Source organism: Gordonia sp. SCSIO 19800, from assembly GCF_018132775.1.
Classification (GTDB): Bacteria; Actinomycetota; Actinomycetes; order Mycobacteriales; family Mycobacteriaceae; genus Gordonia; species Gordonia hongkongensis.
The window spans coordinates 1-57369 of the sequence record NZ_JAGRQM010000021.1; the positions used below are offsets into that span (position 1 = coordinate 1).

Here is a 57369-nt window from a genome sequence, read left to right on the forward strand (position 1 = left end):
GAAGGGCTCCGCAACCTGTCTCACCAGGCCCTTCGTGGCTCGTCGCTGGCGCTCCTCGCACCTCAGGGAGCAATGGTCATGTCGTTCTTTCGGATCAGGGGGCGGTGGTGGCGCGGCCCCGGGTGAAGTCCGGCGCGCGCTTGCCGACGAAGGCGTCGACTCCCTCGATGCCCTCGGGCAGTCCGGACCGTTCGGAGATGGAGCGGGCTTCGAGGGCGAGGTGCTCGACCAGCGTGGTGTCGGCGGAGACGGACAACAGATGCTTGGTCATCGCGTCGGCGTCACGGGGACCCGACGCGATGGCCTCGGCGGACGTGCGCGCGGCGGAATCGACCTCGTCGTCGGCGACGATCTCCGACAGCAGCCCCCACTGCTGGGCCTCGTCGGCGCTGATGACGCGGTCGGTCAAGATGATCTGGCGTGCCCGGGCAGCGCCGACAGCGCGGGGGAGGGTCCAGGTGAGACCCCCGTCGGGGGTGAGACCGATACCGCGGTAGGCGGGCCGCAGCCGGGTCGACGGACCACCGACGGCGACGTCGGCGTGCAACACCAGCGACATGCCCGCGCCGGCGGCCCAGCCCTTCGCGGCGACGACGACGGGGCGGTCCGCCTCGTACAGGGCGCCGACGAGCTGATGGAAGTTGTCGGCGATCTCGCGCAGATAGGTCGGGCGGTCGTCCGCACCGGCGAAGGCGCGGACGTTGCCGCCGGCGCAGAAGTTCTTGCCCAGCCCGACGAGCAGGACCGCCCCCACGTCACGCTGTCCACGCGCGACCTCGCGCAGTGCCTGGGTTCCCGCGGCGAGGGCGGCGTCGTCGAGCGAGTTGCCCGCACCTGTCGTCGAGACCGCGATGGTGAGGACGCCGTTGCGCTCGTGCACCAGAGCGTCGGAGGCGTCTACGGCAGCGGGGGTGGTGGGGTTCGATGAGGCCATGCGCGAAACCCTATCGCGCACACACCAAAGACCCGATGCCGGGGAGCTTGCGCTCATGGCATCGGGTCTCGTGCTCTCGAACTCCCACCCGCGGACGGGCGAGGAGGTCAGACAGCTGCGGTCTTGCCGGCCTTCAGGCAGGAGGTGCAGACGTTCTTGCGCTTGCGGTTGCCGGGGGCGACCTCCACGCGAACGGACTGGATGTTCGGGTTCCAGCGGCGGTTGGTACGGCGGTGCGAGTGAGACACCGACTTGCCGAAGCCCGGGCCCTTGCCGCAAATATCGCAGACGGCAGCCATCGTCGAACTCCCTTGGTAGATGATCATGGTCTGGTGGTCAGCCGCTCGGATCGATCGGCACCACCGGTGGGTGTGCGCGCTCGAGGCGAAAGGCAACCCTGCAAGGATAACCAGGTCGTGGTGGCGTGACCAAATCCGAGCCGATCCGCCACCCGGTCCCGCTCGGTCGCGCCGCACGGTCGGACACCCCGAGTAACCTTGCCCACAACCTCATCAGCCGGTCACGTTGCGCGCGAGAGCACAGTACGTCGCGCGCCGCGTCTGCGAGAAAGAGCCACCGTGTGATCGCCCGCACCGTCAACCCGCAGTTGCTGCGCGATTGGGCCCGAGTCTCGGTCGAACAGCTCGAGTCGCTGCGCGGCGAGATCAACGACCTCAACGTGTTCCCGATCCCCGATTCGGACACCGGGAGCAACATGCTCTTCACGATGCGGGCCGCGGCCGAGGCGGTCGAGAAGGCGCCGCCCGACGCGTCGCTGCCCGAGGTCGCCCGCGCGATGGCCGACGGCGCGGTGGCGCAGGCGCGGGGCAACTCGGGGATCATCCTCTCGCAGGTGCTGGTCGGACTCGCGGACGGTGCGGAGATCCTGGGCGACACCGACGCCCTGACCTTCGCCGAGTTGTCGACGCTGGGTCTGCGTCTCGGTTCGCTCGCGGCGACCCGTGCGGTGAGCGAACCGCGCGAGGGTACGGTCCTCACGCTGGTGCGGGTCGCCGCCGAATCGGCCGCGGCGCACGAGCACGAGTCCCCGGCCGACCAGGTGCGCGCCGTCGCCGACGACTGCGCCGAAGCGCTCGAACGCACCCCGGAACAGCTGTCGGTGCTCGCGAACGCGGGCGTGGTGGACGCGGGCGGGCGTGGCTTCCTCGCGATCGTGGACGCCATGGTCAAGGTCATCACCGGCGTCTCGCACCGCCGCCGGCGTTACCGGGGCATCCTCACCGACAGCACCACACTGGGTCACGGACCGGACGACAGCTGCCTCGACGGGAGCGACCAGGATTTCGAGGTCATGTACCTCCTCGACGGCGCGGCCGGTGAGCAGATCGCCGAACTGCGCGAACGTCTGGACGAACTCGGCGACGCGGTGGTGATCGTCGGCGACAGTTCCAGCGGTGAGGGCGAACGCTTCTCGGTACACGTTCACACCTGCCACCCGGGTGCGGCGGTCGAGGCCGGCGCGGGCATCGGGCAGCTCTCGGATGTCCGGATCACCTGCTTCGCGCTCGATGCCATTCGCACACAGGCGGATTCGGCTGAGCCGCCGCCTCGGCACAAACGGGCCGTGGTGGTCGTCGTGTCCGGTGACGGCGCGGCCGAACTGTTCGGCGAGGCCGGTGCGGTCGTGCTGCGCGCCGACGACGGACTCTCCGCCCACGAGCTGGGCCGCGCGATCCGCGACACCGACAGCGCGCACGTCGTCGTCATGGCCAACGGCGCATTGACATCGCAGGATCTCGTCACGGTCGCCACCGAGGTGCGGTCCACCCAGCGTTCGGTCCTGATGCTGCCGACGTCGTCGATGACCCAGTGCCTCGCCGCTCTCGCCGTGCACGATCCGAGCGAGGTCCCCGACGTCGACGCCTACGCGATGGCCGAGGCCGCCGCCGGGGCACGCTGGGGATCGCTGCAGTCGGCAACCACGAGGATGATGACGCTGGCGGGGATGAGCGAGGTCGGTGACGTGCTGGGGCTGATCGGCGACGACGTGCTCGTCGTGGCGCCGGATCAGACGTCGGCGTGCACCGCCCTCGTCGACCTCATGCTCTCCACCGGAGGCGAGCTCGTCACGGTGCTCGCCGGGGTCGAGGTCGACGAGGCCGCCCTCGAGGCCGTCGAGGAGCAGATGCGGCGCAGCTACCCCGGCATCGAATTGGCGGTGTACCGCACCGGACAGCGCACCGATCTCGTCCAGGTGGGTGTGGAGTGACCGAACTGGCACTGTCGGATTCGCTGTCCGACGTCCTGGGGACCAAGCCCGCCGAACAGCTCGCCACCGTCGGCGTGCACACGGTCGGGGAGCTGTTGCGGTACACGCCCCGCCGGTACATCCGACGCGGCCACGTGGTCGACCAGGAGCGGCCCGAACCGGGTGAGTGGCTGACGATCGTCGGACGGATCACCAAGTCCGATCTCATCAAGATGAGGAGCCGCAAAGGGTCGTTCCTCAAGGTGAAGGTCACCGACGACAACGACGTCTACGAGGCCAGCTTCTTCAACGCCCACCGCCTCAAGGGGCTGTTCCGACCCGGTGCACGGGTGATGATGGCCGGCGCGGTCAAGTACTTCCGCGACCAGATCCAGTTGTCGCATCCGGAATGGATGATCCTTCCCGACGGCGATCCGGAGATCGAGGACGTCGTCGGTTCCAAGATGCTGACCGAGATGTACGCGATCGAGGAGCAGATCACCGGAGAGCGCGGCGATCACCCCCTGGTCACCATGTTCGACCGCGACATCCTGCCGATGTACCCGGCCAACAAGAACATTCAGACCTGGGACATCCTCGGCGCGGTCCGTCGGGTCCTGAGTGAGAGCGCGCCGATTCCCGACGCACTCACCGAAGCCGAACGCCGCGCGCGGGGTCTCGTCAGCACCGACGAGGCGATCCGCAAGATCCACCTGCCCGATGCCGAGGACGACGTGAAGGTCGCCGCCCATCGGCTGAAGTTCGATGAGGCGCTGGCCATCCAGACCGTGCTGGCGCAGCGCCGGCTGGCGGGGCGGAGCGAGTCGGCGCCACCGTGTCCACGCGTGCCCGGCGGTCTCGAGGACAAGTTGCGTGACCGACTCCCGTTCACCCTGACCAACGGTCAGGTCGAGGTGGGGGAGGAGCTCGCCGAGGATCTGGCCCGCGCGCAGCCGATGTCGCGGCTGTTACAGGGCGAGGTCGGGTCCGGGAAGACACTCGTGTCGTTGCTGGCAATGCTGCGGGTCGTCGACAACGGGTACCAGTGTGCCATCCTGGCCCCGACGGAAGTGCTTGCCGCACAGCACTACCGGACGATGAAGACGATGCTGGGCGACCTCGCCGAGGCGGGCGAACTGACCGCGGCCGACGGCGCGACGCGCCTCGCGCTGCTGACGGGTTCGATGAAGACCAAGGGCCGGCGCGAGACGCTCCTCGACGTGGTGACGGGCCAGGCCGGGATCGTGATCGGGACCCACGCGCTCCTCGAGGACAAGGTCGAGTTCTTCGACCTCGGACTCGTCGTGATCGACGAACAGCACCGCTTCGGCGTGGAGCAGCGAGATGTGTTGCGCGGCAAGGGTCGCGACGGACGGATACCGCATTTCCTCGTGATGACCGCGACGCCGATCCCGCGGACCGTCGCCATGACCGCCTTCGGTGACCTCGAGACCTCGGTCCTCCGGGAGCTGCCGCGCGGCCGGCAGCCGATCACCACGTCGGTGGTGCCCACCGGGAAATCCTCATGGGTCGACCGGGTGTGGTCGCGCGCCAACGAGGAGATCGACGCCGGCCGTCAAGTCTATGTCGTGTGCTCGCGCATCGGCGACGGGCCCGAACCCGAGCCCGACGACAACGAGGAGAAGGGCCCGCGGACGACCTCGGTCCTCGAGCAGTACGAGGCCCTCGTCGCCGGCCCGTTCGCGCACCGACGCGTGGAGCTCCTGCACGGCCGCCTACCCGCCGACGAGAAGAACGCCGTCATGGATGCTTTCGGTCGGGGCGAGGTGGACGTGCTGGTGTCCACCACCGTCATCGAGGTGGGTGTCGACGTGCCCAATGCGACCACGATGGTCATCGTCGATGCCGATCGGTTCGGCGTGAGCCAGCTGCATCAGTTGCGCGGTCGTGTGGGACGCGGGCGGCATGCGGGTCTGTGCCTGTTGATGACGAATGCCCGGGACGGCTCGCCGTCGATGGACCGCCTCCGCGCCGTGGCCGGTTCGAACGACGGATTCGAGCTCGCGCGAGTCGATCTCGAGCAACGGCGGGAGGGTGATCTGCTCGGGTCCCTACAGTCGGGCGTCAACACGTCGTTGCGGTTCCTGTCCCTGCTCGATGACGTCGAGGTCATCGAGGACGCCCGCGATCTCGCGGAAGACGTGGTGAGCGAGGACATCACGCTGCTCGAACACCGGCCGCTCGCCGACCTCGTCGACGGAATCCTCGTCCCGAACAAGATCGCGTACCTCGACAAGTCCTGACCGGCTCGGCCCGAGGCCAGTTGTCGCGTGTCGGTGCGCCTGGCGCCACGTTCTGCGACATCGGTACCCGGCCGATCGACACACGGAACCAGAAGGTCGCCGTGTGCGTCTGAGAATGCATGGTGATGCGTTCGCCGACGCTGCGACGACTCCGCATGCGGATCCGATGGATGCGCTGGACGCCGCGGGACTCGCCGTCCTGGTCGCCACGGCAGTGGGCGGTGCTCGTCGCCGCGGTCGTCACAGCAGTGGTGGTCGCCGTCGGCGTCGACGCCTTTCGGGCCGGTCCCGACACCGACCCGAGGATTCGGGCGATGGCGGGGCAGGCGGCGTCGCTGCTCGCCTCGATCCCGATCAGTGCGGGGCGTACCGACCGACAGGATTACGACCGGTCCGCGTTCGGCACCGCGTGGTCGGACGCCGCGTCCGTACCCGGAGGCGGCAACGGATGCGACACCCGTAACGACGTGCTCGCCCGGGATCTGCGCGACATCCGAGCCGGCCCGACGTCGAGTTGTCCGCGTGCCGTACTGGCGGGCGAACTGCGGAGCCCGTACACCGGCGACTTCGTGGTCTTCCGGCGCGATCGGAGCGCGTCGGCGGTGCAGATCGACCACATCGTGCCGTTGTCGTACGCCTGGGACATGGGAGCGTGGGCGTGGCCGCCCGACCGGCGGTTGGACTTCGCGAACGATCCCGCCAATCTCGTTGCCGTCGACGGGCGTTCGAACCAGGACAAGAGCGACTCCGAACCCGCGCGCTGGATGCCGCCGGTCCGGGGATTCTGGTGCCAGTATGCGATACAGTTCGTGACCGTCACGGCTGCATACAGATTGACGGTCGACGAGCCCTCCCGACGCGTCCTGTCGGAGGCGCTGCGGTGTGCGGACTGACGACCATGCGCCGCCGCGTCAATGCGCGCCCGCGCCCTCCGAGTTGTGCAACAGGTTCAGTCCGACGACACCCGTGAGGATGAGGAAGATGCATCCGAGCCGAGCGAGGCCGGCCGGTTCTCGCAGGAACAGGATTCCGTAGATCGCGGTACCGACCGCGCCGATCCCCACCCAGACCGCGTAGGCCGTGCCCAGGGGGATCGAGCGGATCGCGTAGGCGACACCGGCCATGCTCACGATCACCCCGATGATGAACAGGGCCGTCCACATCGGACGTGTGAAGGTGTTCGACTTCTCCAGAGCTGCCATGTAGATGATCTCGACCAGACCCGCGGTCACCAGGAGAAGCCACGCCACTTCCCGATCGCTCCCGTCTTCGGACATCTGTACGGCGTCACAGTAGGCGGGAGACGGGCGGGATGCGCGCCGAGATCAGTCCGAGAACGACGGAGGTCCTCCCGCCGGCCGCTTCACCTGTGCGAATGCCGAGACGCCCGCGAGCGTCACCAGAGACGAGAAAAGTGCGTCCGCTTCGTCACCGGTCGGGATGTCGGAGAGGACGGGACCGAAGAAATGGTTGCCGTCGATCCCGGTGATGGGGCTCCCGCCGGCCTCGCCCAGAGCATGCTGGCCGCGTTGATGCGACGCGCGCAGGGCGTCGTCGAACGACTCGTCGTCCATGGCCTCGGCCAGGCCGGCGGGGAGGCCGGTGTCGACGAGGATCTCCGACACCGCCGCGGGCGTCATCTCGTCGCCCGCATGGTGGAGCCGTCGGCCGATCGCCGAATAGAGGGGTTCGAGCGAATCGGTCCCGGACTCGTCGACGGCCGCCATCAACACACGTCCGAGTCGCCGCGAGGTGTCGAGTTGCTGCCGCTGCTCGTCGGAATCCGGCTCCTGGTCCTCATTCAGGATGGCCAGACTCATCACGTGCCAGTCGACGGAGGCATCGTGTGCCTGAGCCCGATCGATGAGCCATCGCGATGCGGCCCAGGCGAAGGGGCACACGGGGTCGAAGTAGAAATCGAAGTGGGTCATGAGAACTCCGGTGGTCTCGGACGAATGTGCAAGGGGTTCAGGACTGTGCGGTCAGGGAATCGATCGCGGCGCGCAACTTCACCGCGGCATCACGTGCGACCGGTTCGAGGTCCGGTTCGCCCGAGACCTGGACCATGAGATCGGGGTTCATCGCCTCGACCAGCGTGTGGTCGGGGTTCCCCGGGTCGGAGCGAACGACGACGTTGCACGGCAACAGCAACCCGATCTGCCGCTGGACGCCGAGCGCCCGATGCGCCAGCGGCGGATTGCACGCGCCGAGTATCAGGTACGGCTCCATGTCCTCGTCGAGTTTCGTCTTGAGCGTCGCCTGGACGTCGATCTCGGTGAGGATGCCGAATCCCTGATCGGCGAGCGCGGCTCTGGTCCGTTCGACCGCCTCCGGGAAGGGGTGCGGCAGCGTGGTGGTCAGTGCGAGTGACATCGTGTGTCCTTTCTTGTCGGCCCTCAAGGGGCGTGTACCCGATTCGGGTGAGGTCAATGCTTGAAGCTGATCGACGGGAGGATCCGGCGCAACCAGGATGGTGTCCACCACGCCGCCCGGCCGGTGATGCGTAGCAGCGCCGGCAGGAGGGTGAGGCGGATCAGGACGGCGTCGAGCAGGACTGCCACACCCAGGATGATCCCCATCTCCTTCGGAGGGAGTGGTTGGGCCAGGGCGAAGGTGAAGAAGACGGCGACCATGACCGCAGCTGCGGCGAAGATGATCCGCCCGGAGTGGGCCATGCCGTCGACCTGCGCGGTCGATGGATCCCCGGAGCGTTCGTAGTGTTCTTTGGCGGTGGCGAGGAGGAACACGGTGTAGTCCATCGCGATCGCGAAGATCATGGCGAAGAAGAACACGGGGGCCCAGCCGTCGAGAAATCCCTGAGGTGTGAAGCCCAGCAGGTCTGCCAGGTGCCCGTCCTGGAAGATCAGCTTCGCGACGCCGAACGCCGCGGCGGTGGACAGCAGGCTCACCACAGTGCCGATGAGTGCGATCAGCGGCGCTTGGAGTGACACCAGCAGCAGGACGAAACCGAGGACGAGAATGACGGCGACGACCAGCGGGAAGTAGTCGTTCAGAGCGTGCTGCAGGTCGAGGTTCTCGGTGGGCGCGCCGCCGACGAGAGCGCCGTCGGGCAATGCGTCACGCAGGTCGTCGACGATTGTGGCCATCTGGCCGGCGGACGGGTCGACGGTCGGAAGAGCCTGCATGAGAACGAGGCCCGAGTCGTCCGCGGCCGGCGTCGCGGGAGTGACCATGGTGATCCCCGGGGACTGCGCCGCGACCGCGGCGGCCTGCTGCGCCTCGTCGGCGGGTGCGACGATCTGCAGCATCCCCGGTGCGCCCTCGCCCATCTGCGACTGCACGAGTTCATAGCCCTGGCGGACGGGCGCGTCGGCCGGGACGACGCCGATGGAGGGCATAGCGACCTTCAACCCGACGACCGGGATCGCGAGCGCGACGAGAACAACCAGGGAGCCGGTGGCGACAGCCCACGGATGGCGCTGCAGGAAGCCGCCCCAGCGTGCGAACACCGGCGATCGGTGCTGCTGGCGGCGCGCGTACGGCAGCGAGACCGCGTTGATCCGGCCACCCAGGGCGCCCAGCGCGGCGGGTAGGAGAGTGAGGGTTGCCGCGAGGACGAAGGCCACCGCGAGCATGATGCCCACCGCCATCGTGCGCACCGCCGGTGCCGGAACCAGCAGCACGGCCGACAGGCTCACCAGAACCGTGATGCCGGACAGCAACACCGCCTTGCCTGCGGTGTCCATCGTCTGCGCCACCGCCGCGCGCATGTCGTCGCCGTGCTCCCGGACCGAGTCGCGGAACCGCGACACCAGGAACAGTGCGTAGTCGATGCCCAGCGCCAGCGCGAACATCATCGCGAAGTTCATGGCCCACACCGAGATCGGGGTGACCTGGTTCAACAACACCAGGCCGCCCGCGGATGCGACGAGACCGGCGATGGTCAGCAACAATGGGAGACCGGCCGCGACGAGCGACCCGAAGGCGAGCACCATGATCGTCAGCGTGACCGGCCATGAGAACAGCTCGGCCTTGATCATCGCGTCGTGATTGGCCTCGTTGAAGTCGCTCCACAGGGCCGAGGCACCCGTCGGGTACACCTCGATCCCGTTTCCGGACAGGGCGATCAACGCGTCCTTGTGCTCATCGACAGCGCGCACCATCTCGTCGGTGTCGGCGGCCGCGCCCACTATGACGATCCCGGTGTGGCCGTCCGGGCTGATCGACGTGCCGGGCTGTGGCGGGACGACCTGGGCGAACCGGCTGTCCGTCCCCGCCAGTGCAGCGATCTCGCCGACCACCTCTCGAATCGCGGGACCGTCGACCGTGTCGCGCTCGGAGTGGACGACCACATGGACCGCTGCCGACGAGTTCCCGCCGAAATGTTGCTGAGCCAGCTCGCGGACCTGCACGGACTCCGACCCGTCGGCCTGCCAGCCCGCGCCCGCGAGTGCGGAAAACACCGACGGCGCCGCGGCTCCCAGGACGAGCAGGACGAGGAGCCACACGCCGAACACCCAGCGGGCGTGCGCGGCCATGGCCGCACCCCACCGGCCGAGGCCCCCGGGCGGGGAGCCCGCGGGGTCGGTAGTGGTCGCCTCGTCGGACAGAGGTGTGATCGGCGCCATGGATTTCCTTTCGTATATACCCCTGGGGGTATCCGCCTGGCGGCTAACATACCCATGGGGGTATCTTGACGTCAAGAATTCAGCACCCAACCGGACGTCGGTGGTGCACGACAGCGAGGAGGCCTCGATGGCCGATGACAAGAGGCCCCACGTGGCCGTCGGCGACGATGCGATGAGTGCCGTCCTCAACCGTCTACGCCGAGCGCAGGGGCAGCTCGCCGGCGTGATCGCGATGATCGAGGCCGGGCGTGACTGCAAGGATGTGGTCACCCAGCTCGCCGCGGTGTCCCGCGCGCTCGACCGCGCCGGCTTCAAGATCGTGGCCTCGGGAATGCGGCAGTGCATCGAGACCGTTGACGGTGAGCAACCGCCGTTGACCGAGGCAGAGCTGGAGAAACTCTTCCTCGCACTCGCCTGAGGCGCCGACCGTGGATCTCGTTGGGGACTCCGAAACTGCGGCGTTACTCTGAGAACGGCACTGTCCGGGCGGTTGCGCCCGGAACCACCGAAGTCGAGGATGTTGATGAGCGCACCCACCGCAGAGCAGTCCGTCGCCGAAGGCGGCTCCGGCGCCGAGAAGTCCGACACCGAGAAGGTCGTTCTCGGGCTTGCCCGTGCCGCCAAGTCGGCGTCCCGCTCGCTGAGCGGTCTGACGACCGCGGGCAAGAACGAGGTCCTGCTCGCCGCGGCCGACGCCATCGAGGCGGCCACCGACACCATCCTCGCCGCGAACGCCGAGGACATCGCACGTGCCGAGGCGGCCGACATCGAGGTGAGCCTGCTCGACCGGCTGCGGCTCGACGCGTCGCGCGTGGCCGGTATCGCCAACGGTCTGCGGCAGGTCGCCGTGCTCCCCGACCCGATCGGTGAGGTGGTTGCGGGGAAGACCCTCCCCAACGGGCTGCAGCTGCGTCAGCTGCGCGTGCCCCTGGGGGTCGTGGGCATCGTGTACGAAGCGCGCCCCAACGTCACCGTTGATGCGTTCGGGATCTCCTTCAAGTCCGGGAACGCGGTGCTGCTGCGTGGCTCGTCGTCGGCCGCGTCGTCGAACGCCGAACTCGTGCGCGTGCTGCGGGAGACCCTGTCGGCCAAGGGGGTCAGCGCGGATGCGGTGTCGCTGCTGCCCAGCGACGATCGGTCCAGCGTGACCGCGCTCATCCGGGCGCGCGGACTCGTGGACGTGGTCATCCCCCGTGGCGGCGCGGGCCTCATCGAGGCCGTGGTGTCGAATGCGACGGTCCCGACGATCGAGACCGGCGTCGGCAACTGCCACGTCTACGTCCACGCACTCGCCGACCTCGATGTCGCGGCGCGTGTCATCCTCAACTCCAAGACCCGCCGGCCGAGTGTCTGCAACACCGCGGAGACCGTGCTCATCGACAAGGCTGTCGCGGCCGACGCGCTGCCGCGGATCACCTCGGTGCTGCAGACCCAGGGCGTGGTCATCCACGGCGACGAGCCGGGTATGGAGCCGGCCACCGAGGACGACTGGTCCATGGAATACCTGTCGATGGACATCGCGATGAAGGTGGTCGACGGGCTCGACGCCGCGGTCGCCCACATCGACACCTACGGAACCGGCCACACGGAGGCGATCATCACCACCGACCTGGCGGCCGCCGACGAGTTCACCCGGCGCGTGGATGCCGCCGCCGTCATGGTCAACGCATCGACCGCCTTCACCGACGGCGAGCAGTTCGGCTTCGGCGCCGAGATCGGCATCTCCACCCAGAAGCTCCATGCCCGCGGCCCGATGGGTCTGCCGGAACTGACCTCGACCAAATGGGTGGTCTGGGGCAACGGCCACGTGCGGCCCGCCTGATGAGCGCGACGACCCCGGACGCGGGGACCGCGGGATACACCGGCTCGGGCCCGGCCGTCGTGCCGTCGTTCGAGGGTGTCGACGACGTCGTCGGTCGCCTTCGCGCGACGGGTTACCTCGCCGACGACGCGACCGCGACCTCGACCTTCCTGGCCGACCGTCTCGGCAAGCCGTTGCTGGTCGAGGGGCCGGCGGGTGTCGGCAAGACCGAACTCGCCCGGTCCATCGCGGCGGCCACGGATGCCGAACTCATCCGCCTGCAGTGCTACGAGGGCATCGACGAGGCCCGCGCGCTGTACGAGTGGAATCACGCCAAGCAGATCCTGCACATCCAGGCGACGGGGGACCGCGCGTGGGATGAGGCCAAGGCCGACATCTTCTCCGACGAGTTCCTCCTGCCGCGGCCGCTGCTCAAGGCGATCTCGCGCGAGGGTGCCACCGTGCTCCTCATCGACGAGGTCGACAAGGCCGACGTCGACATGGAGGGTCTGCTGCTGGAAGTGCTCAGCGATTTCGCGATCACCATCCCGGAGATGGGAACCGTTGCCGCTCAGCGTCGTCCGATCGTCTTGCTGACATCGAACGCGACCCGTGAACTGTCCGAGGCACTCAAGCGTCGTTGTCTGTACCTCTACATCGACTTCCCGGATGCCGAGCGCGAGAAGGAGATCCTCGCGTCGCGGGTGCCGAACCTGTCGGATTCGCTCAGCGCCGAGCTGGTGCGGATCGTCGGTGTCCTACGCACACTCGACATCCGCAAGAAACCGTCGGTGGCCGAGACGATCGACTGGGCGAACACGCTGTTGGCGCTGGGAGCCGGGGAGAAGGCCACGGCGAAGAGCGGTGGCGGATTCGACGACGGGCTCATCGCACGGACTCTCGGTGTCGTGCTGAAGCACCGGCCGGACCTCAAGACGGCTCTCAAAGAACTCAAGCTGGGCTGATGACGGCTCCGCTCGTCGCGCACCTCACCGATTTCGTCGACGAGTTGCGTCGTCGCGGGATCGTGGTCGGGCCGTCGGCGCTGATCGATGCGGCGAGTGCGATGGAGGTCCTCGACCTCCTCGAACGCCCCCATCTACGCGAGGGGCTCGCGACGACACTGCTCGTCGATCACGCCCATCGCGGTGTGTTCGACCGGGTCTTCGACCTGTGGTTCCCGGTCGGCGCCGGAATGCGCACCGTGACCGAGGATCTTCCGCGCACCCCCGACGGCGAGCTCGATGTCGAGGCGGTCCGGGACGCGCTGGCGGAGATGCTCGCCGACGACGCGTCGGCGAACGACGGCCGGCTCGACCAGGCCATCGCGATGATCGTCGACGAGTTGGGGCGGTACGGATCGACTCGGGGCGAGGCGTTCTCGGCCTATCAGGCCATCACCGCGGTGAGTCCGCAGACACTGATCGCGAAGATCGCGGCGGCCATGGCCGGTGATGGCGATGGGGACGGCGGCCGGGCCGGTACGGAACCGCTCTACCGGCAGGCGGCGCGCCAGAAGGCCAACGATCTGCGTGCGGCGATCGAGCGAGAGACCCAGCGGCGCATGGCCGACCGCAACGGCCGCCAGAAGGTCGGCGCCTACGCGGTGCCCCCGCTACCCGAGAACGTCAACTTCCTGTCGGCGGGTGCCAAAGAACAGGTGGAGATTCGCAAGACCATCGAGCCACTGGCGAGGTTGCTGGCCGCGAAGCTCGAGACGAGGCGACGGCGCGCTCACCGCGGCGCGGTCGACGTCCGGAAGACGCTGCGCGCCTCGATGTCCACCGGTGGGGTGCCCATCGAACTCAGTCACCGCAAGCCGCGACCGGGGCGGCCCGAACTCATCATCATCTGCGACGTGTCGGGGTCGGTGGCCGGGTTCAGTCAGTTCACGTTGCGCTTGGTGTATGCACTGCGGCAACAGTTCTCGAAGGTGCGGGTGTTCGCCTTCGTCGACACCGTCGACGAGGTGACCGACTACTTCGACCACGGCGAAGAGGATTTCGGTGCGGCGATGCACCACATGATCTCCGCCGCGCGGATCTCCACCCGCGACGGTCACTCGGACTACGGCAACATGCTGGCCGGGTTCGTCGCCGACTACGGCGATTCGCTGACCCACCGGGGTGCGTTGCTGATCCTCGGGGACGGGCGGAACAACTATCACGATCCGCACGCCGACGCGCTCGCCGAACTGGTGGAACGGGCCCGGCACGCCTACTGGCTCAACCCGGAGGCCAAGCAGCACTGGGGCACGGGTGACTCGGTCGCGACCGATTACGCGGACGTGATCGACATGTTCGAATGCCGGAACGCCACACAACTGGGCACGGTCATCGCCGACCTCCTGCCGATCTGACCAGCGCTGCCGATTCGCATCAGTGCTCGACGCGTAGACTGACCGTCCATGTCACCCGACCGCCCGCGTGCGCGCCGTATCGGCGTGATGGGCGGCACGTTCGACCCGATCCACAACGGGCACCTCGTCGCGGCCAGCGAGGTCGCCCACCGGTTCTCGCTGGACGAGGTGATCTTCGTCCCGACCGGCCGTCCCTGGCAGAAGATCGGCGAGGCGACGACGGTGAGCCCGCCGGAGGACCGCTACCTCATGACGGTCATCGCGACCGCGTCGAATCCGCAGTTCAGCGTCAGTCGTGTCGACATCGACCGGGACGGCGACACCTACACCGTGGACACGCTCCGCGACCTGCGAGCGCTGCTCCCGGAAGCCCAGCTGTACTTCATCACCGGTGCCGACGCGCTGGAATCCATCCTGTCGTGGCAGGACTGGGAAGAGCTGTTCGGCCTCGCCCGATTCGTCGGCGTGAGCCGCCCGGGGTACGAGCTCGACGCCACGCACCTGGCCCACCATCTCGAGGCCATGCCCGCCGACACCCTGCATCTGCTCGAGATCCCGGCGCTGGCGATCTCGTCCACCGAGTGCCGGACGCGCGCGTTGCAGGGTCGGCCCGTCTGGTACCTGGTGCCCGACGGCGTCGTGCAGTACATCGCCAAGCGGAAGCTGTATCGTGCGCCCCGGGCGTCGTCGCCCGGTGTCTCCGCCCCGGCGCTTCCGGGGGCCAACCGCCCCGAGCGGCTCCCGCCCGAGGAAATTCCTCCCGGAGAGTTGCAGGGCGATACCGACGGGTCGGGCCGCGCCCTGGGCGAACAGGCCGTGACCGAATGAGAGGACAAGTGTGACTGCGTCAGCTGAAGCGCTGGAGATGGCCAAGGTGGCCGCCCTGGCCGCGGCCGAGAAGCTCGCCCATGAGGTGACGGTGATCGACGTGTCGGAGCAGTTGGTGATCACCGACGCCTTCGTGATCGCCTCCGCCGACAACGAGCGTCAGGTGAACTCGATCGTCGACGAGGTCGAGGAGAAGCTGCGGGAGGCCGGCCACAAGCCGCTGCGGCGCGAGGGCACGCGCGAAGGTCGTTGGGCACTGCTCGATTACGCCGACATCGTGGTGCACATCCAGCACACCGATGAACGACGCTTCTACGCGCTGGAGAGTCTGTGGAAGGACTGCCCGGTGGTCGAGGTGGACGGGCTGTCGTGAGTGGCGGTCCCGACTCACACGACACCGCCGTCGAACGTCTCACCCCGGTGGTGCGGCGCCTGATCCTGTTGCGGCACGGTCAGACCGAGTACAACGCGGCGAGCCGGATGCAAGGCCAGATCGACACCGACCTGTCCGAACTCGGTGTCCGGCAAGCTGGTTCGGCCGCGGTCGAGCTCGCCAAGCGGCAACCGGTGGTCATCTGGTCGTCGGATCTGCGGCGGGCCCGCGACACCGCCGAGGCGCTCGCGCAACGAACCGGTCTGCCGGTGACCACCGACGTACGCCTACGGGAGACACACCTCGGTGAGTGGCAGGGTCTGACGCACCTCGACGTCGATGCCGCGATGCCGGGCGCGCGCGCCGTCTGGCGCGATGACGCGACCTGGACGCCGCCGGGTGGGGAGAGCCGCGTCGACGTCGCCCGCCGCTCCACCCCCCTGGTCGACGAGTTGATCGAGCTGCTGCCGGAGTGGGGCGTCGGCGACAACCCGGAGGCGCCGGTGGTGCTGGTGGCCCACGGGGGAGTGATCGCGGCGATGACCGCGGCGCTGCTCGGGCTGCCGGTCGAGAACTGGCCCGTCTTCGGGGGGCTCGCGAACACGAGTTGGGTGCAGCTGTCGGGGCACAGCATGCCCGGCGAACTGCCGCGGTGGCGCCTGGACGTGTGGAACGCGTCCGCCGAGGACTCCGACCCGGCGGTGCAGTGAGCGACGTCCGCCGATGACCGAGGCCGCCGGACCCGGTCCATCCGCTGCCGATGCGCGGGAGCGATGTGTGCTGGTGTTGTCCGACTCGCTCGCGTACTACGGTCCGCAGGGCGGTCTGCCCGCGGATGACCCTCGGATCTGGCCGATGCTCGTGGGCGCTGCGACGCGTTCGGAGGTGCGGCTGTTCGGCCGGATCGGGTGGACGAGCCGGGACGTCTGGTGGGCCCTCACCCAGGACCCGAACATCTGGGCCACCGTGCCCCGCGCCGACGTCGTCGTGCTCGCATTCGGAGGTATGGACACGCTGCCCTCGCCGCTTCCGACGGCTTTCCGGGAGCAGATCCGCTACATCAGGCCGAACGGGTTGCGGCAGCGAGTACGCGCGGCCTATGCGTGGATACAACCGCGGGGGTCGCACCTCGGATGGCCGCTCGCGCTGCCGCCGCACGTCACGATCGAGTACCTGGAGAAGATCCGCGCGGCGCTCGCCCAGTTGCGTCCGGACCTCCCGATCGTCGTGTGCCTGCCGCCCACCCACCGCAGTCCGTATTACGGCAACGTCCATGCCGGGCGGATCCCGACGACCGCGGCGATGTCGCGATGGGCGTCGAGCCACGGCCTACCGTGTGTCGACTTCTACCCGGTCACCAGGGACGCCTTCGGCGACGACACCGCCGAGATGAATCCCGACGGAATCCACTGGGGTTTCTCGTGCCATCGGGGCATCGCCGACCTGGTCGCCCCGGTCGTCGACGCCGTCCGGCGGCGCGCGAATCGCGACACCGCGGGCCCGACCCCGACGCCCGTGGAGGCCCGGCGCGTGAACCCGTTAACGTAGACGCGTGCCTGTCGTCGTCGTCACAGACTCCTCGTCCCGACTGCCGCGGTCGGTGACCGAGCACTACGGGATTCGGCAGGTCCCACTGCACCTCGCCGTCGGCGACGAGGACTACCGCGAAGGTGTCGACGACATCCCGGCCGACATCGTGACGACGCCGGGCGTGACCACCTCCGGTGCCAACCCCAACGACCTCTCCGAACATTTCGAGTCCGCGCTCGAGGCGAGTCAGGGTGCCGGCGTCGTCGCCGTGCACATGTCGCGCCGGTTGTCGGGGACCTGGAGTTCGGCGCGGATGGCCGCGGAGAAGTTTTCCGGGCAGGTTCGGGTCGTCGATTCCCGATCTGTCGGTCTCGCAGTCGGTTTCACCGCCGTCGCGGCCGCCCAGGCCGCCGCCGGGGGAGCCGACCGGGACCGCGTGTACGAGTCCGCCATCCGACAGGCAGCGACCGTCGACTCGCTGCTGTGTGTGCAGCAGCTCGACAATCTGCGCAACAGTGGCCGGATCAGCGCCGCGGGCAAGCTCTTCGGCTCGGCGCTGTCCATCAAACCGATCCTGCACATGGTCGACGGGACCCTGACGCTGAAGGAACGTCATCGCACGTTCTCCAAGGCGCTGGACAAGATGGTCGATGCGGCCGCCGACTCCGCGGGCGGCCGCGCGGTCACGGTCGGCATCCAGCACTGTCAGAGCCCGGACGTGGCCGAGGAACTGCGCGCGGCCGTCCACGCCAGGCTGCGGGTGGTGACCTCCGAGCTGACCGTCGATCTCGGTCCCATCCTCGGCACCCACGTCGGCCCCGGCGCGGTGGGCGTCGTGATCGCTGCGCACCTCGAACCGATCGAGGGTCTCGGCGAGTCCTAGCGGTCCGGCGCGCCGGGCTCGGCGCCATCCACAGCTCGCGCTGACCGTCCACAGATCGCGGGCTCCGCGGCTCGCGTGCGGAGCAGCGGCGGCTGTGCCACCTAGCGTGTGGCGTCATGAGCGCATCAGGACGGCCGAACCCGTTGGACCGGCTGGCGCCGGTGGCCGATCTGCCGGGCCGACGGGACGGTAAGGCGGGCATCGACCCCGAGTCGCCGCTCGCTCCGGACATCGACGACCCGCTCGGCCCCGTCGAGGAACCCGAGCATCCAGGGTGGGGGATCGGCGGGATGCCGACATGGCTCGACACGCCGCCGCGAACCCAGCGTCGAGGGTCGGACGCCGACGGCGGCGACAGTGTCGGCGGCGACGGTGCCGAGGATGACGATGACTTCGACGACGATCCCATCCCTCGACGGCGCTTCGCGGTCGCGCCACCGGCAGCTCTCGCGCTGATCGCGGTCGGCGTCGTCGTCTGTGCCGTGGCGGCCTTCGGACTGTTCCGCGGGTCGGAGTCGGCGCCGGTCGTGGATTTCGGTGCGGTGGCCGGCACCTCGTCGATGTCGGACCCGTCGACGCCGCCGGCCGTGCCGACCGAATCGACCCCGGCGCAGATGGTGGTCAGTGTCGTCGGTTTGGTGCACGCGCCGGGTCTGGTGCAACTCACGCCCGGGGCGCGGGTCGCCGACGCGATCGACCGGGCGGGGGGCGCGCGCAAGAACGCGGATCTGCTGTCGCTGAACCTCGCGCAGGTCCTCCGGGACGGCGATCAGATCCTCGTCGGCTACGCGGGCGGGCAGGGCGAGATATCGCTGCGCAGTGCCGTCGTCGGGGCCTCGGGCGCGCCACCCGCACCCGCGGGTGCACCCCCGGCAGATGCAAGTGCTCCCGCCGGCGGTTCGGGTGGTCCGCCGGCCACCGGCGGACTCGTGAACCTCAACACCGCCACCGAGGCCGACCTCGACGAGTTGCCCGGGGTGGGGCCGGTGACCGCGAAGGCCATCCTGTCGTGGAGGGATCGCAACGGGCGCTTCAGCTCCGTGGACCAGCTGGCCGAGGTCGACGGGATCGGTCCGGCACGCCTGGCCAGACTGCGCGATCTCGTGACGGTCTGACGGGTGGACTACCGCCTGCTGGTACCGGCGGTGGCGGTGTGGTCGGTGACGGCGTTCGGGCTGGTGATGCCGCCCGGGTACACGCTCGGGCTGGCGATCTGTTCGGGCGCGGTGGCCTCGGTCGGCACGCTGATCTGTGCCGGCGGCCGGTTCGGATGGGACGCGGTCGGTTTGATCATCGTCGTGGCCGGACTCGCCGCGGTGTGCGCGACTTCCTTGGCGATCCGGCAGGAGGTCCGCTCCGATCACCCGCTGGCCGCGTCGACCGGGAAGTCGACGGTCGTACTTACCGTGCGTGGGGACCCGGTGGTTGTCGGGCCCTCGTCGGCCGGACGCGTCCGTCTGCGCGTCGACGTGGAACAGGTTGGTTCGCATCGTGTTCCGACGGCTTCCGCCGACCTGATGGGGGATCTCGGGGAGTGGTCGGGACTGTTGCCCGGGCAACGGGTGCTCACGGTCGCGCGGGTGCGGCCGCCGCCCGAGCACTCGCTGCTGGTGGCGACCCTGACTGCGCAGCAGCCCCGGGTCGTCGGCTCGCCGCCCGCCCACCAGCAGGTGGCCGGTGCGATCCGGGAACGGTTGCAGGTGTTGGCCGCGCGGGCGCTCGACGAGGACGCGGCCGGACTCCTGCCCGGTCTCGTGCTCGGCGACGAGAGCTCCCTCGACGACGGCCTGCGGGACGATTTCCGCGACGCCGGCCTGAGCCATCTGACCGCGGTGAGCGGCAGCAATTTCGCGATCGTCTGCGGGGCAGCGCTTCTCGTGGTTCGTAGTGTGGGTGTCCCACCGCGGGCGGCCGCGGTCGTCGGGCTGGTGGTGATCCTGGCATTCGTGGTGCTCGTCCGGCCGTCGCCGAGTGTGGTGCGTGCCGCGTTGATGGGAGCGGTGGGTGTGTTGGCGCTCTTCGCCTCTCGTCGGGCGCAGGCGTTCCCGGCGCTCGGTGCGGCGGTCGTCGGCGGACTCCTGTGGTGGCCCGAGCTGGCGCTGCAACCGGGGTTCGCCTTGTCGGTGGCCGCCACCGCCGCCATCGTGCTGTGGGCTCCACGACTCCGTGACCGGTTGCGCGAGTGGCGTTGTCCGCCGGGTGTCGCCGAGGTGTTTGCGATGGCGGTCACCGCGCAGGTGGTGACGGCGCCGATCGTGGTCGTGGTGACCGGCACGTTCTCGGTGGTGGGAATCGTGGCGAACCTTCTCGTCGCCCCGGTCGTCGCGGTGATCAGTGTGGTCGGCACCCTAGCCGCGCTCATCGGTGCGATCGGGCCGCCCGACGGCGTCGGCGCGCTCGTGGGTGAACTGCTGGTGCGCGCCCTCGCCCCCGAACTGTGGTGGATGGTCGTGTGCGCGCGCACCCTTGGTGGCGTGGGCTGGGCGAGTGTGGAGGTGCCCTCGCCGTTCGGATGAGGCTGCCCGCGGTCAGACCTCGCGATCGGCCAGTGCGCCTGCGGTGCGGTTCCACACCATGTAGCCGACGCCGACCGCGGCGAACCAGACCGCCCCGACGACGAGCGCGATCCGACCGTCGCGATCGAAGAACAGCAGGACGAAGACGAGAGCGAGGAAGGCGAGTGCGAGCCAGGTGGTGACCGGGGCGCCGGGGACCCGGTAGTCCGAGCGCGGCAGTTCACCGCGCGCGACCTTCCGGCGGTAGGCCATCTGGCACAGCAGGATCGTCGACCAGATGACGATGATCCCGACCGTCGACACCGCGGTGATGTAGGCGAAGGCGTGTACGGGATCGACGACGTTCACCACCACGCCGATCGCCATGACCGCGGCACTCAGCGTGATGCCGACGGCCGGGACCTTGCGGTTCGAGAGTCGGGTCAGCTGCCGCGGGGCGTCGCCGGTGTGGGCGAGGGAGCGCAGCATGCGCCCGGTCGAGTAGATGCCCGAGTTGCACGACGAGAGGGCAGCGGTGAGCAAGATGAAGTTGACGATGCCCGCGGCGCCGGGGATGCCGATGTAGGAGAAGACCGAGACGAAGGGGCTCTCGCCGGCCTGGAAGTCCGTCCAGCTGCGGACCGAGAGGATCACCAGCAGCGAGCCGACATAGTAGATCCCGATGCGGAACGGAACGGTGTTGATCGCCTTGCGCAGCGTGACACGCGGGTTCTGCGCCTCGCCCGCGGTCACGCCGACGAGCTCGACGCCGACATAGGCGAACATGACGATCTGCAGGCTCAGCATCGCGTTGCTGAAGCCGGTCGCGAAGAAGCCGCCGTCGTTCCACAGGTTCGTCACCGACGGACCGGTCTCGGGCCCCAGCCCGGCGATCGGGAGCAGCACACCGATGCCGACGATGATCATGCCGAGGATGGCGGTGACCTTGATGGCGGAGAACCAGAACTCCGCGCGTCCGAACACCCCGACAGAGATCAGGTTCGCGCCGAACAGCACGATGAGCGCGCGATGAGGGCGGCGACCCACACCGGCACCGAGGGCCACCAGTAGTTGATGTACTTGCCCGCCACGGTGATCTCGGCCATGCACGTCGTCGTCCACACGGCCCAATAGGTCCACCCCTGGCTGAAACCGGCGAACCGTCCGAGGAACTCGTCGGCGTACTCGCTGATGCCGCCGGAGATCGGCCGGTAGATGAGGAGTTCGCCGAGAGCGCGCATGACGATGAAGATCGCGAGGCCGGCGAGCGCGTACGCCAGGATGAGTGCCGGTCCCGCCTTCTCGATCGCGCCACCCGCGCCGTAGAAGAGGCCGGTGCCGATCGCGATCATCTGCACGGTGCGGGCGGTGAGCCCGCGTTGGTATCCCTCGTCGGTGTCGGCACCCGTGTCGGTGCCGGGATGCTCGACAGTCAGCGGGCAACTCCTGGAATGTCGGTGGGCCGATGGCAGAAGCTCACCGTAACGGCCCGCGATCGACCGGATTCACTCGCCCACAGGACCCGTCCACTTTGTCGTATTCGGTTGGCCGGGCGGCGGTCCGGTGATCGTGTCGGCGCCGTCTGGCACCATTGTCGCCGTGACCGATCGCCTGCACCTGCTGCTCGGAGACGACGACTTCCTCACCGGCCGGGTGATCTCGGCCGTGGTCGACGCCGCGTCGAAAGCGGCGGGCACCCCGGTGCCGGTGACCCGGGTACGTGCCGGCGACGTGAGCGAACACGAACTCGCGGAGCTGCTCAGTCCGTCGCTGTTCGCCGAAGAGCGGATCGTTGTCGTCGAGGCCGCCGCCGACGCGGGCAAGGAGCCGGCCGCGCTCATCGCCGCGACCGCGTCGTCGCTGCCCGAGGGCATCACGCTGATGGTGATCCATCACGGCGGGGGCCGGGCGAAGTCGATGGTCCCCGCGTTGAAGAAGGCCGGGGCCGTTGAACACGAGACGACCGCCCCGAAGTGGCCGTCGGAGCGGATGACGTTCGTGCGCAACGAGTTCCGATCGTTGGGCGTGAAGGTAGGCGCCGATGTCGTCGAGCAGGTGGTCGAAGGCGTCGGATCGGAACTGCGCGAGCTGGCCGCCGCGTGTGCGCAACTCGTGGCCGACACCGGCGGCAAGGTCGATCGCGACACCGTGCGCCTGTACTACCAGGGCCGTCCCGAGGTGACCGGATTCGAGGTGGCCGACCGGGCGGTGACGGGCGACCGTGCCGGCGCGCTGGAATCCCTGGCCTGGGCGCTGCACCACGGCGTGCCGCGGGTGCTGCTGGCCGACGCCCTCGCCGAGGCCGTCCACGCCATCGCTCGCATCCGGCCCATGGGGTCGATCAACCACTTCGATGCGGCCCGCGAACTCGGCATGCCACCTAACCGGGTCAAGAACGTGCAGGCGAAGGCCAAGGCGTGGGATGCGGAGTCGATCGCGCGGGCGGTCGGCGTGGTCGCCGCGCTCAACGCGGATGTGAAGGGGCAGGCCGCCGACCCCGACTACAGCCTCACCCACGCCGTCGCCACGGTCGCCGACCTCCGGCCGGACGGGCGTCGGCGGAGCTGATCGTCGGGGCCGGACTTCAGTTGGGGCGCGAGAGTGGCTTCGACTCGGCGCCTCGCTCCGCTCGGGGCCGGCTCAACCAGCGGGGGAAGCGTACCGGCTCTACCAGCGGTAGGGCGCCAGACAGAAACGTCGATCACCCCGGCAACCGCGTGGATGCTGCCGGGGTGATCGAGGTTTGAAGATGTGGTGACGGATCAACCGTCGGGCCGACCGGGGGCGGCGTCAGATCAGAGCTTGTTGACCGCGAGGGCGATGGCCGACTTCTTGTTGGCGGCCTGGTTGGCGTGGATGACGCCCTTGCTGGCAGCCTTGTCGAGCTTGCGGCTGGCGGTCTGGCCGAGCTCGGCGGCCTTCGCCTTGTCGCCGGACTCGACAGCCTCACGGAAGCTGCGGATCGCGGTACGAAGGGCCGACTTCACCGACTGGTTGCGCTGGCGGTTCGCTTCATTGGTGCGATTGCGCTTGATCTGAGACTTGATGTTTGCCACGCGGGTTACCTCTGTCGTTGCTGGTGGATATGTCTGTCTGTTCGGGTCGGGCGGTCGGCGCTGGGGGCTGAACTCGCACCGGGCGGTGTCGGCGCGTGAAGCATCTCCACGGCGTCACCGCAACAGCGCACAACACTACCAGCCGGGGTCAGCCCGCCAAAATCCATGCGTCGGGAACGGCGGGCCGCCGCGTCGGCCAATAAGAATCATCGTGAACTTATGTCTACGGTGGACCCATCATGTCCGTCGTTTACGTACACATCGGCCTTCCCAAGACCGGGACCACACACCTCCAGGATCGCCTCTGGCGAAACCGCGACCTGGCCTTGCAGTCCTCCGGGCTGCTGTACCCGGGCAACGTGATCTCCGATCACTTCCATGCCGCGGTGCACCTGCAGCCGGAGCGATACCTCGACTGGGTCGATCCTGCCTTCGCCGGCACCTGGCCGACGCTCCTCGGACAGATCCGGGCCTGGCCGCAGATCTCGTTGCTGTCGCACGAGCTGTACAGCACCGCGACCGTCGACCAGATCGAGCGGCTGATGGCCGACCTGTCCTTCGCCGACGAGGTCCACGTGATCGCGACCGTCCGCGACCTCGGCCGCCAGCTCCCGTCCGTGTGGCAGGAGAACGTGAAGAACCAGCGCCGGGCGTCGTTCGACGAGTTCGTGGATTCGGTGGCCTTCGCTTCCGAGGGGCGCCGGACCGGCGGTCCCGTCGTCGTCAGCACCCCCGCTGACGATGCCCCGGCCGACGAGGTCGACGAGGAGCCGTTCTGGGAGTTCCAGGACTACGTCGGGATCCTGGAACGCTGGTCGCGTGTCGTCGGACCCGAGCGCGTCCACATCGTCACGGTGCCGCCCCGCGGGGCGGCGTCGGGCGACACGCTCTGGGATCGGTTCCTGCGCGTGATGAACATCGATCCGGTCCCGCTGCGGATTCCGGTCCCCAGCCTGAACAGTTCGCTGTCCGCGCCGCAGGCCGAGTTCCTGCGCGGCCTCAACCGCCGCCTGCAGCCGGACGTCATCGAGTGGCGCCGATACGAGCGGATCATCAAGGGGCAGGTGATCGGGGAGATCCTGTTCGAGGCCCCGTCCGGCCCGCCCCAGGGACTCTCGGACAAGAGCCGGGAGTGGGCGGCGGGGGAGTCCCGGCGGATGGTCGCGGCGGTCCGCGACGCCGGCTACGACGTCGTCGGTGACCTCGACGATCTGGTGGTGTCGCCCGAACATGACGCCGGCGACGTACCGCCGCCGTCGGACGGCGAGGTGCTCGACGTCGCGCTCGACACGATCGCGGCGATGGTGCTCGCGGCGCCCTTGCCCAAGGTCGGACCCCGTGCGCGGACGCGGGCGGCGAATGTGGTGCGCAGGGTCAAGCGGCGGGTGATCGCCGCGCGCCGATCATCCTGATCGGTGGCCCCGGAACGGCGGTGCGGCTTCGTCGATGACACGGCCGGTCGACGTCCTGCCGATTTCGGCATTCTGTAGCACCATGGCAGTTTATGACCCCCGCATCGACAAGTGCGCCAGCCAAGAAGGCGGCGCGTAAGTCCGCAGCCGCGAAAGCGGCGTCGTCCACCTCGTCGGGACGGACGGCCTCCGCCAAGTCCGGTTCGACCAAGGGTTCCGGTTCCGGCAGCCGGTCGGCGAAGGGCGCCGGCGACGCAACCACCGGGGAGAATTTCACCGGCAACTTCGGCGGGTACGCAAAAGGCCCGTACGGCAAGGCATATGACGAAATGTTCGATGCCGCCGGCGAGGTGCGGACACCGTACCGCGGTATCTACAAGGCGATGGCCGACGAGGATCAGTCCGACCTCGTGGAGGCGCGTGTGGAGGCCCTCGGGCGTGCCTATCTCGACCAGGGTGTGACGTTCTCGCTGTCCGGCAAGGAACGCCCCTTCCCGTTGGATGTTGTGCCACGGGTGATCTCGGCGGCGGAGTGGAACAAGCTCGAGGCGGGTATCACCCAGCGCGTACAGGCGCTGGAACTCTTCCTCGACGACATCTACGGCGAGCAGGAGATCCTGCGCGACGGGGTGTTGCCCAAGCGACTCGTCCACTCCTGTGAGCACTTCCATCGACAGGCGGCGAACATCCGGCCGCCCAACGGCGTTCGCATCCACGTCGCGGGTATCGATCTGATCCGCGACGAGAACGGTGATTTCCGGGTCCTCGAGGACAATCTGCGGTCGCCGTCGGGCGTCTCCTATGTGCTCGAGAACCGGCGCGCGATGGCCCGCGTCTTCCCGGATCTGTTCTCCAAACACAAGGTGCGTGCGGTCGCCGACTACCCGAGCCACCTCCTGCGCGCCCTGCGCGCGTCGGCGGCGTTCAACGAGGCCGACCCGAACATCGTCGTGCTCACCCCGGGCGTGGCCAACTCGGCCTACTTCGAGCACTCGCTCCTCGCGCGTCTGATGGGCGTCGAGCTGGTCGAGGGCCGTGACCTGTTCTGCCGCGACAACGTCGTGTACATGCGCACGACGGAGGGGGAGCAGCGAGTCGACGTCATCTACCGCCGCATCGACGACGACTTCCTGGATCCCATGCAGTTCCGGCCGGATTCGATGCTCGGCGTGGCGGGGCTGCTGAACGCCGCACGCGCGGGCAACGTGGTGATCTCCAGTGCGGTCGGCAACGGCGTCGGCGACGACAAGCTGATCTACACCTACGTGCCGGAGATCATCCAGTACTACCTCGGCGAGAAGCCGAGTCTCCAGAACGTGGACACCCTGCGCTGCTGGCTGCCCGACGAATGCGAGGAGGTGCTCGACCGCATCGACGAACTCGTCGTCAAACCCGTTGAGGGATCGGGCGGTTACGGCATCGTCTTCGGCCCCGACGCGACCGGCGCCGAATTGGACGCACTGGCACGCAAGGTCCGCAACGATCCGCGCGGGTGGATCGCGCAGCCGGTCGTGCAGCTGTCGACGGTACCGACGAAGATCGGTGACGACATCCGACCGCGCCACGTCGACCTGCGTCCGTTCGCGGTCAACGACGGTGAATCCGTGTGGGTCCTACCCGGCGGACTGACAAGGGTGGCGCTGCCGGAGGGATCGCTCGTCGTCAACTCGAGCCAGGGCGGCGGTTCCAAGGACACCTGGGTGCTGGCCTCGCGCACCTCCGAGGGGGACCGGGAGTTGTCGGGCGCGAAGGTCGTGACGACGAGCGGTGTCGCCGCCGCCCGGCCGGCGGAGAGCGCCCCCGACCCGGTGCACACGCAGACTCAACAGCAACAGCAGGGTTCGATGATGCAGCAGATGGGCTCCATGATGCAGCAGTTGGGTGGGACGCAGCAGATGGGTGGCATGACGCCGCAACCGAATCCGACGGCCGCGTCCGGCGGCATGACCCAGCAACAGGGTGGTGATGTCCGATGATGCTGGCGCGGAACGCCGAATCGCTCTACTGGATCGGCAGATACGTCGAGCGCGCCGACGACATGGCGCGCATCCTCGATGTCGCGATCCACCAGATCCTCGAGGACACCACGGTCGACGTCGACCGGCAGGCACGCCTGATCATCCAGGTGCTCGGGCTCACCGCGCCGGAGGACGACGACGAGCTCGACGTCTGGTCCCTGACCGAACGCGTCGCCTACGACGCCGACGCGGTGGGGTCGATCGTCGACCTGATCCGGGCGGCGCGGGAAAACGCCCGGGGCGCACGCGAAGTCACGTCCAGCGAGTTGTGGGAATGCCTCAACACCACCTACAACGGACTCGACGGCGCCGAACGGCGCTCGCGTCGCCTCGGTCCCCACGAGTTCCTGTCGTACGTGAAGAACCGGGCGGCGATGTTCGCGGGCCTCGCCGACGCCACCCTCAGCCACGACGACGGCTACCGGTATCTGCTGCTGGGTCGGTCGGTGGAGCGGGTCGACATGACCATCCGGATGTTGCTGTCCCGCGCCGGAGATCGGACGACGTCGCCGGCCTGGGTGAACGTCCTCGTGTCCGCCGGCGGGCACGACACCTTCCTGCGGACCTACCGCGGTGTGTTGGACGCCGAGAACATCGTCGAGTTCATGCTTCTCGACCGGCTGTTCCCACGGTCCATCTTCCACGCCCTCAGCGTCGCCGAGCGCAATCTGGGCCAGCTCGAGAGTGGGCCGAGCCGGGTCGGGGCCCAGGCCGAGGCGCAGTTGCTGCTGGGCCGCGCGCGCAGTTCGCTCGAGTTCCTCGAGCCCGGGAAGTTGCTCGACGATCTGCAGGACCGGCTCGTCGACCTGCAGGACACCTGCCGCGCGGTCAACGAGGCGGTCACGAAGCAGTATTTCCATGTGTCGCCCTATGTCTCGTGGGCCGACGCCCGCGTCAGCGACGGGCATGTCATCGAGGAGAGTGAGCTGTGAGCTGGCGTCTGCGTGTTGTCCATTCCACGGGTTTCGCCTACCACAGTCCGGTCACCTCGTCGTACAACGAAGCCCGGCTCACCCCGCGCAGCGACGCCCGCCAGAACGTGATCGTCAACCGGGTCGAGACGGTCCCGGCGACGAGGTCCTACCGGTACACCGACTACTGGGGTACCGCGGTCACCGCCTTCGATCTGCACGCGCCGCACAACGAACTCGAGGTCTCGGGGCTGTCGGTCGTCGAAACCGAGGCCGGACAACGTCCCGACGAGGAGGATCAGGTCTCGTGGGACGACGTGAACAGCGATCACGTCATCGACCGGTATGACGAGATGCTGTCTTACACACCGTATGTCGCCCGCAACCGGTCACTGCTGTCGACCGCGAAGAAGGTGACCAAGGGGCTCACCCCCGAGGAGGCGGTCGAGGCGGTGTGTCGCTTCATCCACACCGAGATGGAGTACGTCCCCGGCACGACGGGCGTGCACACCACCGCGGTCGACGCGTGGACCGACCGCAAGGGCGTGTGTCAGGACTACGCGCACCTCACCCTGCTGATGCTCCGCGGGCTGGGCATCCCCGCCCGGTACGTGTCGGGGTATCTCCATCCCGAACCCGACGCCGAGATCGACAAGACGGTGCAGGGTCAGAGTCACGCCTGGATCGAGGCGTGGACGGGCGGCTGGTGGGGCTACGACCCGACCAACGACACCCCGATCACCGAGCAGCATGTGTCGGTGGGCGTGGGTCGTGACTACGCCGATGTGTCGCCGCTGAAGGGTATCTACACCGGCGGCGGCGCGACCGACCTCGACGTCATCGTCGAGATCACCCGGCTCGCCTAGGGTTTCGTCCTCCGGGTCACCGCCAGCCGTAGTGCCCGCGGAGTTCCTGGGCGACGGCGTCGAACGTCGTGCGGTCGAGGATCGCGCCTTCCCGGCGGATGCCGTCGTCGTCGACGACGAGTACACGGTCGAGGCGCACGAAGCTCGGCCGGCCCTGGGAATCCCATGCGCCCGACCCGACGGGAAGCCAGTTGCCGTCGTCCCGGTGGTCCTTGCTCGACAGCATGAGCCCGAGCACGGTGTCGGACCGGTCGGCCCGGGCGTCCCGGCCGACGACCAGGACCGGCCGGTCCTTTCCCTGGTTCGGGTCGTCCTCGTAGGCGACCCAGGTCCACACGATCTCGCCGGGGTCGGCGTCGCCGTCGAGGTCGGGGGAATAGCTGATGGTGCGGGCGAGATCGGTTGTCGGCCGAAGTGCGGGCCGGGCGTCGCGACTGGTCATCGTCAGGAGTCCTCTCCGGAGATGTGGGGTAGCAGGAAGTCCTCGATCGCGTCCGCGGTGAGGGCTGCGGTGGGTTTCCTCTTCGGGTTGAGGTCGTGTCCGACCTTCTCGAGTTCGACGATGTGTGTCGGCGCGTCGATGAGGCCGATCGCGCGGGTCATCTCGTCGGTGGTGCCGAACGGGTCGGTGCTCCCGTGGACCACGAGGGTGGGGACGGTGATCGACGGCAGGTGTTCGGTGCGCAGTCGGTCGGGCTTGCCCGGCGGATGCAGCGGATACGACGTCAGCAGCAGGCCGTCGGCCAGAGTTGTTCCGTCCTCGGCGACGGCCATCGAGGACTGTCGCCCGCCATAGGAGTGGCCACCCACGATCAACGGCCCGTCGGACTCGGCGCGCAGCGTTGCGCACGCGGCACGGATGCCGTCCCGGTCGGCGGCGGCGGTGGACGGGCTGGGCGGGCCCTTGGGCCGGCGCCGTCGATACGGCAGGTCGATCCGGGCGACGACGAACCCGCGGTCGCACAGTTCCTCGGCCAGGGCACGCAGGATCACGGCCTCGCGGTTGCCGCCTGCGCCGTGGGCGAGGACGAGCGTGGCACGTGCCGGGATCCCCGGGCGGTGTACCTCGGCGGCGACGTCGTCGGACTCGATGGTGGTGACGGTGGACGCGGACACGGCTGCCACCGTAGCGCCTTCGGAGGTGCTCGCGGACTTCTCCGATCCCTGAGGAGGCCCGGAGCCTGCGGAGGGCCGTCTCCCCGATCCCTGAGGAGGCCCGGAGCCTGCGGAGGGCCGTCTCCCCGATCCCTGAGGAGGCCCGGAGCCTGCGGAGGGCCGTCTCGCCGATCCCTGAGGAGGCCCGGAGCCTGCGGAGGGCCGTCTCCCCGATCCCTGAGGAGGCCCGGAGCCTGCGGAGGGCCGTCTCCCCGATCCCTGAGGAGGCCCGGAGCCTGCGGAGGGCCGTCTCGAAGGGTGCGACGTGGCCGGACGCGCCACGCGGGGTGCTCATGAGAAACTGGAGGACAACCCGTATCCGTACCCGTTCTCTACCGAAGTTCTCGTTCGAGGAGTAGTTCCATTCCCACCTTCGCCGACACCACCTTCACCGATCCGGCACGTATCCGGAACTTCTGCATCATCGCCCACATCGACCACGGCAAGTCGACGCTGGCAGACCGGATGCTGCAGCTCACCGGCGTCGTCGAAGAGCGGCAGATGCGGGCGCAGTACCTCGATCGAATGGACATCGAGCGCGAGCGCGGCATCACCATCAAGGCGCAGAACGTCCGTCTGCCCTGGACGGTGAAGTCGGCGGAGGGCGACGAGGACTACGTCCTGCACCTCATCGACACCCCCGGGCACGTCGACTTCACCTACGAGGTGTCCCGCGCTCTGGAGGCGTGCGAGGGAGCTGTCCTGCTCGTCGACGCCGCGCAGGGCATCGAGGCCCAGACCCTCGCCAACCTGTATCTGGCGATGGAGAACGACCTCACCATCATCCCGGTGCTGAACAAGATCGACCTGCCCGCGGCCGACCCCGAGCGCTACGCTGCCGAACTCGCGCACATCGTGGGTTGCGAGCCGGAAGACGTGCTACGTGTGTCGGGCAAGACCGGCGTCGGGGTCACCGAGCTGCTCGACGAGGTCATCCGGAAGGTGCCGGCCCCGGTGGGCGACTCCGACGCCCCGGCGCGCGCGATGATCTTCGACTCGGTGTACGACACCTATCGCGGCGTGGTCACCTACGTCCGCGTCGTCGACGGCAAGATCGTGCCGCGGGAGAAGATCCTGATGATGTCGACCGGCACGACGCACGAGCTGCTCGAGGTGGGCATCGTGTCCCCGGAACCGAAGCCGACCACGGGGCTGGGTGTCGGCGAGGTCGGCTACCTCATCACCGGCGTGAAGGACGTCCGCCAGTCGAAGGTCGGCGACACCGTCACCACCGCCCGCCGGGGTGCCGAGCAGGCGCTGACGGGGTACCGCGAGCCGCGCCCGATGGTCTACTCGGGGCTGTACCCGCTCGACGGCTCCGACTACCCGGTCCTGCGTGAGGCGCTCGAGAAGCTGCAACTCAATGACGCCGCCCTGACCTTCGAGCCGGAGACCTCGGTCGCGCTCGGCTTCGGGTTCCGCTGCGGCTTCCTCGGCCTGCTGCACATGGAGATCACCCGCGAGCGTCTCGAGCGCGAATTCAACCTCGATCTGATCTCGACCGCCCCCAACGTCGTGTACCGGGTGGTGATGGAAGACGGTTCGGAACATGTGGTGACCAACCCGTCGGACTGGCCGGAAGGCAAGACCCGGCACATCTACGAACCCATCGTGAAGACCACGGTCATCGCGCCGAGCGAGTTCATCGGCGCCATCATGGAGCTGTGCCAGTCGCGTCGAGGCGAGCTCGGCGGGATGGACTACCTGTCGGAGACGCGCGTGGAACTGCGGTACACGCTGCCCATGGCCGAGATCATCTTCGACTTCTTCGACGCCTTGAAGTCGCGGACGCGCGGCTACGCCAGCCTCGACTACGAGGAGGCGGGCGAGCAGGAAGCCGACCTGGTGAAGGTCGACATCCTGCTCCAGGGCGAGGCCGTCGACGCGTTCAGTGCAATCGTCCACAAGGACGCCGCGTATGCCTACGGCAACCGGATGGCGATCAAGCTCAAGGAGCTCATCCCGCGTCAGCAGTTCGAGGTCCCGGTGCAGGCCGCCGTCGGCTCGAAGATCATTGCGCGCGAGAACATCCGAGCCATCCGTAAGGACGTGCTCGCGAAGTGCTACGGCGGCGACATCAGCCGTAAGCGCAAACTGCTCGAGAAGCAGAAAGAGGGCAAGAAGCGGATGAAGACCATCGGCCGCGTCGAGGTCCCGCAAGAGGCCTTCGTGGCCGCGCTCTCCACCGACGCGGTGGGTGACAAGCCGAAGGGGAAGTGATGGGCGACGGGCAGACCGGGAGTGGGGAGACGATGACCGCAGCACAGGGCACCAATCCGGTACTGGCGCAAAGCGGCCTGCCCTACGATCTCCCCGACTTCGCATCGATCTCCGACGATGACTTCCTGCCGGCGTTCACCGAGGCCATGGCGTCGCATGTGGCCGAGGTGGAGGCGATTGCGGCCGATCCCGCGGCGCCCACCTTCGCCAACACGATCGAAGCCCTGGAGCTGTCGGGGCGCGACCTGGCCCGGGCGTCGGGGATCTTCTTCAACCTCGTCGGGCCCGACACGAACCCCAGACGCAACGAGATCTCCCAGGAGCTGTCGACGCTCTTGACCGATCACGCGAACACGATCGCAATGAATCCGGTTCTCTTCGAACGGATCTCCGACCTCCACTCGCGCGCCGACGAACTCCATCTCACCGAAGCTCAGCGCCGGCTGCTCGACAAGCGGTACCGGGAATCGGTCCGCGCCGGAGCCGGACTCGACCCCGACGCACAGGGTGAGATGCGAAAGATCGCTTCCCGCCTGGCCTATCTCACGACGACGTTCTCCCAGAAGATCCTCGACGACACCAACGACTCAGCGGTGCTCGTCGACGATGCCGCCGAACTGGACGGTCTGTCGGCCGGACAGATCGCCGCCGCCCGCCGTGCCGCCGGCGAGGCCGGGCACGACAGCGGATACCTCCTCACGCTCGAACTGCCGACTAGTCAGTCGGTGCTCACCGAATTGACGAATGCCGATGTGCGCCGGCGGGTGTTCGACGCGTCGGTGGGGCGGTGCGCCCGAGGCAACGAACACGACACCCGGGAACTGGTCCTCGAGATCGTCCGCCTGCGGGCACGCCGAGCAGAGATGCTCGGCTACCGGGACCACGCCGAATACGTGATCGCCGAGCAGACGGCGCCGCACCCGGGGGCCGTCGACGACATGCTGCGCGAGCTCAACTCCTCGGCCATGCGTGCCGGTGGCCGCGAACTCACCCGGCTCACCGAGTTCGCAGGTGACGCGCCGCTCGGCCCCGCCGATCTCACCTTCTGGCTCGATCGGGAGAAGCGGTCGCACTCGGCGGTGCCGCTCGACGACTTTGCGGACTACTGCGAACTGGACGCGGTGCTGACCCGGGGTGTCTTCTTCGCCGCGAACAAGCTGTACGGCCTGACCTTTCGGGAGATCACCGATCTCCCGCTGTACCACCCGGATGTGCGCGCCTGGGAGGTACGCGACGACGCGGGCGTCGGTATCGGGCTCTTCCTCGGCGACTTCTTCGCCCGGCCGTCGAAACGCGGCGGGGCGTGGATGAACAACATCGTCGACCAGTCGTCGGTCCTGCACACCCAGCCGATCATCGTGAACGTGCTGAACCTGACCAAACCCGATGCCGGACAACCGTGTCTGCTCACGATGGATCAGCTCACCACGCTCTTCCACGAGTTCGGGCACGCCCTGCACGGATTGCTGTCGTCGGTCGACTACCCGTCGCAATCCGGGACGTCGGTACCGCGGGACTTCGTCGAGTTCCCGTCGCAGGTGAACGAGATGTGGGCGCTGCACCCGGACGTGCTGGCGAACTACGCCCGGCATCACGAGACCGGAGAGCCGATCCCGGCCGAGCTCGCCGATGCGGCGCGGGAGTCGGCGGGAGCCGAGTCCGCGCACGGCACCATCGAATACCTCGCCGCATCCTCGCTGGACCTGGCCTGGCACCGGTTGTCGGTGGCGGAGGCCGAGGCGGTGGCCGACGTCGAGGCCTTCGAGGCGCAGGCGCTCACCGACGCGGGATTGCACACCGAGCTGATCCCGCCGCGCTACCGGAGCTCGTACTTCAACCACATCTTCGGTGGCGGCTACTCCGCCGGCTACTACAGCTACATCTGGTCGGAGGTGCTCGACGCAGAGACCGAGCAGTGGTTCCTCGCCGAGGGCGGGTTGCGTCGTGAGAACGGCCGCCGGTTCGCCGACGCCACTCTCTCCCGCGGAGACAGCGTGGATCCGCTTGTCGCACACCAGGGCCTGATCGGTCGCCGGCCGCGTATCGAACCGCTGCTGCGGCGCCGGGGGCTCGCGGCCTGATCGGGTCCCGGTCATGACGACGACGCGCACCCCGCGCCGGGACCTGTCGGCGTTCGCGGTGCTGAGCATCGTGACCGCGATCGTCGTGATCGGTCTCAAGCTGATCGCGTGGCGGGTCACCGGCTCGGTCGGTCTGCTTTCCGACGCGCTGGAGTCCACCGTCAACCTCGTTGCGGCGATCGGTGCGTTCGTCGCGCTGCGGGTGGCGGCGAAGCCGCCGGACCGTAGCCACAACTTCGGGCACACCAAGGCGGAGTACCTCTCGGCGGTGTTCGAGGGGGTGATGATCGTCGTCGCGGCGGTCGTCATCGTCGCGACGGCCGTCGACCGCCTGCTCCACCCGGAGGAACTGGACGAAGTCGGCATGGGACTGGCGATCTCGGTGGGCGCGACGGTGGTCAACGCGGTCGTCGGCTGGGTGCTCGTCCGCGCCGGTCGACGTCATCGGTCGCTGACCCTCGAGGCCGACGGCAAACATCTCATGACCGACGTGTGGACGACGGCCGGCGTGGTGGTCGGTGTGTTCCTGGTCGCCGTGACCGGCTGGCTGCCGCTCGACCCGCTGATCGCCATCGCGGTGGCTGCCAACATCCTCGTCGTGGGCGGACGGCTGGTCTGGCGATCCGGTGCGGGACTGATGGACTCGGCGCTGCCCGACGACCTGCGCGCCGCGATCGACGCCGTCCTCGCGCGTCACCGCGCCGACCGGATCGACTTCCACGACGTCCGCACGCGGGAGGCCGGCCATGAACGGTTCGTCCAGTTGCACATGCTCGTCCCCGGTGACTGGTCGGTGCAGCGCGCGCACGACCTGGCCGAGACGATCGAGGACGAACTCCGCGCCGCGGTCGACGATCTCACCGTGACCCTGCACGTCGAACCGATCAACGACCCACGCGCCTACGAGGACTGGCGGCTGGACTGAGTCGCCGGTTGTTTACATTCAGACGGCCGAGGCCCGCTGAAAATGGCTCAGCAGGTCCGGGTAACGAACGAGGTGCGCACCCCCGTTGAGGTCGAGGCTCTCCCCGGTGAGCCACGACGCACGGGTCATGTAGACCGCGGCCTCGGCGATCTCCTCGGGAGTTCCCGAGCGCCCGAGCGGTGTGTTGGCGAGGTAGTCGTCTTGGAGGCCCGGCACCGACATTGATGGGGTCGTCAGGGGAGTCATCACGATTCCGGGCGCGATCGCATTCACGCGGATGTTTCGCTCGGCGAGCTCGAGGGCGGCCACCTGGGTCAGCATGGCGAGTCCGGCCTTGGCCGAACAGTAGGCACTCATACCGGTTCCCGGCTGCCTCGCATTCAGCGACGACAGCGAGATGATCACGCCGCCCTCGTCCATCGTGCGTCCCGCGTGTTTGATCACGGCGAATGCACCGGTGAGGCAGACATCGACCACACGGCGGAATTTTTCGATGGCCAAGTCCGTGACGGCCCCGGCGGCGCTGAGTCCGGCACTGTTCACCACGATGTCGAGGTGCCCGCGGCGGGCTCGAACGGATCGGAACAGCTCACGGACCGAGTCCTCGTCCACGACATCGACCGCTGCGGCGTCGTGTGACGGACCCAGTTCGACGGCAACGGTTTCGGCGAGGTGCAGGTTGCGGTCGGCGATGGTGACGAGTGCGCCGTCGGCGGCAAGTGCGCGCGCGATGGCGGCTCCGATTCCGGACGCGCCGCCCACGACGACGGCACTACGGGGTTCGGGCGAGGACATAGCAGACATCCCTTCGGGGTGTGGGGTCACACGGGTTCGAGACCCGTGGGGAGGACCATCGCGTGCGCGAGCGCCGACAGCTGCTCGGCGAGGCCAGGACGGGTCTTGAGCTCGGGGTTCTGGCAGACGTCGGTGATGACCGAGATCGCCGCTTGGGCGAGAGCCCGTGCGTCGTCGCTGATCATCTCGCCCGACAGTGCGCAGATCGCTTCCATCCACTCGGCGACATACTCGCGCTGGGTTTCGCGCAATTGCGCCTGTTCGTCGTCGGTGAGGTAGAGCAGGTCCTCGGCGAGAATGTGCATGATGCGGCCGTGGACGCCGAGTGCCTGGCGGATGTAGGTGTCGATAAGCGATCGAAGGACTTCGTCTGGCGTCGTCGCGTGCGCCAAAGCCTCGGCCGTGACGTAGAGCAAGCCCTCGGCGCCGCGCTCCAGGATCGCTTTCAGCACTTGGGTCTTGCCGGTCACATGTTGGTAGAGGGTCGCCACCGACATCTCGGAGGCGCGCGCGATGTCGTCGATGCGCACGTCGTAGAAACCGCGCTCGTCGAACAGAGCGGTCGACGCCGTGAGAATTCTCTCCCGCCGACCGGCGGGCCGGCGCTGGACGAGCGCAGGTGCCGGCACGGCGTCGGTGCCGACAGCGGGGAGCCGGCAGCCGATGATCTCGCGAGCGACCGCCTGCTGGATGGCGATCAGCCGTTCCGGCGGGAGACCGCCTCGGATGCTGGGGGTGTTGGAGTACATCGTCAGCACGGCGAAGCCCAGGAGTTCACGGTCCTTCTTGGTCGTGTCGGGGCGGACCGCGGCGATCTTCTCGGCGATCCGGTCCCGGTTCTTTCGGAAGTCCTCTTGGAACTCTGCGCGGTCGGCGTCGCGGAGGTGTCGTTGTTCCCGCCGCCACAGGGTGGCTTCGTCACCGTTGGCGGTGATGTCGGACAGTCCGTCGAGGAACAGATCCAGACGCTCCTGAGGGGTAGTACCTTCGGCGTCCGCACGGTCGGTCAGCTCTTCGACCAGCGCGACCTGGCTGCGCAACGCCTGCACCAGGATTGCGTACTTTCCCTTGAAGTGCCGGTACATGGCCGGGCCGGTGAGGCCGACCGCCGAGCCGATCTGGTCGATACTGACGTTCTGGTACCCGAGATCCTGGAACAGGAGGGTCGCAGCTCGCACGATCTGTTCGGCTCGGTGTTCACCCCGGGTCAGGGAGGCGGGCGCGACGTGGGAGGTGTCGGTCATGGAGCAAGTGTCGCATTCGCGTCCCGGTCAGGGACGGACCAAGCCACCACGGCGGTGCCGGACAGAGTCCGGGTTCCGTCCGCGAGCCGGACGTCGAGATCGAGTACGACGCGCTGCTCGTCGGCGACGTCGATCAGCTCTTTCACCGTGGCGGTGAGCACAGGCTCCGAGAGGACCGGCGTGATCGCGGTGAAACGCGTCGACAGCTCGCGGATATGGGTCTGTGGGAAGCGTTCGGTGAGCAGACGACCCAGATAAGCCATCGACAGCATCCCGTGCGCGAACACGTCGTCCATACCTGAGGCCCGAGCCGAGTCGAGGTCGATGTGAATGGGGTTGTGATCCCCGGAGGCGCCGGCGAACAGTGCGAGGGTGGTACGGGTCACCGTGCCGGGCCTGAGTGTCGCGACCACGTCGCCGGGGGTTGGTGCGCTCATCTTGTTTCCTTCGGATTTCGGATCACGCTGACACTCTCGAGTTCCGCGACAACCTCGTCGCCGCGGCTCACTGTTGTGCGTCGCACCAAGAAGTCAAGTGTGCCTCCAGCTTTCGAGTACGTGTCGACGTACCGGGTCTCGAAGGTCAGCGAGTCACCGGCGTGTACATCTGCGAAGTAGCGGAACCGCTGCTCGCCGTGGAGGACTGTGCCCAGGTCGACGCCATGTGCCGCGAGGTCGCCGAAGACGTCGGAGTTCTCGAGTTCGATACCGAACAGGAATGTCGGCGGGGCGAGCACGTCGGGGTGCCCGGCCGCTATGGCTGCCTCTCGGTCGTGATGGATCGGATCGTGTTCGCCGATCGCCGTGGCGAATTGACGGATACGGCCGCGTTCGATGTTGGCGACGATCGTCGGGGACTCGACGTCGAGTATCGCGTGATCAAGCGGCATCAGGACACCTTCTCGTACAGGCTCACAACGCAGGCGCCGCCCAGTCCGAGGTTGTGCTGCAGGGCGATCCGCGCTCCCTCGACCTGACGGTCGCCGGCTTGACCGCGCAGTTGCCACACCAGTTCGGCGCATTGGGCCAGTCCGGTGGCGCCCAGCGGATGTCCCTTGGACAGCAGACCGCCGGACGGGTTGGTCACCACGCGACCGCCGTAGGTGTTGTCTCCGTCGAGGATGAACTTCTCGGCAGTGCCCTCGGGGGTGAGGCCGAGCCCCTCGTAGGTGATGACTTCGTTGGTCGAAAAGCAGTCGTGCAGCTCGACCACCGGGATGTCCAGTGGATCGACACCAGCCTGTTCGTAGACCTCCGCCGCTGCCTTGGCGGTCATGTCGTACCCCGCCACCCGCATCATGTCGGTGGAGTCGAACGTTCCCGCGACGTCGGTGACCAACGATTGGGCGCGGAGCCGGACACTCGTGTCGATTCCGCGAGCGCGGGCGAACGCCTCGCTACAGACGATCGCAGCGGCGGCGCCGTTGGTCGGGGGGCAGCACATCAACAATGTGAGCGGCCCCCAGATCTGCTTGGACGTCATCACCTTCTCGAGATCGATGGGGTCGCGGAACACCGCGAGCGGGTTTCGCCCGGCATGCGAACGAGCCTTCACGGATACGCGACCGAACAGTTCCGACGTGACCCCGTACCGAGTCATGTACTCGGCGCCGGCCCCGCCGAACATCTTCGCTGCCATCGGCGCTTGTTCGTCGCCACCTGGTAGCGAGAGTGCGATGTCTTCGCCGCGTTTGGTCGGACTCGGGCGGTCACCGTAGGCATTGACCAGCGCGCCGGGCTGCATCTGCTCGAACCCGAGTGCGAGTACACAGTCGGCGGCGCCCGATGCGACGGCCTGGCGTGCCAACCATAGGGCGCTCGAACCGGTCGAGCAGTTGTTGTTGACGTTCACCACCGGAATGCCGGTGAGACCGATGTCGTAGAGGGCATTCTGTCCGGAGGTCGAGTCGCCATACACGTAGCCGACGTATGCCTGCTGGACGTCGGAGTAGTCCAGACCGGCGTCAGTCAGCGCGGCGAGGGCTGCGGTCGCCCCCATCCGGTCGTAGGTCTCGCTCTTGCCGGGCTTGGTGAAGGGCATCATTCCGACACCGCTGATACAGACGTTGGTCATTGGTCCACCTCTCGTTCGTCGCGCTATCGCAGCCGTACGGCCACCCAATCACAAAAAGTCATCACTAACAATACGTAGATCCATCCAGGACAACCGCTATTGACGAACCGCCAAGACCAAAGTTAGCATTCACCCCAGTGATAACGATCACAAACTGAAAAGGGTGAGAGCGGTGCAGTGGTTGCGCCGCCCACCGGAACGCCGAAATGCTTTGGGAGGCAGCACGTGAGCGTGCAGAAACTTCAGGACAAAGTCGCGCTGGTGTCGGGCTCGGGCCGCGGCATCGGACGCGCCGTCGCCGTCAAACTCGCCTCCGAGGGAGCTCGGGTGGTGGTCAATGACCTCGACCCGGAGCCGGCGAAAGAGGTTGTGGCCGAGATCGAATCAGCTGGCGGGCAAGCGGTGGCCTGTGTCGGCAGCGTCACCGACCCCGAGTTCGCGGACCGGTTCGTGGCGTCCGCTGTCGATAGCTTCGGCGGTATCGACATCATCGTGAACAATGCCGGCTACACCTGGGACAGCGTGATCCAGAAGATGACCGACAAGCAGTGGGCGGACATCCTCGATGTGCACCTCACGGCTCCGTTCCGAGTGCTGCGCGCCGCTCAACCAGTGATCAGCGCTGCGGTCAAGCGTGAGCGTGAGCAAGGTTCGGTTCCGTGTCGCAAGGTCGTGAACATCTCCTCGACCTCGGGCCTTCTCGGGAACCCCGGTCAGGCGAACTACTCGTCGGCCAAAGCGGGCATGGTGGGCCTCACCAAGACCATCGCCAAGGAGTGGGGCCGTTACAACGTCACTTCCAACGCCGTCGCCTACGGAGTGATCAGCACCCGCCTGACCTCGGTGACCACCGAAGCAAAGACGATCACGGTCGAGGACCGCGAGATCCGGGTCGGCATGGATCCGGCCGTGATGGACGCGGCCACCAAAGGGATCGCCCTCGGGCGAGCCGGAACGGTCGACGAGGCGGCCGGAGCCGTCTATCTCCTGTGCAGTCCAGAGTCGAGTTACATCACCGGACAGGTGCTCGTCTGCGGCGGCGGGCTGTGACGAGTCCGTCGTCGGCGCATCCTGCCAAGACCAGAGAGTACGAAGAAGTCGGCTATGAGGTGACCGAAGGAGTGGCCGTCGTCATGCTCGACGCTCCTTCGCGACGGAACGGCATGCGAGTCCAGATGTTGGTCGACGTCATCCGTGCCCTCGACCGCGCCGACCGCGATCCCGATGTCCGCGCGGTCATCGTCACCGGCGCGGGGGAATCGTTCTCGGTAGGAGCCGATCTCGATGGGCCCGAGACGCTGTCGCGCGCCTTGGTCGAGGATGTCGACGGTCACACCGCGACGGGTTACCGCGAGCCGGCCGGCCGAATCAGCGAGCGGTTGTTCTCCATGTGCAAGCCGGTGATCGCAGCGTTGAACGGGCACGCGATCGGTGGCGGTGCGACGATCGCCGCAGCGATGGACATCCGGATCGCCAGCGAAAAGGCACGATTCGGGTTCGTCTTCACTCAACGGGGTGTCGTCCCCGAGGGTGCGTCGTCCTGGTTCCTGCCGCGCTTGGTCGGTCTCGGACGTGCGACCGACTGGCTGCTGACGGGCCGGGTATTCGACGCCGTGGAAGCGTACGAGGCCGGTTACCTCACGAAAGTCGTTCCTGCCGAACAGGTGATGTCGGTCGCCCGTGAATACGCACAGATCTTCGTCCGGGACACCTCGCCGACGTCCGTCGCATTGTCCAAACGGTTGCTCTCGAGCGCGTGGCTGCACACCCACCCGGGCCCGGCTGCGGCCGACGAGTCCCGAACCTACGCCGGACGAGTCGACTCCGACGATGCTCGAGAGGGCGTCCTGTCTTTTCTGGAACGCCGACCTGCAGTCTTCCCCCCACTCGATCCTTCGCCGGCGCAGCGCTTCTGAGCTGATCGTCCACGACAGAGGAGCACAATGAGCAGCCAACCGTTCACCGTGTGCAAGTACGGTGCCGACGCCGAGGGGACACATGACCCCGCCGATGTCCACAATTTCAACGAGAGCGTCTACTTCAACTTCGTCGATCCGGTCTCGCAACTGGGTGGTCTCGTCCGGATCGGCAATCGTCCGAATCTCGGGTACAGCGAGACCTCGGTGCAGTTGACGCTGCCCGGCGGTGCCATCGCGTTCCGTGCGGGTCGGACGCCCCGTGACACCAATGACAGTTTCGCCGGACAAGGCCTCGAGATCGCGTTCACCGAGCCCACCCGGAGAGCGGAGATCACCTATCGCAACTCGGTCGCGCGCGTGACGCATCCGTCCCTGATGGCCGAGAACGGACGGATCGCCCTCAAGAACGCGGCCGCCGAGGACTGCGAGATCTCCCTCACCTACGAGGCATCGAGCCCGATGTTCGTGATCAACAGCGACGGTGACGGCGACTGCACGCCCGGTGACTCGACCTTCGCCAGCGACCACTACGAACAGTTCGGCCACCTCTCCGGGACCATCCGGGTCGGGACCCGAACCTGGGCGCTCGACAAGGTGACCTCGTTCCGCGACCATTCGTGGGGCCCGCGCGAGTGGGATTCCTATACCGGGGAGTGGGTGGCGGGCTGGCTGGCAGACGGAACCGCATTCAGTGCCTATGGCGAATACGAGAAGTCCGGGGTCAGGGTGTCGGCGGGAGCCGTCCTGACCACTGACGGTGTCGCCCATCCGATCACCGACTACCGCGTACTCACCGATTACGCCGGTGAATCGACCTACTCGGGGCGGCACGTGGGCATCGTCCAGGCCGAGGGGCTGCCGACGATCGTCGTCGACGGCGCGATCCGCCATTTCGTCCCGGTCACCCAGCGCACCGAGGATCGCGCCGTGCGAATGGGGCAGATGACCGTCGATCTCGCCGGCGGCGTCGGCGGATGGGCCGTCGCCGAGTTCCTGCGACCGATCCGCCCGTAGAAGGAGTTTTCGATGTATCCCGGACGTCACGCTGTCGAACACCCTGACCGTCCTGCCGTGATCATGGCGGGCAGCGATCAGATGCTCACCTACGGAGACCTCGACTCGCGCGCCAATCGACTGGCCGCCCTCTTCCGTGCGCAGGGCTGTGAGCCGGGCGATCACATCGCCCTGTTCATGGAGAACCACCTCGAGATGATCGTGGCGATGTCCGCGGCCGAACGGACCGGACTGTTCTACACGCCGGTGAACTCGTTCCTCTCCGCGGGCGAGGCCGCATACATCATCAATGACTCGCAGTCGAGGCTGGTCGTCAGCACCGCGGCGAAATTCGTAGTCGCACAGGAGTTGCCGACGCTGTGCCCGGCGGTGGACCGCTGGCTCATCGTCGACGACGATCAGGTGACACCGTTGTCGCACCCCTTCGAGTCGTTCGCCGACGCCGTCGCCGATTTCGACGATACGCCGGGCGACGACGAGCGCCTGGGTACCCCGATGTTCTACTCGTCGGGCACCACCGGCCGTCCGAAAGCGATCAAGCGGAACCTGCCCGATGCGCATCCGGGACAGATCCTGGACATCGAGGACTTCGGACGGAAGGTCTTTCACCTGCGAGAAGGGATGCGCTTCCTCTCACCGGCGCCGCTGTATCACTCCGGACCGCAGTCCTCTGTCGCCATCGGGATCCGTCTCGGCGCGACGATCGTCGTGATGAAGCGGTTCGATGCCCGTCACTATCTCGATCTCGTCGAGGAGCATCGGATCACGCATTCGATGGTGGTGCCCACCATGTTCTCGCGCATGCTCAAACTCCCCGAAGACCAACGGCAGCAGGACCTCTCATCGCTGGAGGTCGTGGTCCACGGTGCGGCACCCTGCCCGGTGGCGGTCAAGCAGGCCATGATCGAGTGGTTCGGTCCGGTCATCTACGAGTACTACGGCGGCACGGAGGCAAACGGCATCTGTGGTTGTACCTCCGAGGAGTGGTTGGCGCACAAGGGAACCGTCGGCCGTCCCTTCATGGGCGAACCGGTGATCCTCGACGACGACGGCAACGAATGTCCTCCTCGTGTCCCGGGCACGATCTGGTTCCGCGGCGTCGGCGCAACTTTCGAGTACTTCAACGACCCGGCCAAGACCGCGGAGGCCCGCGACGCGGATGGAACGATGTCGAAGATCGGGGACATCGGCTACCTGGACGAGGACGGTTTCCTCTATCTCACAGATCGTCAAGCCTTCGTGATCATCTCCGGCGGAGTGAACATTTATCCGCAGGAAGTGGAGAATCTCCTGATCACTCATCCCGAGGTGCTCGACGCCGCGGTATTCGGGGTGCCTGACGAGGATTTCGGCGAGGCCGTGAAAGCGGTTGTCCAGCCGGTCGACCCGGAGGCCGACCACGACGAGCTGGCGCGGCGCCTGGCCGACTTCTGTCGCGAAAGGCTGGCGAAGTTCAAGTGTCCCAAGTCATTCGACTTCATCACCGAGATGCCGCGCCTACCCACCGGAAAGCTCTACAAGAAGCCGTTGCGTGACGCGTACTGGCCGGCGCCCGCGAGCGCACATGTCTGAGGAGGACCGAGTCTGATGCGCCGGGAACTATACGCTGCGGAACACGAGTCCTTCCGGTCGGCGTTCCGTGCCTTCCTGGAACGCGAGGCGGTGCCGAACGTCGACGAGTGGGAACAGGCCGGGACGGTCGACCGGGCGTTCATCAAGGCCGCCGCCGCCGCGGGGTTTCTCGGCTTCGAATTCGGCGCGCAGTACGGCGGACTCGGTATCGCCGACTTCCGGTACAACGCCGTCATGACCGAAGAGGTCGTCGCGTCCGGTATGGCCGGTGACACGTTCAGCATGCAGAACGACATCATCGTGCCGTATCTGCGCGACCTCACCGACGAGGCGCAACGAGCGCGCTGGCTACCGAGGTTCACCAGTGGAGACTGTGTCACTGCCCTCGGGATGACCGAGCCGGGGGCAGGATCGGATCTGGCGGCGATCCGGACCCGCGCACGTCGCGACGGCGACGATCTCGTGATCGACGGCGCCAAGACCTTCATCACCAGCGGTGCCACGTGCGACATGGCGATCGTCCTGGTCCGCACCGGTGAACGCGAGGGCCGCGGAACGAGTTTTGTCGTCGTGGAGGCAGGTACACCGGGCTTCGAGCGGGGCCGACCGATGCACAAGATCGGCCGCAAGGCGCAGGACACTGCCGAACTGGTCTTCACCGAGTGCCGGGTCCCGTCGTCGAACATCATCGGGGAGCCCGGGCGCGGATTAGGGTCTGCGATCGCCAACCTGCCTCGCGAGCGACTCTCGATCGCCGTTGCGGCAGTGGCCTCGGCGGCGCACACGCTGAGCCTGGCGCTCGACCACGTCCGAGATCGGTATGCGTTCGGTGGACCGCTCGCGGACCTGCAGTCGGTCCGGATGTCGATCGCCGAGATGCACACCGACACCGCGGTTCTCCAGCACTACGTCGACCGATGCGTCCGGGCTCTCGATGCCGGGCAACTGACCGCACATGAGGCCGCAGGAGCGAAGTACAAGGCGACAGAACTTCAGTGGGACGTCGTCGACCGGTGTCTGCAACTCTTCGGCGGTTACGGCTACATGGAGGAGTACCCGATCGCGCGGATCTGGCGTGATGCGCGTATCCAGCGGATCTACGGAGGGGCGAACGAAGTGATGAAGGATCTGGTCGGGCGCGCGGTGGTCGCATCGTGACGGGGCCACTGGCCGGTCGCGTCGCCCTCGTCACCGGCGGATCGCGCGGGGTGGGCCGGGCGGTGGCGCTACGGCTCGCCCGCGACGGTGCGGCCGTCGCGGTCAGCTACCGGCGGGAGACGGGGGCAGCCACCGAGGTGGTCGACGAGATCGCCTCCGGCGGCGGGCACGCCCGTGCGTATCAGGCGTCCATCGACGACACCGGGGCGGTGGAGGCGATGGTGGAGGCCATCGTCTCCGACCTCGGTGCCGTGGACCTGCTGGTCAACAACGCGGGGTCGGCCAGTCGTGGCAGTTCCGTGGCGACGACACCGCATGCGGAGTTCCAATCGCTGCTCCAGGTGCATGCTCTTGGCCCGATCCGGTTGATCCAGCTGGTCTTGCCCGGCATGCGGGCCGCTGCCTCGACGCCCGGCGGGCGCGGTGACATCGTCATGATCTCCAGCAGCACCACGACTTCGACACCCCCGAATTCCGCGCCCTACACAATGGCGAAATCGGCGATGGAGGTCTGCATGAAGACCCTGGCGCAGGAAGAACGTGACCACGGCATCCACGCGGGGATCGTCGCGCCCGGCCTCGTCGCGACCGACATGGGCCGCCGACTGGTGAATGCGTCACGCGGAGCCGACATCGGCGACCTGGACAGCTCGTCCCCGTTCGGGCGGGTGTGCCGGCCAGAGGACGTCGCGGGGGCGGTCGCCTTCCTGGTGTCCCCCGATGCGGGATACATGACCGGACAGCGCCTCGTCGTCGACGGGGGCGGACCGAAGGCGGCGGTCTTCTGATGACCCGAACAGGTACGGACACAGCCACGGTCGAGGGGTTTCTGGACGACCTCACCGCAGAGCTCGATCGCGCGGTCGGCGCCGCGGGGACCTTGAGGCTCACCGATGTCGACAAGCGCGGAGAGGGCAATTCCTGGGAGACCTACCTTGTCACGGTCACCTGGGCCGGGCCGGACGCCCCGGAGATGGTCACCTACGCCGTCAAGCGGCAACCGATCAGCGGGATCGTCGGCGACTACGACGTATCGCGGGAAGTAGCTCTGCTCGATGCCGCCGACGCGATCGGTATGCGCGTTCCGAAGGTGATCGCATCCGTCGTGCCGACCGGCGACGCCCGCGGATGGTTCGCGATGGAGAAGGTCCACGGGCAGATCCCGATGCCGCCCACGATCTCCCGGATCGTCCCGGAACCGGCGATACGCGAGGAGCTCGGTCGCGACGTGGCGCGTGAAATGGCGCGCCTGCACGCGGCGGATCCGCAGACCCTGGGACTGACCATGCTGGGACCGGTACCGGCGGCGAGCGAGACAGGGAAGCTCGAGAACGACAAGTGGTCGCAGATCTATCGCGACGTCGTCGACATCCCCATCCCGATCCTCGATCTCGCCTTCGCCTGGCTCGATCACCGGCGTGATGCGGTTTCCGGGCGGGTCTCGCTCGTCCACAACGATTTTCGTATCGGCAACCTGGTCATCGCCGACGGCGCCATCACCGGGGTACTCGATTGGGAGACCGCACACTTCTCCGATCCGACCGCCGACATCGCCTGGTTCGCGCAGCGGACCTCCCGGGGACGCTCACCGCTGCTGTGCAAGCTGATCGAACTGGAGCCCTTCCTCGACGAGTACGAGGCCGCCGGCGGCTGGCGACCTCTGCCCGAGGCGCTCACCTGGTGGGCTGTGCAGTCCCTGACCAAGACGGCCGTTGGATGCCTGCAGGCGGTCGACATCTACTCCCGCGGGGAGCGCGACGAGCTGCGTTACTCGAACATGTCGCACAGCGTCTACTACAGCATCGGGTGGCTGTCGAAGATGCTGCACGACAAAGAATGGGGACACTGACAATGACCGTTTACGCCACCGATGTGGATCAGGTGTTCGCCACGATGCGCGAGACCCTGGTCCATCGTGTCGCCGGCGATGTGACCGACACGACCGCCCGGCTCGAGCTGGCCGCGGTCGTCGAGGCCATCGACAACCTCGTCGGCCGGATCGACTGGGACGCGGAGCGAGTGACGAGGAGCGTGTCGGCCACCGACCGGCTCGCCGAGGATCTGGGGGTCGGCGACGTCCCTGGGGACGGGATCGAGGGTCTGCGGGAGCGGCGTCGAGCCGTCTCGGCAGCGATCGCGCAGACCTATCGCGACCCAAAGACATCGTCGAAGGCGGTCGACGCCATTCTCCGGTTCACCGATGACGATGTGCGCGAGCAGATCTCGGCCGCACTACGCAGCGGATTGCCTGGCTGACGCCGACGTCGCGCCGCAGTGATCGCGTTGTACTTCGGCTCGTCACGGGCTGGGGTGGTGCCGGTGCCGATGAACTTCCGTCTGGCGCCGCTGGAATGGGAGTACATCGTCAGGGATGCGGGATCCCAGCTGTACACCAGTGGCACGACCGGGAAGCCCAAGGGTGCGATGGTGACCCACCGTGGTGCGTGCGTCGACGCACCGTTCTGGACCTGATGTCGGGTCTGCGGATTCAGCTACTGACTCTCGCCCCCGCGATGATCCAGGGTATCGTAGTCGACCCGGCTGCTGCCGAACAGGACTTCACCGCTCTAAAACTCCTGGTCTACGGTTCGGCGCCGATGGCCGCCGACGTGGTCCGTCGCGCTGTGGACGTCTTTGGCTGCGACTTCGCGCAGGCCTACGGGATGACCGAGTGTTGCGCTGTCGCAACGATCTTGGCACCAGAAGATCACCGGCGTGCGCTGCGTTCGGACCCCGAGCTACTGGCGTCGGCCGGACGGCCGGTGATGGGGTCGGCGGTCAAAGTCGTGTCCCGGGATGGTGTCGAACTGCCGGCCGGCGCAGTGGGGGAGGTGCTCGTTCACGGCGAGCAGCTCATGAGCGGCTACTGGGGTCTCGACGACGCCACCCATACGACGCTGGTCGATGGCTGGCTCCACACCGGAGACGCGGGTCACCTCGACGAGGAAGGCTTCCTTTTCATCTCCGATCGGGTGAAGGACATGATCATCTCCGGCGGGGAGAACATCTATCCGCGCGAGATCGAAGAAGTCCTCTTCGGCTTGGACGGTATCGCCGATGCGGCGGTTGTCGGCGTGCCGAGCGACAAATGGGGAGAGAGCCCGGTGGCCGTGGTGGTCCTCGCGCCCGGTTCCGTCGTCGCCGTCGACGAAAGTCCGACCCGGCTCGGTTCCCGCGCAGCGTGCCCCGCGGCACACCGCACGGGCGCCCTCGCCAGGGATACGGCGTTCCGTGGCGAGGGGCGCTCGGTTCCGGCCGGTCCGCCGCCGCGAGACCGGCCGGTCGTGCTTCAGGTTAGCGGGGTGTTCACGAAGTCACTCGGGTCCGGATGCGCTGTGCGGGACCAGTACTCGCGGACCGGCCACGGAGAGTTCGTGACCACACGACCGCTGCTGTTCCGGTAGTAGCTGTCGACGCCGTCCATGGCGTAGACCATGGCGTCGTTCGCGGCATCGAGTTCCTCGTTGTACTGTTCGTATGGCTCAGGGCGGCACTCGATCGATGCCAGATCGTCGGTGACCAACCGGGAGATCGATTCGACGACGTAACGAACCTGGGCTTCGGCGATGGTGATGTAGCTGCCCCCGGGCGGGTTCGTGTTGGGTCCGTACAGGAAGAAGAGGTTCGGGAAACCCGGTGTGGTGATCCCCAGATAGGCGCGACCGTTGTCGTCGGACCAGCTCTCGCGCAACGACGTTCCCTCCCGGCCGCGGATCTCCATCGGGAACAGGAACCGCTGCTGCTGGAAACCCGTGCACAGGATGAGCACGTCGATCTCCCGTGATTCACCGTCGGCCATCACGATGCCCGTCGGTGACAGTCGTTCGACACGGTCGGTGAGGAGCTCGACGTGATTTCTGCGCAGCGTGGCGAACCAGCCGTTGTCGATGAGAAGCCGTTTGCCGAACGGTGGGTAGTCGGGTGTTGTCCGACAGATGAGGTCGGCGTCGCCGGCGAGCTGGTGTTCGAGGTAGGCGGTGAAGTGAGCGCGGTAAGCGTCGTTGAGGGAGCTCACCAGCTTGCCTTTCTCCGCGCGGTTCGGGTCGACGGGCAGCGCGGCAAAGGTGCGTTCGGTGTACAGCCAGTACAGCCGGAAGCGGTACCAGCCGCGGTAGAACGGAATGTTGTCGAACAACCAGTGCTTGGTGGAGTCCGACGGCGTGAAGTAGTGCTCGTTCGGTGTGATCCACTGTGGTTGGCGCTGCACTATCGTCATCGACTCGACCTGTTCGGAGATGGCCACGACGAGCTGCATCGCGCTCGCGCCGCTCCCGACCACGGCGACGCGCTTGCCGGTCAGGTCCAGGTCCGCGGGCCACTCCGCTGAATGCACGATCTGGCCGGTGAACTCCGACATGCCTGGATAGGCAGGGATGTTGGGTGTGCTGTGGAGACCCGCGGCAGTCACCAATGCTGTCGCGCCGACTTCCTCTTGCCGGCCGTCCGGGCCGGTGACCGACAGCATCCAGCGCTGGTCCTCCTCGCTCCATGTCGCGGAATCAACATTGTGCGACAGCCGAATCCGGTCGACGATCCCGTGCTCTCGAGCCACGTCGGAGACATACTCGAAGATCTCGTCCCGCCGAGCGAAGTACTCCGACCAGTTCCTCGGATGAAAGGAGAACGAGTAGAGATCACTCGGGATGTCCACGCGTGCGCCGGGATACTGATTGACCCACCACGTACCACCGATGTGCGCATCGCGTTCATAAACGGTGTAAGGGATGCCGGCCCTCTCGAGATTGATCGCACAGACGAGGCCGGAAACCCCGGCACCGATGATGGCAACGCCGAATTCTTCCCGCGTCGCGGAAATCCGGTCGCCGACGGCGGTGGGTTCATATGGGGTGAACCCGAGTTGTTCGGCGATCATGGGCGCGTACTCCTCGCCAACATGCTCACCCATGACGGTGCTCATCAGGCGGCTGAGTTCAGCACCGGTCGGGGTCGGGTGGGCCGGCGGCTTGCCGTTGGACCAGTCGAGCACCGCGTCGGTGACCGCCTCGTGGATCTCCGCCAGGACCTCGGGCGGCAGACCACCGTCGTTGAGTTCCTCGAACCCTTTCGGCGACCTGGGTGTGAACGGAGCCGACAGCCACTTCTCCTCACCGGTCAGCTGGTAGAGAACAGGTAGCAGGCAGCTGACGTTGCCTGCGGCGACGGCACTGTGCACGGTCTCGCGGTCGAGATCCGGATTGGGTGAGACTGTCGGAATCATGTGTTATGCCTTCGGATGAGGGGGTCGGGTCAGTCGATGAGCGCGCGGAGGGCCTCAACAGCTGCGAGCCGTTCGGTGTGGGTATCAGCCTTCGGGTCCACGTTGAGCAGGCCGACGCCGAGTTCGTCGAGCATCGCCACACGCTCGGCGACGTACGAAGCGGGCCCGATCAGCGATGTCGCGCGCACCAGTTCGTCGGGGACGGCCGCCGCGGCCTCGGCATGCCGTCCGGCGAGAAACAGTTCCTGGATCGTGGTGGCCTCGTCGTCGAAGCCGTAGCGTCGGGCGAGCGAATTGTAGAAGTTCTTCTCGCGCGATCCCATTCCGCCGATGTACAACGCGAGTTGCGGACGGGCGCGGTCGAGCAGTGACGAGTCGTCGTCGACGATGGCGAACGGCAACCGGACGATGATGTCGAGATCTCCTAGAGCAGGGTCGCGTTTCGCCTTGCCCTGACGCAGGGCATCGCCCCAAACCTGTTGCATCTTCTCGGGATAGAAGAAGATCGGCTCCCATCCCTGCGCCAGTTCGGCGGTCAGCGCGACCATGGTCTCGCCCAGCGCCGCCACCGAGATCGGGATCTCGGGTCGCACCGGGTGGTTGATCAGCTTGAGGGGCTTGCCCAGTCCGGTACCCCGTCCGGGCGGTACCGGGATCTGGAAACGGCGGCCGTCATGGCGAAGTGGTTCGCGGCGCCACACCGTGCGGCAGATCGCGATGGTCTCACGGGTCTTTCCCACGGCATGCTCGAACGCGACTCCGTGGAAACCCTCGACGACCTGGGGGCCTGAGGCGCCGATTCCGAGTCGGAACCGACCCTTCGACACATAATCGAGCCCCGCGGCGGTCATCGCGAGGGTCGCCGGGGTACGCGCGTCGAGGGCGAGGATGCCCGTCGCGAGCTCGATTCTCGTGGTCCGCGCTGCCAGGTACCCGAGCTGAGATACCGCGTCGAAGGTGTATGCCTCCCCGAGGGTCGCGGAGTCGAGTCCCGCAGACTCGTAATCGGCTGTCTCGGAGGCGATCTGCTCGAACGAACGGCCGTAGCCGAGAACTGTGCCGATGCGCATGTGTGGGTATCCCTGCTTCCTTGCTGTTGTCGCCCGATCGGAAGCCGAACGGTGTGGTCTACGCGGCGCGACGGACGCGCGTGGAGCTCGCTGTTAATGATTACTATGCCGCAATCCGAAGGTCAATGACGCTCTAACCTGCAAAATTAATCCTTGACATTAGTACTTACTATGTTAGCTTACTCACATCGGCTTGTTCGGGCGCTGGCATCGGACACCGAGAGTTCACGAGACATCGGTCGCGTCCCCAGACGTCAGCGGGGTGAGCCGATGGACATTCGCACGAAAGGCAACGTCATGACCGAGGTTCTGACCCCAGAAACCACCAACCCGTCGGCCCGAGCGGCCGACTACCTCCAGCGCGCCCGATCGATCGCGTCCCTGATCCGCGACGAGGCCGCTGCGATCGAACGAGAGCGCACCATCACCAAGCCGGTCGCCGATGCGCTGACCGAACTGGGATTGCACGGCATGCTCATCCCGGAGGATCTGGGCGGCGGGGGTCTTCTGCCCAGCGAAGGCATGCAGGTGTTCGAAGAGGTCACCAAGGCCGACGCCTCAGTGGGCTGGGCCTGGATGGCCAGTGAGTGGGGCACCGCCGGCGTCGTGGGTTACCTCGCGCCGGAGGTCGCCGCGACCGTCTTCGGCGCCGATCGCCCGTTCATCGCCGCCGGTCAGCTCCTGCCCCGGCACATGGGTGTGAAGGTCGACGGCGGCTACATCATCGACGGTGACTACTCGTTCGCCAGCGGTTCGGATCACGCGACCTGGATCGGGGCAGGATTCATCGTTGCCGACGAGGACGGCAATCCGATCCCGGGTGATAACGGGCAACCGCAGGCACGCATCGCCCTGATGCCCATAGACCAGGTGGAGTTCTCGAAGAACTGGGACGTATGGGGTCTGGCGGGAACCGGAAGCCACGACTACCGGGTCACGAAGCAGTTCGTCCCCGCCGAATACACGACGCCGACCTTCGGTGGCACACCGACGCGACCGGACGTCATGTACCAGCTGACGAACGAACTGGCCGGTGGTCTGCCGCACGCATCGATCGCACTCGGGATCGCCTCCCGTGCACTGGAACTCGTCGCGGACCTCACCACGGGCAAGATGCGCCCCAACTACACGATGCCGGTCGGTGAAGCGGATTTCTTCCGTATCGACTTCGCCCGCAAGGAAGCCAACCTGCGCGCTGCCCGGCTCTACGTCTATGACGTCACCCGTGCCGCCGAGGCCACCGTGGCGGCGGGTGACCCGATCACTGCCGAGCACGTCGCGCGCGTGACCCAGATGCTGTCGTGGGTGCACGAAGTCGCGCTCGACGTGGTCGAGTTCGCGCACCGCTGGGGTGGCAGCAAGAGCATCGGCTCGACCAGCACACTCGGCCGCTACGTACGGGATATGCATGTGGCGACGCAGCATCTGCTCGTCGATCCCAAGATGCTCGTCGATTCCGCTGCCGTTCTCCTGCCGATCTACGCGCAGGCGCAGGACTGATGCGTCGGCATGCCGACCGCGTCGCTCGACCGGGGCATGAGAGGGGAGGCGTCTGACGATGGGGCATTACCGGAGCAATCTCCGCGACGTCGAGTTCAATCTGTTCGAGGTCTTCGGACGCGACGCAGTCCTCGGGACCGGACCCTTCGAGGAGATCGACGCGGAGACGGCGCGGATGGCATTGCGCGAGGTGGAACAACTCGCCCGCGAGCATCTTGCGGAATCCTTCGAGGACTCGGATCGCTCACCGACGGTGTTCGATCCGGTGGGGAACACGGTGACCGTCCCGGCAGCATACGCGGCCACCTACAAGACCTGGCTCGACGCCGAGTGGTGGCGGCTGCGACTGCTACCCGAACTCGGCGGTACCACAGCGCCCAGCTCGTTGAACTGGGCTTTGGCCGAGTTCGTCCTGGGCGCGCACCCCACGCTCTGGACGTATCTGGCATTTCCGACCGGCACGCGTGTGGTGTGGCGTAGGGGCACCGACCGCGACAAGCGCATCGCGGAGATCGTCGCAGCCAACAACTGGGGAGTGACGATGATGCTCACCGAGCCCGAGGCGGGCTCGGACGTCGGAGCGGGTCGGACCACGGCGACTCCGAATGCCGATGGAACCTGGAACCTCGTGGGGGTCAAGCGTTTCATCACCGCCGGCGAGCACGATCTCGCGGACAACATCCTTCACCTCGTTCTTGCCCGCCCGGTGGGAGTCGAGGGTGCGGGTGGTCCGGGTACCAAGGGGCTCAGTCTGTTCCTGGTGCCGAAGCACCACTTCGACATCGCGACAGGCGAACTCACGGGCGAGCGCAACGGTGTCTACGCGACCGGGGTGGAGAAGAAGATGGGCGTCAAGGTGTCGGCGACCTGCGAGATGACGCTCGGCGCCGACCGGCCCGCCCGTGGGTGGCTTCTCGGCGAGGTCCACGACGGGATCAACCAGATGTTCGACGTCCTCGAGGACACGCGGATGATGGTCGGGTGCAAGGCCATTGCGACGCTGTCCACGGGCTATCTCAACGCACTGGAGTATGCGAAGACGCGCGTGCAGGGCGCGGATCTCGCACAGATGTCGGCGCCCGACGCTCCCCGCGTCCCCATCACCGCACACCCCGATGTCCGTCGTTCGCTGCTGGTGCAGAAGTCCTACGCCGAGGGGCTGCGGTCCCTCGTCCTGTACACGGCGACGTGGCAGGACGAGATACTGATGGGCACTGCCGCGGGTGTCGACACCACGCTGGCCGAGGCGGTGAACGATCTCCTGCTGCCGATCGTCAAGGGCTACGGTTCGGAACGGTCGTGGACGATCCTGGGAACGGAGTCGTTGCAGACCTTCGGTGGTTCCGGGTACCTGCAGGACCACCCGATCGAGCAATATGTACGAGACGCGAAGATCGACACCGTTTACGAGGGCACCACGGCGATCCAGGCGCAGGATCTGTTCTTCCGCAAGATCGTTCGGAACAAGGGCGTTGCCTTTGGGCACCTGCTCGAGGAGATCAGGGGGTTCGCATCGGGGCCCGGTCGGGCAGTCTTCGCGGACGAGGCTGCGATGCTGACCGAAGCGGCCGACGCCGTCGGCGCCATCGTGGCCCGGATGACTGCGGATCTGTCCGCTTTCAACCCGCGGTCCGAGGACCCGCGGCCGGAGGGGATCTATCGGGTCGGACTGAACGCCACACGTCTGATGTTCGCCATGGGCGACCTCCTCGTGGCCTGGTTGCTCCTCCGCGGCGGGGTGGTGGCCTCGAGCGCGCTGGACAGCGCGCCCGCGGGTGATGAACGGGCGTTCTACGAGGGCAAGGCGGGAGCGGCGCGGTTCTTCGCAGGTGAGGTCCTGCCGATCGTGGTCGCCGGAGCTCGCGTGGCCGGTGCCGTGGACGGCTCCGTGATGCGATTGCCCGTCGAGGCCTTCTGAACCGACCGTCGAGTCACCGATTCGACATCACCAGGTGAATGTCCACTCAGCGGCAATCCGCCGTACACGTTCGCTGTACTCGAAAATTACTACCATAGTTAATAGTAATTATGTAACATGACTCACATTCCGGCCGTGAATGCAGAGCCGGAGAACCATTCCAATCGGAGGAAACATGGCCAGAACCCCTGAGCTCGAGCGTGTGGAGAAGATGTACCTCGAGGGCTTCCCGGACCCGGCGACCGCGACGGTCGACGATCTCCGGGAGGCCTATGACCGGCTCTTCTTGCAGTTCGAGCTCCCCGAGGATGTCCAGCCGTCCGAAGGCGAAGCCGGCGGCGTCCCGGTTCTCGAGGTCGCGGCGAAGGGCGCTGCACCGGACAAGGTGCTTGTCTGGTTCCACGGTGGCGGCAACATCATGGGGAGCGCACGAGGCTTTCAGGAACTCGGCCACAACCTGTCACGGGCCTCGGGCGCGACAGTGGTCCTCGCCGACTTTCGGCGAGCACCCGAGCATGCGTTCCCGGCGGCCGCGGATGACGCGGTCGCGGTGATCGGCGCACTCGTCGAACGGTATGGCGCGAACAACGTCGCCGTCGGTGGCGATTCCGCCGGCGGCGGGCTGGTGCTCGGAGCAATCGTCGCCCTTCGGGACAGGGGTGAAAGCCTGCCTGTCGCTGCGGTATTCATCTCCCCGCTGCTCGATCTGACCGCCAGCGGCGACAGTATCGACGAGTTCGATGGCAAAGACATCGCTGTATCCCGGGGTTCGATCGGGAACGTCAGCGAGGCATATCTACAGGGCCACGACCCCAGCGACCCCGTCGCGTCACCACTCTTCGCGCAGCTACACGGACTGCCGCCGACTCTGTTCATGGTCGGCTCGGGTGAGGTGTTGCGTGATGATTCGCGTCGAGCAGCCGCGAAGATCGTCGAGGCCGGTGGATCGGCCTCGGTGTCGCTGTACGACGACATGGTTCACGTCTGGCCCCTGTTCTCGTCGATCCTCCCCGAGGGAATGGATGCCGCCGACGAAGCCGGCGTCTTCCTTCGGAAGAACCTGTCGGTCTGACGAGGAGAGGACTTCCGAATGCCAGCCCAACAACTCGACGACCTCGGCTCCCGCTTTCGTGAGGCCATGGCGTCGGTATGCACTCCGGTTGCGGTGGTCACGGCGATGGACGGAGCACGTCCGCACGGAACGACCGTGAGTGCGTTCGCCTCCTTGTCGATGACGCCGCCTTCGCTGCTTGTCTCGCTTGATCGCGGTTCCGAACTCCTCGGTCTGGTCTTGAAGGCTGGTGCCTTCGGGATGAATGTTCTGGGGAGTTCGCAGTCGACGCTCGCCGGCCAGTTCGCGCGAAAGGGTGTGGACAAGTTCGACGGGGTCTCGTGGCGCGTCGATGCCGGCGTTCCGCGCATCGACGAGGTGCCTCATTGGCTTGCCGCAGACCTCATGCACACGGCCGAGGTGGCAGACCACATCGTCGTGTTCGGCCGAGTTGTCGAGGTGGTCAGCGAAACGATCGCACCGCTGACGTACCACGCTCGTAGCTTCGGCACCCACGCGGCGCTACCGCCGGTCGGCTCGGCCAACGGCCCCAAGCGCTCATGACGGGTTGCCGCACCGGGGGAGAGGATGAGGACCCACTCGTCCGGGCCCGGAACCGGCTGGCCGCGGTGCTGGGAAATCGCCGGGCTCGGCTCGACGATCTACGGAACGGCTTCGACGCGATGATGCTCGAAGCAGATCTGGAAGACGATGTGTCGGTGGCCGACCTGTCCATCGGTGACGTGCCCGCATTGCGAGTCCAGGCAGGCCCGGTGACCGAGGACCGGGTTCTCGTCTGGTTCCATGGAGGCGGCTACGTGATAGGCAGTCCGCGTGGGTATCAGTTTGCCGCCGCGGCACTGTCGAGGTCGATCGGGGCGCCCGTCGTCGTGCCCGACTACCGACTCGCGCCCGAACATCCGTTTCCCGCCGCGGTCGACGACGCCACGACCGTCGTCGACGCGATCATCGCCGAGTACGGCCCGGAAAATACCGTCATCGGCGGCGATTCGGCGGGCGGTGGACTATCCGTGGCGGTGCTTGTCCGTGCGCGGGACCGCGGTCTCCCACTGCCGGCAGCCGCCGTCGTCGTGTCTCCGCTCGCCGATTTCACCGGCTCCGGTGAGAGCATCACGAGCAACAGACACACAGATCCGGTCATCACGGAACGCTCGTTGCGCGACCTGAGAGCCGCGTACCTCGGTGACACTGATGCCGAGAACCCGCTCGCCTCACCGGTCTTCGCCGATCTACGGGGACTGCCACCGATCCTGTTCCTCGCCAGCGATTCCGAGATCCTGCTCGACGACGCGGTGCGCCTTCATCGAAATGTGCAGGCGAGGTATGGGTCCAGCGTGCTCTCGGTGTATTCCGAGACCTTCCACGCCTGGACGCTCTCCACCGACATCCTGCCGCGCGCTCGCGAAGGGGTCGCCGAGATCGGGGCGTTTGTCGGCGACGTGCTGCGGCGCGCGGAAACGGCGCCTTCGACACCGTGACCGCCGTGAGCCGACGGCACTTGGACACTACGACACGGCGACCCAATCCGATGATGATCCAACGAAAAGGAAGACGCACAGATGCCCGACTTCGAGAACAAAGTGGCCATCGTGACCGGCGCGACGACTGTCGAGCCGGGTGGCCTCAACATCGGCGGTGCCACCGCAACCGAACTGGCGGCAGGTGGAGCGCTCGTCGCGCTGGCCGACGTCAACATTGCGGGGGCGCAGGCGTTGGCCGACCAGCTCAATCTGCGCCACGGCCGACAGGTGGCAATCGCGATCGAGACCGATGTTCGCCACGAATCACAGGTCAAGCGGTTGGTGGAGGCCACTGTCGAGCAGCTCGGCGAACCCACGATCGTCATCAACATCGCCGGGATCTTTCCGGCTGAGGACGGCGACGTCGCCACGATGACGGTGGAAGCC

54 protein-coding genes and 1 pseudogene (1 of these 55 only partly in view) are annotated in these 57369 nt (G+C 67.3%); 38 read left to right on the plus strand and 17 right to left on the minus strand.

Features of this window, described 5'->3' with window-relative positions:
- Positions 1-94 precede the first annotated feature (94 nt).
- Complete coding sequence (locus tag KB201_RS19650) at positions 95-934, minus strand: enoyl-CoA hydratase/isomerase family protein (protein WP_058252114.1); 840 nt, start codon at positions 932-934, stop codon at positions 95-97.
- Positions 935-1041: 107 nt separating this feature from the next.
- The gene (gene rpmB / locus KB201_RS19655; protein ID WP_004023092.1) at positions 1042-1233 is read right to left on the minus strand and encodes a 50S ribosomal protein L28; all 192 of its coding nucleotides are present in this window, start codon (positions 1231-1233) and stop codon (positions 1042-1044) included.
- A gap of 281 nt (positions 1234-1514) precedes the next feature.
- Here rpmB and KB201_RS19660 point away from each other — a divergent pair, with 281 nt between their 5' ends.
- The 3 genes from KB201_RS19660 (at position 1515) to KB201_RS19670 (ending at position 6300) form a co-directional block, all read left to right on the plus strand.
- Complete coding sequence (locus KB201_RS19660) at positions 1515-3164, plus strand: DAK2 domain-containing protein (protein WP_058252113.1); 1650 nt, start codon at positions 1515-1517, stop codon at positions 3162-3164.
- On the plus strand, positions 3161-5407 hold the full coding sequence (gene recG, locus KB201_RS19665) for an ATP-dependent DNA helicase RecG (RefSeq protein WP_058252112.1): 2247 nt from the start codon (positions 3161-3163) through the stop codon (positions 5405-5407). The genes KB201_RS19660 and recG overlap by 4 nt, the downstream gene beginning before the upstream one ends.
- Positions 5408-5532: 125 nt before the next feature.
- The gene (locus KB201_RS19670) at positions 5533-6300 is read left to right on the plus strand and encodes an HNH endonuclease family protein (RefSeq protein ID WP_374193958.1); all 768 of its coding nucleotides are present in this window, start codon (positions 5533-5535) and stop codon (positions 6298-6300) included.
- Positions 6301-6318: 18 nt separating this feature from the next.
- Here the strand turns inward: KB201_RS19670 and KB201_RS19675 are convergent, their stop codons facing one another.
- The 4 genes from KB201_RS19675 to KB201_RS19690 are packed head-to-tail and all read right to left on the minus strand — an operon-like array spanning position 6319 to position 9996.
- Positions 6319-6684 (minus strand): multidrug efflux SMR transporter, encoded by a 366-nt coding sequence (locus KB201_RS19675; RefSeq protein WP_249146091.1) that lies wholly within the window; start codon positions 6682-6684, stop codon positions 6319-6321.
- Positions 6685-6732: 48 nt separating this feature from the next.
- On the minus strand, positions 6733-7338 hold the full coding sequence (locus tag KB201_RS19680; protein ID WP_058252110.1) for a DsbA family protein: 606 nt from the start codon (positions 7336-7338) through the stop codon (positions 6733-6735).
- A 37-nt stretch (positions 7339-7375) separates the two neighbouring features.
- Positions 7376-7780 (minus strand): DUF302 domain-containing protein, encoded by a 405-nt coding sequence (locus KB201_RS19685; RefSeq protein WP_058252109.1) that lies wholly within the window; start codon positions 7778-7780, stop codon positions 7376-7378.
- A 53-nt stretch (positions 7781-7833) separates the two neighbouring features.
- Positions 7834-9996, minus strand: a complete 2163-nt coding sequence (locus tag KB201_RS19690; RefSeq protein WP_058252108.1) for an MMPL family transporter — start codon at positions 9994-9996, stop codon at positions 7834-7836.
- Between the two features lie 127 nt (positions 9997-10123).
- Between KB201_RS19690 and KB201_RS19695 the strand changes: the two genes are divergently transcribed.
- The 11 genes from KB201_RS19695 (at position 10124) to KB201_RS19745 (ending at position 20286) form a co-directional block, all read left to right on the plus strand.
- Complete coding sequence (locus KB201_RS19695) at positions 10124-10414, plus strand: metal-sensitive transcriptional regulator (protein ID WP_197414683.1); 291 nt, start codon at positions 10124-10126, stop codon at positions 10412-10414.
- Positions 10415-10519: 105 nt separating this feature from the next.
- Entirely contained in the window at positions 10520-11818 is a 1299-nt protein-coding gene (locus KB201_RS19700) for a glutamate-5-semialdehyde dehydrogenase (protein ID WP_058252189.1), read from the plus strand.
- Positions 11818-12762, plus strand: a complete 945-nt coding sequence (locus tag KB201_RS19705; protein ID WP_175401209.1) for a MoxR family ATPase — start codon at positions 11818-11820, stop codon at positions 12760-12762. Before KB201_RS19700 ends, KB201_RS19705 begins: the two co-directional genes overlap by 1 nt.
- Positions 12762-14156: a VWA domain-containing protein gene (locus tag KB201_RS19710; RefSeq protein WP_058252106.1), complete on the plus strand. Its 1395-nt coding sequence runs from the start codon at positions 12762-12764 to the stop codon at positions 14154-14156. Before KB201_RS19705 ends, KB201_RS19710 begins: the two co-directional genes overlap by 1 nt.
- A gap of 48 nt (positions 14157-14204) precedes the next feature.
- Positions 14205-14984 carry a nicotinate-nucleotide adenylyltransferase gene (gene nadD, locus KB201_RS19715; protein ID WP_058252105.1) on the plus strand — a complete coding sequence of 260 codons (780 nt, stop codon included), beginning with the start codon at positions 14205-14207 and terminating at the stop codon, positions 14982-14984.
- A 10-nt stretch (positions 14985-14994) separates the two neighbouring features.
- A complete protein-coding gene (gene rsfS / locus KB201_RS19720; protein WP_004023080.1) occupies positions 14995-15357 on the plus strand; it encodes a ribosome silencing factor in 363 nt (120 codons plus the stop codon).
- Complete coding sequence (locus KB201_RS19725; RefSeq protein ID WP_058252104.1) at positions 15354-16067, plus strand: histidine phosphatase family protein; 714 nt, start codon at positions 15354-15356, stop codon at positions 16065-16067. The genes rsfS and KB201_RS19725 overlap by 4 nt, the downstream gene beginning before the upstream one ends.
- Positions 16068-16080: 13 nt before the next feature.
- Positions 16081-16905: a diglucosylglycerate octanoyltransferase gene (octT, locus tag KB201_RS19730; RefSeq protein ID WP_058252103.1), complete on the plus strand. Its 825-nt coding sequence runs from the start codon at positions 16081-16083 to the stop codon at positions 16903-16905.
- 4 nt (positions 16906-16909) lie between these two features.
- Complete coding sequence (locus KB201_RS19735) at positions 16910-17770, plus strand: DegV family protein (RefSeq protein WP_058252102.1); 861 nt, start codon at positions 16910-16912, stop codon at positions 17768-17770.
- A 116-nt stretch (positions 17771-17886) separates the two neighbouring features.
- Complete coding sequence (locus KB201_RS19740; RefSeq protein ID WP_211540147.1) at positions 17887-18885, plus strand: ComEA family DNA-binding protein; 999 nt, start codon at positions 17887-17889, stop codon at positions 18883-18885.
- A gap of 3 nt (positions 18886-18888) precedes the next feature.
- Complete coding sequence (locus tag KB201_RS19745; protein ID WP_211540148.1) at positions 18889-20286, plus strand: ComEC/Rec2 family competence protein; 1398 nt, start codon at positions 18889-18891, stop codon at positions 20284-20286.
- Positions 20287-20298: 12 nt separating this feature from the next.
- On the opposite strand, the pseudogene KB201_RS19750 reads toward KB201_RS19745, so the two are convergent.
- Positions 20299-21701 (minus strand): annotated as a pseudogene (locus KB201_RS19750) (amino acid permease).
- A 163-nt stretch (positions 21702-21864) separates the two neighbouring features.
- On the opposite strand from KB201_RS19750, the gene holA reads away from it, so the two are divergent.
- Positions 21865-22833 carry a DNA polymerase III subunit delta gene (gene holA, locus KB201_RS19755; RefSeq protein WP_068970238.1) on the plus strand — a complete coding sequence of 323 codons (969 nt, stop codon included), beginning with the start codon at positions 21865-21867 and terminating at the stop codon, positions 22831-22833.
- A 227-nt stretch (positions 22834-23060) separates the two neighbouring features.
- Here holA and rpsT read toward each other — a convergent pair whose 3' ends face one another.
- Entirely contained in the window at positions 23061-23321 is a 261-nt protein-coding gene (gene rpsT / locus KB201_RS19760; RefSeq protein WP_004023072.1) for a 30S ribosomal protein S20, read from the minus strand.
- Positions 23322-23560: 239 nt separating this feature from the next.
- On the opposite strand from rpsT, the gene KB201_RS19765 reads away from it, so the two are divergent.
- The 4 genes from KB201_RS19765 to KB201_RS19780 all read left to right on the plus strand — a co-directional run bounded on the left by KB201_RS19765 (position 23561) and on the right by KB201_RS19780 (position 28528).
- Positions 23561-24733: a hypothetical protein gene (locus KB201_RS19765; protein ID WP_058252098.1), complete on the plus strand. Its 1173-nt coding sequence runs from the start codon at positions 23561-23563 to the stop codon at positions 24731-24733.
- 92 nt (positions 24734-24825) lie between these two features.
- The gene (locus tag KB201_RS19770; RefSeq protein ID WP_078112906.1) at positions 24826-26709 is read left to right on the plus strand and encodes a circularly permuted type 2 ATP-grasp protein; all 1884 of its coding nucleotides are present in this window, start codon (positions 24826-24828) and stop codon (positions 26707-26709) included.
- Complete coding sequence (locus tag KB201_RS19775) at positions 26706-27683, plus strand: alpha-E domain-containing protein (protein WP_058252096.1); 978 nt, start codon at positions 26706-26708, stop codon at positions 27681-27683. Before KB201_RS19770 ends, KB201_RS19775 begins: the two co-directional genes overlap by 4 nt.
- Positions 27680-28528 (plus strand): transglutaminase family protein, encoded by an 849-nt coding sequence (locus tag KB201_RS19780; RefSeq protein ID WP_058252095.1) that lies wholly within the window; start codon positions 27680-27682, stop codon positions 28526-28528. Before KB201_RS19775 ends, KB201_RS19780 begins: the two co-directional genes overlap by 4 nt.
- Positions 28529-28544: 16 nt before the next feature.
- Here the strand turns inward: KB201_RS19780 and KB201_RS19785 are convergent, their stop codons facing one another.
- Positions 28545-28970 (minus strand): type II toxin-antitoxin system PemK/MazF family toxin, encoded by a 426-nt coding sequence (locus KB201_RS19785; protein ID WP_065631478.1) that lies wholly within the window; start codon positions 28968-28970, stop codon positions 28545-28547.
- A gap of 2 nt (positions 28971-28972) precedes the next feature.
- Positions 28973-29653, minus strand: a complete 681-nt coding sequence (locus KB201_RS19790) for an alpha/beta fold hydrolase (RefSeq protein ID WP_078112905.1) — start codon at positions 29651-29653, stop codon at positions 28973-28975.
- A 393-nt stretch (positions 29654-30046) separates the two neighbouring features.
- Here KB201_RS19790 and lepA point away from each other — a divergent pair, with 393 nt between their 5' ends.
- The 3 genes from lepA to KB201_RS19805 are packed head-to-tail and all read left to right on the plus strand — an operon-like array spanning position 30047 to position 34909.
- Positions 30047-31903 (plus strand): translation elongation factor 4, encoded by a 1857-nt coding sequence (gene lepA / locus KB201_RS19795; RefSeq protein WP_078112904.1) that lies wholly within the window; start codon positions 30047-30049, stop codon positions 31901-31903.
- 32 nt (positions 31904-31935) lie between these two features.
- Positions 31936-33984, plus strand: coding sequence for a M3 family metallopeptidase (locus tag KB201_RS19800; protein WP_211540149.1), 2049 nt, complete (start codon positions 31936-31938; stop codon positions 33982-33984).
- 13 nt (positions 33985-33997) lie between these two features.
- Positions 33998-34909, plus strand: coding sequence for a cation diffusion facilitator family transporter (locus KB201_RS19805; RefSeq protein ID WP_078112903.1), 912 nt, complete (start codon positions 33998-34000; stop codon positions 34907-34909).
- Positions 34910-34927: 18 nt separating this feature from the next.
- Here the strand turns inward: KB201_RS19805 and KB201_RS19810 are convergent, their stop codons facing one another.
- From KB201_RS19810 to KB201_RS19830, 5 genes are read right to left on the minus strand one after another with little or no spacing between them, the layout of a single operon-like run.
- Positions 34928-35713, minus strand: a complete 786-nt coding sequence (locus tag KB201_RS19810; RefSeq protein ID WP_211540150.1) for an SDR family NAD(P)-dependent oxidoreductase — start codon at positions 35711-35713, stop codon at positions 34928-34930.
- A gap of 17 nt (positions 35714-35730) precedes the next feature.
- Positions 35731-36948: a TetR/AcrR family transcriptional regulator gene (locus KB201_RS19815; RefSeq protein WP_211540151.1), complete on the minus strand. Its 1218-nt coding sequence runs from the start codon at positions 36946-36948 to the stop codon at positions 35731-35733.
- The gene (locus KB201_RS19820) at positions 36945-37385 is read right to left on the minus strand and encodes a MaoC/PaaZ C-terminal domain-containing protein (protein ID WP_211540153.1); all 441 of its coding nucleotides are present in this window, start codon (positions 37383-37385) and stop codon (positions 36945-36947) included. Before KB201_RS19820 ends, KB201_RS19815 begins: the two co-directional genes overlap by 4 nt.
- A complete protein-coding gene (locus KB201_RS19825) occupies positions 37382-37837 on the minus strand; it encodes a MaoC family dehydratase N-terminal domain-containing protein (protein WP_211540155.1) in 456 nt (151 codons plus the stop codon). Before KB201_RS19825 ends, KB201_RS19820 begins: the two co-directional genes overlap by 4 nt.
- Complete coding sequence (locus KB201_RS19830; protein WP_211540158.1) at positions 37837-39021, minus strand: lipid-transfer protein; 1185 nt, start codon at positions 39019-39021, stop codon at positions 37837-37839. The genes KB201_RS19825 and KB201_RS19830 overlap by 1 nt, the downstream gene beginning before the upstream one ends.
- A gap of 225 nt (positions 39022-39246) precedes the next feature.
- Here KB201_RS19830 and KB201_RS19835 point away from each other — a divergent pair, with 225 nt between their 5' ends.
- From KB201_RS19835 to KB201_RS19880, 10 genes are all read left to right on the plus strand, one after another.
- Positions 39247-40071, plus strand: a complete 825-nt coding sequence (locus KB201_RS19835) for an SDR family NAD(P)-dependent oxidoreductase (RefSeq protein ID WP_211540160.1) — start codon at positions 39247-39249, stop codon at positions 40069-40071.
- Positions 40068-40937 carry an enoyl-CoA hydratase-related protein gene (locus KB201_RS19840; RefSeq protein ID WP_211540162.1) on the plus strand — a complete coding sequence of 290 codons (870 nt, stop codon included), beginning with the start codon at positions 40068-40070 and terminating at the stop codon, positions 40935-40937. Before KB201_RS19835 ends, KB201_RS19840 begins: the two co-directional genes overlap by 4 nt.
- Positions 40938-40964: 27 nt before the next feature.
- On the plus strand, positions 40965-41954 hold the full coding sequence (locus KB201_RS19845; protein ID WP_211540163.1) for a hypothetical protein: 990 nt from the start codon (positions 40965-40967) through the stop codon (positions 41952-41954).
- Between the two features lie 12 nt (positions 41955-41966).
- Complete coding sequence (locus tag KB201_RS19850; protein WP_211540164.1) at positions 41967-43526, plus strand: AMP-binding protein; 1560 nt, start codon at positions 41967-41969, stop codon at positions 43524-43526.
- A gap of 15 nt (positions 43527-43541) precedes the next feature.
- On the plus strand, positions 43542-44684 hold the full coding sequence (locus KB201_RS19855) for an acyl-CoA dehydrogenase family protein (protein ID WP_211540165.1): 1143 nt from the start codon (positions 43542-43544) through the stop codon (positions 44682-44684).
- A complete protein-coding gene (locus tag KB201_RS19860; protein WP_307848091.1) occupies positions 44681-45472 on the plus strand; it encodes an SDR family oxidoreductase in 792 nt (263 codons plus the stop codon). Before KB201_RS19855 ends, KB201_RS19860 begins: the two co-directional genes overlap by 4 nt.
- Positions 45472-46533 (plus strand): phosphotransferase family protein, encoded by a 1062-nt coding sequence (locus tag KB201_RS19865; RefSeq protein ID WP_211540166.1) that lies wholly within the window; start codon positions 45472-45474, stop codon positions 46531-46533. The genes KB201_RS19860 and KB201_RS19865 overlap by 1 nt, the downstream gene beginning before the upstream one ends.
- A gap of 2 nt (positions 46534-46535) precedes the next feature.
- Positions 46536-46940: a hypothetical protein gene (locus KB201_RS19870; protein ID WP_249146095.1), complete on the plus strand. Its 405-nt coding sequence runs from the start codon at positions 46536-46538 to the stop codon at positions 46938-46940.
- A 69-nt stretch (positions 46941-47009) separates the two neighbouring features.
- The gene (locus KB201_RS19875; RefSeq protein ID WP_211540169.1) at positions 47010-47156 is read left to right on the plus strand and encodes an AMP-binding protein; all 147 of its coding nucleotides are present in this window, start codon (positions 47010-47012) and stop codon (positions 47154-47156) included.
- 41 nt (positions 47157-47197) lie between these two features.
- Positions 47198-48088, plus strand: coding sequence for an AMP-binding protein (locus KB201_RS19880; RefSeq protein WP_249146098.1), 891 nt, complete (start codon positions 47198-47200; stop codon positions 48086-48088).
- Here the strand turns inward: KB201_RS19880 and KB201_RS19885 are convergent.
- On the minus strand, positions 47974-49902 hold the full coding sequence (locus KB201_RS19885) for an NAD(P)/FAD-dependent oxidoreductase (RefSeq protein ID WP_211540172.1): 1929 nt from the start codon (positions 49900-49902) through the stop codon (positions 47974-47976). The genes KB201_RS19880 and KB201_RS19885 overlap by 115 nt on opposite strands.
- Positions 49903-49931: 29 nt before the next feature.
- Positions 49932-50972, minus strand: a complete 1041-nt coding sequence (locus KB201_RS19890) for an LLM class F420-dependent oxidoreductase (RefSeq protein WP_211540174.1) — start codon at positions 50970-50972, stop codon at positions 49932-49934.
- Positions 50973-51269: 297 nt separating this feature from the next.
- Here KB201_RS19890 and KB201_RS19895 point away from each other — a divergent pair, with 297 nt between their 5' ends.
- The 6 genes from KB201_RS19895 to KB201_RS19920 all read left to right on the plus strand — a co-directional run.
- Positions 51270-52472 (plus strand): acyl-CoA dehydrogenase family protein, encoded by a 1203-nt coding sequence (locus tag KB201_RS19895; RefSeq protein ID WP_249146100.1) that lies wholly within the window; start codon positions 51270-51272, stop codon positions 52470-52472.
- A 58-nt stretch (positions 52473-52530) separates the two neighbouring features.
- The gene (locus tag KB201_RS19900) at positions 52531-54390 is read left to right on the plus strand and encodes an acyl-CoA dehydrogenase (protein ID WP_211540177.1); all 1860 of its coding nucleotides are present in this window, start codon (positions 52531-52533) and stop codon (positions 54388-54390) included.
- A 175-nt stretch (positions 54391-54565) separates the two neighbouring features.
- Positions 54566-55462 carry an alpha/beta hydrolase gene (locus KB201_RS19905; RefSeq protein ID WP_211540178.1) on the plus strand — a complete coding sequence of 299 codons (897 nt, stop codon included), beginning with the start codon at positions 54566-54568 and terminating at the stop codon, positions 55460-55462.
- Between the two features lie 18 nt (positions 55463-55480).
- Positions 55481-56005, plus strand: coding sequence for a flavin reductase family protein (locus tag KB201_RS19910; protein WP_211540179.1), 525 nt, complete (start codon positions 55481-55483; stop codon positions 56003-56005).
- Positions 56002-56940, plus strand: coding sequence for an alpha/beta hydrolase (locus tag KB201_RS19915; RefSeq protein WP_211540180.1), 939 nt, complete (start codon positions 56002-56004; stop codon positions 56938-56940). Before KB201_RS19910 ends, KB201_RS19915 begins: the two co-directional genes overlap by 4 nt.
- Before the next feature lie 81 nt (positions 56941-57021).
- On the plus strand, positions 57022-57369 hold the 5' end (the start) of the coding sequence (locus tag KB201_RS19920; protein WP_211540181.1) for an SDR family NAD(P)-dependent oxidoreductase. It continues 471 nt past the right edge of the window; the window shows 348 of its 819 coding nt (coding positions 1-348); the start codon lies at positions 57022-57024; its stop codon lies beyond the right edge, outside the window.

Excerpts from the sequence above, each read along its gene's own strand:
- KB201_RS19650 (WP_058252114.1), bottom strand. The coding sequence starts at position 934 with ATGGCCTCATCGAACCCCACCACCCCCGCTGCCGTAGACGCCTCCGAC.
- rpmB (WP_004023092.1), bottom strand. The coding sequence starts at position 1,233 with ATGGCTGCCGTCTGCGATATTTGCGGCAAGGGCCCGGGCTTCGGCAAG.
- KB201_RS19670 (WP_374193958.1), top strand. The coding sequence starts at position 5,533 with ATGCGTTCGCCGACGCTGCGACGACTCCGCATGCGGATCCGATGGATG.
- KB201_RS19675 (WP_249146091.1), bottom strand. The coding sequence starts at position 6,684 with ATGTCCGAAGACGGGAGCGATCGGGAAGTGGCGTGGCTTCTCCTGGTG.
- KB201_RS19680 (WP_058252110.1), bottom strand. The coding sequence starts at position 7,338 with ATGACCCACTTCGATTTCTACTTCGACCCCGTGTGCCCCTTCGCCTGG.
- KB201_RS19685 (WP_058252109.1), bottom strand. The coding sequence starts at position 7,780 with ATGTCACTCGCACTGACCACCACGCTGCCGCACCCCTTCCCGGAGGCG.
- KB201_RS19690 (WP_058252108.1), bottom strand. The coding sequence starts at position 9,996 with ATGGCGCCGATCACACCTCTGTCCGACGAGGCGACCACTACCGACCCC.
- KB201_RS19695 (WP_197414683.1), top strand. The coding sequence starts at position 10,124 with ATGGCCGATGACAAGAGGCCCCACGTGGCCGTCGGCGACGATGCGATG.
- KB201_RS19700 (WP_058252189.1), top strand. The coding sequence starts at position 10,520 with ATGAGCGCACCCACCGCAGAGCAGTCCGTCGCCGAAGGCGGCTCCGGC.
- KB201_RS19705 (WP_175401209.1), top strand. The coding sequence starts at position 11,818 with ATGAGCGCGACGACCCCGGACGCGGGGACCGCGGGATACACCGGCTCG.
- KB201_RS19710 (WP_058252106.1), top strand. The coding sequence starts at position 12,762 with ATGACGGCTCCGCTCGTCGCGCACCTCACCGATTTCGTCGACGAGTTG.
- nadD (WP_058252105.1), top strand. The coding sequence starts at position 14,205 with ATGTCACCCGACCGCCCGCGTGCGCGCCGTATCGGCGTGATGGGCGGC.
- octT (WP_058252103.1), top strand. The coding sequence starts at position 16,081 with ATGACCGAGGCCGCCGGACCCGGTCCATCCGCTGCCGATGCGCGGGAG.
- KB201_RS19740 (WP_211540147.1), top strand. The coding sequence starts at position 17,887 with ATGAGCGCATCAGGACGGCCGAACCCGTTGGACCGGCTGGCGCCGGTG.
- KB201_RS19765 (WP_058252098.1), top strand. The coding sequence starts at position 23,561 with ATGTCCGTCGTTTACGTACACATCGGCCTTCCCAAGACCGGGACCACA.
- KB201_RS19770 (WP_078112906.1), top strand. The coding sequence starts at position 24,826 with ATGACCCCCGCATCGACAAGTGCGCCAGCCAAGAAGGCGGCGCGTAAG.
- KB201_RS19775 (WP_058252096.1), top strand. The coding sequence starts at position 26,706 with ATGATGCTGGCGCGGAACGCCGAATCGCTCTACTGGATCGGCAGATAC.
- KB201_RS19785 (WP_065631478.1), bottom strand. The coding sequence starts at position 28,970 with ATGACCAGTCGCGACGCCCGGCCCGCACTTCGGCCGACAACCGATCTC.
- KB201_RS19800 (WP_211540149.1), top strand. The coding sequence starts at position 31,936 with ATGACCGCAGCACAGGGCACCAATCCGGTACTGGCGCAAAGCGGCCTG.
- KB201_RS19805 (WP_078112903.1), top strand. The coding sequence starts at position 33,998 with ATGACGACGACGCGCACCCCGCGCCGGGACCTGTCGGCGTTCGCGGTG.
- KB201_RS19810 (WP_211540150.1), bottom strand. The coding sequence starts at position 35,713 with ATGTCTGCTATGTCCTCGCCCGAACCCCGTAGTGCCGTCGTCGTGGGC.
- KB201_RS19815 (WP_211540151.1), bottom strand. The coding sequence starts at position 36,948 with ATGACCGACACCTCCCACGTCGCGCCCGCCTCCCTGACCCGGGGTGAA.
- KB201_RS19820 (WP_211540153.1), bottom strand. The coding sequence starts at position 37,385 with ATGAGCGCACCAACCCCCGGCGACGTGGTCGCGACACTCAGGCCCGGC.
- KB201_RS19825 (WP_211540155.1), bottom strand. The coding sequence starts at position 37,837 with ATGCCGCTTGATCACGCGATACTCGACGTCGAGTCCCCGACGATCGTC.
- KB201_RS19830 (WP_211540158.1), bottom strand. The coding sequence starts at position 39,021 with ATGACCAACGTCTGTATCAGCGGTGTCGGAATGATGCCCTTCACCAAG.
- KB201_RS19845 (WP_211540163.1), top strand. The coding sequence starts at position 40,965 with ATGAGCAGCCAACCGTTCACCGTGTGCAAGTACGGTGCCGACGCCGAG.
- KB201_RS19850 (WP_211540164.1), top strand. The coding sequence starts at position 41,967 with ATGTATCCCGGACGTCACGCTGTCGAACACCCTGACCGTCCTGCCGTG.
- KB201_RS19855 (WP_211540165.1), top strand. The coding sequence starts at position 43,542 with ATGCGCCGGGAACTATACGCTGCGGAACACGAGTCCTTCCGGTCGGCG.
- KB201_RS19865 (WP_211540166.1), top strand. The coding sequence starts at position 45,472 with ATGACCCGAACAGGTACGGACACAGCCACGGTCGAGGGGTTTCTGGAC.
- KB201_RS19870 (WP_249146095.1), top strand. The coding sequence starts at position 46,536 with ATGACCGTTTACGCCACCGATGTGGATCAGGTGTTCGCCACGATGCGC.
- KB201_RS19875 (WP_211540169.1), top strand. The coding sequence starts at position 47,010 with ATGAACTTCCGTCTGGCGCCGCTGGAATGGGAGTACATCGTCAGGGAT.
- KB201_RS19880 (WP_249146098.1), top strand. The coding sequence starts at position 47,198 with ATGATCCAGGGTATCGTAGTCGACCCGGCTGCTGCCGAACAGGACTTC.
- KB201_RS19885 (WP_211540172.1), bottom strand. The coding sequence starts at position 49,902 with ATGATTCCGACAGTCTCACCCAATCCGGATCTCGACCGCGAGACCGTG.
- KB201_RS19890 (WP_211540174.1), bottom strand. The coding sequence starts at position 50,972 with ATGCGCATCGGCACAGTTCTCGGCTACGGCCGTTCGTTCGAGCAGATC.
- KB201_RS19895 (WP_249146100.1), top strand. The coding sequence starts at position 51,270 with ATGACCGAGGTTCTGACCCCAGAAACCACCAACCCGTCGGCCCGAGCG.
- KB201_RS19900 (WP_211540177.1), top strand. The coding sequence starts at position 52,531 with ATGGGGCATTACCGGAGCAATCTCCGCGACGTCGAGTTCAATCTGTTC.
- KB201_RS19905 (WP_211540178.1), top strand. The coding sequence starts at position 54,566 with ATGGCCAGAACCCCTGAGCTCGAGCGTGTGGAGAAGATGTACCTCGAG.
- KB201_RS19910 (WP_211540179.1), top strand. The coding sequence starts at position 55,481 with ATGCCAGCCCAACAACTCGACGACCTCGGCTCCCGCTTTCGTGAGGCC.
- KB201_RS19915 (WP_211540180.1), top strand. The coding sequence starts at position 56,002 with ATGACGGGTTGCCGCACCGGGGGAGAGGATGAGGACCCACTCGTCCGG.